Source organism: Brachybacterium sp. p3-SID957 (genome assembly GCF_025144775.1).
In the GTDB taxonomy this organism is placed as follows: domain Bacteria; phylum Actinomycetota; class Actinomycetes; order Actinomycetales; family Dermabacteraceae; genus Brachybacterium; species Brachybacterium epidermidis.
Genome location: NZ_JALXKT010000014.1, coordinates 1 through 57,671 on the forward strand (window position 1 = coordinate 1; position 57,671 = coordinate 57,671).

Sequence of the window (57,671 nt, forward strand, 5' to 3'; positions counted from 1 at the left end):
GGATTCGAACCCGCACGCCCTCGCGGACAGTGCATTTTGAGTGCACCGCGTCTACCGTTCCGCCAACCCGGCTCAGCCGCCCCAACGGGGCTGGACTAGGATAACGCTGATGACCACCGGATCGGACCGGCAGGGGTTCCCTCTGGCCGTGCCGGCCCCTCGACCGAGACACAGGGTGACATGAACGACGAGACCCCCACTTCCCCCGACGACAAGCCGCGTCGCACTGCGATCGTCGCGGAGGACGAGTCCCTGATCCGGATGGACATCGTCGAGACCCTCACCGAGGCCGGGTACGAGGTGATCGCGGCGGTCGGGGACGGCGAGAGCGCCGTCGCCAAGACCCGCGAGCTGCGACCGGACGTCGTGGTCATGGACGTGAAGATGCCGCAGGTCGACGGGGTCACCGCGGCCGAGCGCATCGGCGAGGAGTCCCTCGCCCCCGTGGTGATGCTGACCGCGTTCTCGCAGGCCGAGCTGGTCGAGCGGGCCCGGGACGCCGGAGCCATGGCCTACGTGGTCAAGCCCTTCACCCCGGCGGATCTGCTCCCCGCGGTGGAGATCGCCATCTCCCGCTACGCCCAGATCACGCAGCTCGAGTCCGAGATCCAGGACCTCGGCGAACGGTTCGAGACCCGCAAGCGCGTGGACCGCGCCAAGGGGCTGCTGCAGACCAACATGGGCCTCAGTGAGCCCGAGGCGTTCCGCTGGATCCAGAAGACCTCCATGGATCGCCGCCTGACCATGCGCGAGGTCGCCGACGCCGTCGTCGATCAGCTCGGCGGGGGCCAGGGCAAGGACTGACCTGCCGCCCGGGGGAGCGGAGAAGGAGCTGGGGGATGGCCATCTCGCGACGCGCACTGATGGGCACGCTGGGCGCGAGCGTGCTCGGTGCGGGGGCTCTCAGTGGCTGCGGTGAGGGTGGTGTCCGCAGAGGCGGCAGGGGGCGTCGGCCCACCACCACCGCGCCCACGGCGAAGCCGCTGGAGGAGCCGGAGCAGGCACTCATGCTCGGCTCCATCGGCGCCACCCACGGCCGCACCGCGCCGTTCGAGAAGGCCATCGCCACCGCCATCGCCGAGGCGATGATCGATGTCAACGCACGCTACGACGGGCTGTTCGGTCAGAAGGTCCAGATGGTGCCCCGCCACGTCATGGCCGATCCCGGGGAGGACATCACCGAGGCCGTGAACGCCCTGGCCGACGAGGGTGTCACGGCGGTGATCAGCTCCCTGGACGAGGCGGCGCTGCAGGCAGCCCTACCGGTCTTCGTTGAGCGGGGCATCGCGGTGATCGACGTGATCACCTCGGGCACGAGCGTGCGCGAGGAGGTCGACTCCGCGGGCATGCTGGTGCGGCTGTCACCCAACGATCGGGTCACCGCCGGCAGCCTCGCCGAGCAGGCCCTGTCCGGGGGGACCTCCGATCGCGCCGGCAAGCGCGGCACCGTGGTCTACCTCTCGGAGGACACCGAGCAGGGCAAGAGCCTCGAGGCCGCCCTGACCGAGGTGCTGCAGCCCGCCAACGGCGGCATCGTCCACACCCACTTCTACGCACCGGGCGACATGGGCGACATCGCCCCGATCGTGGAGGCCGTGGTCTCGAACCACCCCGCCCTGCTCGTGATCAACGGAGGCCCGGAGGCGGGGCCCTTCCTCTCGGCCCTGTACACGGCCACCCTCGACGAGGGGAACCGCCCCACCCTGGAGATCCCCGCCTGGCTGAGCCCGGCCGCCACGGTGGACTACTCCAGTGCCGAGCTGGCACCGGAGGCCATGACCCGCGCCACCGGCTGGGAGCCGGGGGGCGCGGTCACGACCGATCACGAGCTCATGATGATCAACGTGGACCCCGGCTTCCTCACCACCGGGTACGCCTACTCACAGCAGGGCTACGACGCTGTCGTGCTGGCCTGTCTGGCCGCCCAGAGTGCGCTGTCCGTCGCCGGCAGCGACATCGCCGCGTCCGTGCCCAAGGTGCTGGTCGGGGACGCCGAGTGCACCGATTTCGGCCTGTGCCGCAACCATCTGCGCAATGCGGTGGCCAACAATCAGCGCGCCACGATCAGCTACCAGGGACGCATGGGCGCCGTGGAGATCGGCAGCAGGGGCGATGCGGGCAAGGGCACCCTGCGCACGTACTCGTGGAACGAGGCGGGTGCGCTGACGGCTCCGGGCACCAGCACCTTCGAGGAGGCCTCCGGCTGAGCAGCCCGCTCAGCGCGCAGGGAGCAGCATGGTGGAGACAGTGACCGTGCTCAGCAGCGTGCCGCCCTCGTCGTGCACATCGACCAGGTAGGTGGCCACCTGGCGCCCCCTGTGCCGGGCCGTGCAGCGGGCTGTCGCGGTGCCCTCCCGTGCGGAACGATGGTGGGTGGCGGCCACATTCGTGCCCACGGCCTGGGCGCCCTCGCCGTGCACCGCCCGCGCCTGCAGGGTCGCAGCCAGTGAGGCGATGGTCTCCGCCAGCGCGATGGTGGCACCGCCGTGCAGCAGGCCGGCCGGCTGGGTGTTGCCCGCCACGGGCATCGTCATGGTGCCGCCCTCGGGGCCCAGGTCGAGCACCTCCATCCCGCAGCGCTCCACCAGGGTGCCGGCCAGCAGCGCCGCGAGCTCCGGGGGCAGGGGGACTCGATCCGATGTCGTGGTCATGCGCTCAGCTTCCCACAGGGCCGGACCCGAAGCGTGGGAGACTGCTCCCCATGAGTGCGAGCGAGCAGCGGATCCTTCTCATCGACGGTCACGCGATGGCCTTCCGGGCGTTCTTCGCGCTGCCGGCGGACAGCTTCACCGACGGCCGCGGGCAGTCCACCAATGCCGTCTACGGCTTCACCCGCATGATCATCAACGTGGTCGCCTCCGAGCAGCCCACCCATGTGGCGGTCGCCTTCGACCTGCCCGGTGGCACGTTCCGCGACCGCATCTACGACCAGTACAAGGCCGGTCGCGAGGTCACCCCGCCGGAGTTCGAGGGGCAGATCGGCCTGATCCAGCAGGTGTTGGACGCCCTCGGTGTGCCGTGGTTCACCGTGGAGGACTACGAGGCCGACGACATCATCGCCACCCTCGCCACCCGTGCGGAGAAGGAGGGCGGCCAGGCGCTGATCGTCTCCTCGGACCGCGATGCGATCCAGCTGGTCGGTGAGCACGTCACGCTGCTGCAGCCCGTCAAGGGCGTCACCGAGCTGCGCCGGATGGACCCGGCGGCGGTGGAGGAGAAGTACGGCATCCCCCCGGAGCGCTACCCGGATCTGGCGGCCCTGGTGGGGGAGAGCGCCGACAACCTCCCCGGCGTTCCCGGAGTGGGCCCGAAGACCGCCGCGAAGTGGATCACCGCCTACGGCGACCTGCAGGGGATCCTTGCCCATGCGGAGGAGATCAAGGGCAAGGCCGGCCAGTCGCTGCGCGACAACGTCGAGGCCGTGGAGCGCAACCGGCGGATGAACGCCGCGGTGACGGACCTCGACCTGCCCCTGGACCCCGACCGCTATCTGCTGGGCCGCGGCGACGCCGTCGCCCTGAACGCCGTGTTCGACGAGCTCGCCTTCGGCCCCACCATCCGCCGCGACGTGCCCGCGTCCCTGCTGGCCGAGGGCGATGCCGCCTCCGCGGTGCCTGAGCGCCCCCTGCCCGCGCTGCAGAAGCCCACGGGGCAGCAGGTCGCCAAGGTGCTGGCGCGCGACTTCGCCGGTGGCGCGGCACTGGCTGTCGACGGCAGCTGGGACCTCGGCGAGGGGGATGCCGCGATGCTGGCCCTGGCCACCCCGGGGGCCCTGGCCGTGATCGACCTGGTGTCCCTGGACGACGAAGCCGAGCGAGCACTTGCCGGATGGCTCGCGGATCCGGCCGTCGCGAAGTGTGCGCACGACACCAAGCTCGCCACCCATCAGCTGCGCGGCCGGGGCCTGGAGGCGGCCGGGTGGAGCACGGACCTGGCGATCGCCGAGTTCCTGTGCCGTCCCGATCAGAGGCCCACCGATCTGGCGGGACTGACCCTGCGCCATCTGCAGGAGGACCTCCAGGTCACCTCGGCCGCCGCACAGCAGGAGCTGGACCTGGACCAGGAGGACTCCGGTGCGGACTCCCTGGCCCGCGCGGCGGACGCCGTGGACAGACTGGGCTCGCACCTGCGCACCGACCTCGAGCAGCACGCGGCCGTCTCGCTGCACGACGACCTCGAGCTTCCGCTGTCCCGCGTGATCGCGGTGATGGAGGCCACCGGCATCGCTGTGGACGACTCCGTGCTGGCCGATCTCGACTCCCAGCACGAGATCGAGCAGGAGCGGGTCGCGGAATCGGCCTACTCACACCTCGGTGGGGACCGCATCAACCTGGGCTCGCCCAAGCAGCTGCAGGAGGTGCTGTTCGAACGGCTGGGGATGCCCAGGACCCGCCGCACCAAGACAGGCTTCTCCACGGATGCGGAGTCCCTTGCCGATCTGCACGAGAAGACCCAGCACCCGTTCCTCACGGACCTGCTGGCGCACCGGGACGTGACCAAGATGCGCCAGATCATCGACACCCTGCGGCGCTTCATCTCCCCGGCCGGACGGATCCACACCACGTTCCACCAGAACATCGCGGCCACCGGGCGGCTGTCCTCGAACAACCCGAACCTGCAGAACATCCCCACCCGCACCGAGGAGGGGCGCCGCATCCGCTCGGCCTTCCGCCCCTCGGAGGGCTTCGAGTCGCTGATGACGGCGGACTACTCGCAGATCGAGATGCGCATCATGGCGCACCTGTCCGAGGACGAGGGACTGATCGAGGCCTTCCGCTCCGGGGAGGACCTGCACCGCTTCGTCGCCTCGCGAGTGTTCGACGTGGCACCGGAGGACGTCGACGCCCCGATGCGGTCCAAGACCAAGGCCGTGAGCTACGGCCTGGCCTACGGGCTGAGCGCCTTCGGCCTGGCCCGCCAGCTGCGGATCTCCCAGGCGGAGGCGACCGCCCTGCGCGACGGTTACTTCGAGCGCTTCGGAGGCGTGCGGGACTACCTGCGCGAGAGCGTCGAGAAGGCCCGGGCGATCGGATACACCGAGACCATCCTGGGCAGGCGTCGACCCCTGCCGGACCTGACCAGCGACAACCGCCAGCGCCGTGAGAACGCGGAGCGGGTGGCGCTGAACTCCCCGATCCAGGGCAGCGCCGCCGACATCATCAAACGGGCGATGCTGCGCGTGGACGAAGGGCTGCGCGAGGCGGGCCTGGACTCACGCGTGCTGCTCCAGGTGCACGACGAGCTGGTGCTCGATGTGGCTCCGGGCGAGGAGGAGCGGCTGCGGGAGATCATCACCGCCGGGATGGGCGGGGCGTACGAGTTGTCCGTCCCCCTCGAGGTGGGCATCGGGGTGGGCCCGAACTGGCTGGCCGCTGCGCACTGAGCGGCCCGCGACGGGGACGAAGCTCACACCTGGCCGCACCGACCGGACCGGTCCCGCCCGTTCCAGCACGCCGCAGGGCTGGTAGGCTTGTCCAGGTCTGTGCTCAGTCGTGCCCGTCTGCCGTCCCGGACTCCACGGGGATCCATGGAGCCCGCACGAAGACCGTGGCTACGACTGAACCACGGATCGGCCCACGGGCCGAGCATGCCCCTGACCCTACTCATTTCCTGTCCCGACGGAGTTCTCGACTACATGACCGACACCACCACCCCCCAGATCGCCATCAACGACATCGGTAGCGCCGACGACCTCATGGCCGCCATCGATTCGACCATCAAGTACTTCAACGATGGCGACATCGTCGAGGGCACCGTGGTGAAGGTGGATCACGACGAGGTCCTGCTGGACATCGGCTACAAGACCGAGGGCGTCATCCCCTCGCGCGAGCTGTCCATCAAGCACGACGTCGATCCCGGCGAGGTCGTCGGCGTCGGCGACGAGATCGAGGCCCTGGTCCTCCAGAAGGAGGACAAGGAAGGCCGTCTGATCCTGTCCAAGAAGCGCGCCCAGTACGAGCGCGCCTGGGGCACGATCGAGCAGATCAAGGAGGACGAGGGCGTCGTCACCGGCCACGTCATCGAGGTGGTCAAGGGCGGCCTCATCGTCGACATCGGCCTGCGCGGCTTCCTCCCGGCCTCCCTCGTGGAGATGCGCCGCGTGCGCGACCTGCAGCCCTACGTCGGCCAGGAGATCGAGGCCAAGATCATCGAGCTGGACAAGAACCGCAACAACGTGGTGCTCTCCCGCCGCGCGTACCTGGAGGAGACCCAGTCCGCGGTCCGCTCCGACTTCCTGCAGACCCTGCAGAAGTCCCAGGTGCGCGAGGGCGTCGTCTCCTCGATCGTCAACTTCGGTGCCTTCGTGGACCTGGGCGGCGTCGACGGCCTGGTGCACGTCTCGGAGCTGTCCTGGAAGCACATCGACCACCCCTCCGAGGTCGTCGAGGTGGGCCAGAAGGTCAAGGTCGAGGTCCTGGACGTCGACATGGACCGCGAGCGTGTCTCCCTGTCGCTGAAGGCGACCCAGGAGGACCCGTGGCAGCTGTTCGCGCGCACCCACGCGATCGGCGAGGTCGTGCCGGGCAAGGTCACCAAGCTAGTGCCCTTCGGTGCGTTCGTTCGCGTGGAGGACGGCATCGAGGGCCTGGTGCACATCTCCGAGCTGGCCCAGCGCCACGTGGACCTGCCCGAGCAGGTCGTCACCGTCGACCAGGACGTCTTCGTCAAGGTCATCGACATCGACCTCGAGCGTCGCCGGATCTCCCTGTCCCTCAAGCAGGCCAACGAGGGTGTGGACCCCGAGGGTGACGACACCACCTTCGACCCGGCCCTGTACGGCATGGCCGCCGAGTACGACGAGAACGGCGAGTACAAGTACCCCGAGGGCTTCGACCCGGAGACCAACGAGTGGCTCGAGGGCTACGACAGCCAGCGCGAGGAGTGGGAGGCCCAGTACGCGGCCGCCTACGAGCGCTGGACCGCTCACAAGACCCAGGTCGCCGAGGCCATCAAGGCCGACGAGGAGTCCGCGAACGCTCCGGCTGCCGCCTCCACCTCGTCCTCCTCGGAGTCCGCTCCGGCGAGCCAGTCCTCCTACCAGTCCTCCTCCTCCGACGAGGGCACCCTGGCCTCCGACGAGGCCCTGGCCGCTCTGCGCGCCAAGCTCACCGGCAACTGATCGCCGGCTGATCACAGCAGTGCGACGGGGCGTCACCTTCGGGTGGCGCCCCGTCGTCGTGCGTGTGGAGGATCCACCCGCGCGGGGCTGGTGCGGTGCTGGTCTGGGGCGGGGCTGGGGCGCGAGCGCGATCGGTGCGAGACTGGATCCATGACCAATGCACTCGAGGAACGTCCCATCCACTCCTGGCTCACCGACATGGACGGCGTGCTGGTGCACGAGGATGAGGCCCTGCCCGGCGCCGCCGAGTTCATCTCCGAGCTGGCGCGCTGCGGGCGCCGCTTCCTGGTGCTCACCAACAACTCGATGTTCACCCCGCGGGACCTGCGGGCGAGGCTGGCCCGCTCGGGGATCGACCTGGAGGAGGACGCGCTGTGGACCAGTGCGCTGGCCACGGCGCGGTTCCTGTCCGAGCAGTCCCCGGGCGGCAGCGCTTACGTGATCGGCGAGGCCGGCCTCACCAGCGCGATGCACGATGAGGGGTTCATCCTCTCGGATGTTGACGTGGAGTTCGTGGTGCTGGGGGAGACCCGCACCTACTCCTTCGAGGCCATCACCCGCGCGATCCGCCTGGTGGGCGAGGGCGCGAAGTTCATCGCCACCAATCCTGACGTGACCGGCCCCAGCCCCGCTGGCCCGCTGCCGGCCACCGGGGCCGTGGCCGCCATGATCACCGCGGCCACCGGCATCGAGCCGTACTACGTCGGCAAGCCGAACCCGCTGATGATGCGCACTGCGCTGAACCGCATCGAGGCGCACTCCGAGACGACGGTGATGATCGGCGACCGCATGGACACCGACGTGAAGTCCGGCCTCGAGGCCGGCTTGCGCTCCATCCTGGTGCTCACCGGTTCCACCCGGGCCGAGGCGATCACCAGCTTCCCGTACCGGCCCACCGCCGTGCTCCCCTCCATCGAGCAGGTGGTGCCGCTGGTGGAGCAGATGTCTCCCAGCAGGGCGCAGGAGCTCGGGGAGGACTGACCCGGCGGTCCACCGGGAACGAGCACGGCGCACCACGGAGCGGACCCCCGGTCCCACCGCCGGTCAGACGTGGAAGAATCGCCTCCATGCTGCGTTGGCTCACCGCCGGGGAATCCCACGGCCCCTCCCTCATTGCCCTGCTCGACGGCGTCCCCGCCGGGATCGAGCTGACCACCCAGGACCTGCGGGACGCCCTGGCCCGGCGCCGCCTCGGCCACGGCCGCGGGTCCCGCCAGAAGTTCGAGCAGGACGCCCTGACCGTGCACGGCGGGATCCGGCACGGGCTCACCCTCGGATCCCCCCTGGCGGTGGAGATCGGCAACTCGGAGTGGCCCAAATGGGAGAAGGTGATGAGCGCCGATCCCGTGGCCCGGGAGGACCTGCTGATCGACGCCGGCACCGGGGACGAGCGAGAGATCGCACGCAACAAGCCGCTGACCCGCCCCCGCCCCGGCCATGCCGACCTCGCCGGGATGCTCAAGTACGGCTTCACCGAGGCCAGGCCCGTGCTGGAGCGCGCCAGCGCCCGGGAGACCGCGGCCCGGGTGGTGGCCGGGCGGGTCGCCGCCGCGCTGCTGGAGCAGGCGGCCGGGATCCGCCTGGTCTCCCACACCCTGTCCGTCGGCCCCGTGCGCGTGCCCGAGGACGCACCACTGCCCACCCCGGACGACGTCGAGGCGCTGGATGCCGATCCGCTGCGCTGCCACCACCCCGCCACCTCGACGGCCATGGTCGCCGAGGTCGATGCGGCCAAGTCGGAGGGGGACACCCTGGGCGGTGTGGTCGAGGTGCTCGCCTACGGGGTGCCCGTGGGGCTGGGCTCGCACACCCAGTGGGACCGGCGGCTCGACGGCCGCCTGGCCCAGGCGATCATGTCCATCCAGGCGATGAAGGGGGTGGAGATCGGTGACGGGTTCGCCACCGCCGCCCGCCGGGGCTCCGCTGCGCACGACGAGATCCTGGCAGGCTCCGGAAAGGACGCCGCCGGGGGCATCCATCGCGGCTCCAACCGCGCCGGCGGCCTCGAGGGCGGCATCAGCAACGGCCAGGTGATCCGAGTGCGGGGGGCGCTCAAGCCCATCTCCACCGTTCCCCGGGCACTGCGCACCTTGGACGTCGCCACCGGCGAACAGGCCACCGCCAACCACCAGCGCTCCGACGTCTGCGCGGTGGCCCCCGCGGCCGTCATCGCCGAGGCCGTGGTGGCCCTCACCCTGGCCGATGCGCTGCTGGAGAAGACCGGTGGGGACAGCATCGCCGAGATCCGCGCCCATCTCGAGGGCACCGACGAGCTGCAGGCGGTGCTCGCTCAGCCGCGCGAAGGGGCGCGGTGAGCCCCACCGCGCTCACCGCCGTGCTGATCGGGCCGATGGCTGCCGGGAAGACGGCCGTGGGCCGCGAACTCGCGCGTCGGCTGGGCGAGCCCTTCGCCGACCTCGACGCCCTGATCGTGCAGGAGGCCGGCAAACCGATCCCGCAGATCTTCGCCGAGGACGGCGAGGATCACTTCCGCGACCTGGAGGCACAGCTGCTGGCGGTGGCCCTCTCCACCCGCACCGGGGTGCTGGCCCTGGGCGGCGGGGCCCCGATACGACCGGAATCGGCGGCACTGCTGCGGGGCTGCCCGGTGGTGCTGCTGCAGGTCGACGAGCAGATCGTGCAGGCGCGGCTCCGTCGCGCACAGGACAGGCCGCTGCTCAGCGGCGAGGACCCGCTGCGCCGCTGGCGCGAGATCAGCGAGCGCCGCATGCCGCACTACCGCGACCTGGCATGCTGGACCGTCGACTCCGACGGCAGCCCGCCGGCGGCCGTCGCCCGCCGCATCCATGACCTGATCCTCGAACGCGAAGCGAAGGTGAGTCCGTGAGCTCCACGACCATTCCCGTCACCACCCCGAGCGGCGGGTATGACGTCACCATCGGGCGCGGCCTGCTGCGGGAGGTCCCGGCCCATGTTCCCGAGCGGGTGCGACGCATCGTGGTGGTGCACCAGCCCAGCCTGCGCACCGTGGCCGAGGAGCTGCGGGAGGCGCTGTCCACGGGCGCCCGGCAGGCGTTCCTGGCCGAGGTGCCCGACGGTGAGGAGGCCAAGACGGCCCAGGTGGCCGGGTTCCTGTGGCAGGTGTGCGGGCAGGCCGAGATCGGCCGCACCGACCTGATCGTCGGTCTCGGCGGCGGCGCCGCCACGGACCTGGCCGGCTTCGTGGCCGCCACCTGGCTGCGCGGCGTGGACGTGCTGCAGATCCCCACCACGGTCGCAGCCATGGTGGATGCCGCCGTGGGCGGCAAGACCGGGATCAACACCGCCGAGGGCAAGAACCTGGTGGGTGCCTTCCACCCGCCGATCGCGGTGGTCGCGGATCTCGACGTGCTGGCGGGACTGGGCGCGAACGACGTCGCCGCAGGCCTGGCCGAGGTGGTCAAGGCCGGCTTCATCGAGGACCAGCGGATCCTGGAGATCGTGGAGAAGGACCCGGCCGCATGCCTGGACATCGCCTCGGATGCGTTCCGGGAGATCGTGGAGCGATCCATCCGGGTCAAGGCACGGGTGGTCTCCGCCGATCTGCGTGAAGCGGGGGAGCGAGAGATCCTCAACTACGGGCACACCCTCGCCCATGCCATCGAGCGCAATGAGCGCTACCAGTGGCGCCACGGTGCAGCCGTGGCCGTGGGCATGATGTTCGCCGCCGAGCTGTCCCACCTGGCCGGCAAGCTCTCCGAGGCCGAGGTGGACCGCCACCGGGACGTCCTCACCTCGCTCGGCCTGCCGATCACCTACCGGGGCCGGCAGTGGCCCAAGCTGGAGGACTCCATCAAGCGCGACAAGAAGACCCGTGCCGGCCTGCTGCGCTTCGTGGTGCTGGATCGGATCGGCCGCCCCTCCCGCCTGGAGGGACCGGACCCTGCCCTGCTGCTGTCCGCCTACGCCGCCATCACCCAGGACTGACCATGGGGGCGACGGTGACCGTGCGGGGGGTGGAGCTCGGGGCAGGCCGCCCCGAGATCATCGTCCCGCTCACGGGGGCGCAGGAGCAGGCGGTCCTCGATCAAGCGGCCGCCGCCGCAGGCACCGTTGCACGGATCCTGGAATGGCGCACCGACCTGTACGCGCCGCGCTCGGGGACCATCGAGCACCGGGACGCGGTACGGGCCCTGCTGCCCCAGCTGCGGGAGAGGATCGGTGAGGAGCGCTGCCTGCTGGTCACCCTGCGCACCGCCGCGGAGGGCGGGGGGCGTGTGCTGACCGATCACGAGCTGGGGGACCTGCTGGAGGCGGTGGTCTCCACCGGGCATGCGGACATGGTGGACGTGGAGACGTCGCGGGATCCCGAGGTGGTGCAGCGGGTGGTGAGGGCAGCGCAGCAGCACGGCGCGGTCGTCGTGGGCTCCTTCCACGACTTCGGGGCCACACCCGGCGAGGACGAGCTGGTGGCGCTGCTGCAGGCTCAGCGACGCATGGGCGTCGACGTGCCCAAGGTGGCCGTCATGCCGCAGCACCCGCAGGACGTGCTGCACCTGCTGGCGGCGAGCACCCGGGTCGCGGCCGCGCAGGAGGGGCCCCACATCGCGATCAGCATGGGGTCGCTGGGCACGGTCAGCCGCGTGGCCGCGGAGGTGTTCGGCTCGGCCGCGACGTTCGCGACGGCCGGGGAGGCCTCGGCCCCCGGCCAGCTCGCGGTCGATGACGTGGAGCGGATGCTGGAGCTGCTGCGTCCCTGAGAGCGGACCCGGGTCTCAGTGCCCGATGGGGTCGGGGATCTCCTCGCCGTCCTGGCCCTTCCGCACCCAGGCGCCCTCCTCGGCCTGCATCTCCTCGTCGACCTTCTCCTCGATCCTCTCGTCCACCTTCTCCTCGACCTGCTCCTTGATCTCCTGGTCGACGGGGGTGTCCTCCACCGCCTCAGGGATCAGATCGGGGCCCTCCTCCCCGAGGATCCGGGTGGCGTACTCCTCGGCGCTCTCCTCGTAGTTGGAATCAGCCGCGAGATCGTCCTCGTTCGCATCCACGATGGAGATCGCCCCGGTCTCCTTGGCCACCTTCGCGCGCTCGGCCCGACGGATCCTGCGCACCATGGACTTCAGCTGGGTGGCGGACATGGTGACCTCCCACTCGCTGTGAGCGGGCAGAGTCCAGCGGCGCCAGGCGGCCAGCATCGCCAGAGCGGAGCCGGCGGCCGCCGCGACCACCACCCAGACGGCGTCGAGGCCGAGAGCCACCACCGCCCAGGTCAGCACCGCCGTCACCACGGCACCGGTGGCGTACAGCGGCCCGCCGCCGAAGACGGCCGGGATGCGGCCCACCAGGACATCGCGCATGATGCCGCCACCGGTGGCACTGGTGAGCCCCAGCAGGATCGCCGGGAGCACGTCCAGCCCGTAGCCCAGGGACTTCGCGGTGCCCGTGGCCGCCCACAGTCCCATGGCGGTGATGTCCATTCCCGTGACGATGCGGCGCCACCAGGCGCGCTCGGAGTTCACCACGAAGGCGAAGGCGGAGCCGGCCAGGGCGCAGGTGAGGTACCAGGGGCCGGAGAACGCGGCGGGCACCCCGTAGTCGAGGATCAGGTCGCGAACGAGGCCACCGCCCAGCCCCGCGATGATCCCGATGATCGCGAAGCCCATGGCGTCGAAGTTGAGCCGGGCCGCCAGACCACCGGCGGCCACGCCCATCACGAACACGCCCAGCAGGTCCAGGGCGCGCAGCACGTCGTTGGTGATCAGCAGTTCGAGCGGGTCCACGTGATGACGGTAATGCTGATCCCGCGGTGATGGCCGTGCTGCGCGCCTGCACGTGGCGAAGGTGACGCCCCATCGGCGCGAGTGCCCGTAGCATCGGGGGATGAGCAGTGTTCAGCGACCGCTCCTGCGCATCGGGCTGACCGGTGGTATCGGCTCCGGGAAGTCCACGGTGGCGCGCATCTGGCGCGAGACCGGGCACACGGTGATCGATCTCGATGCGCACTCACGGGCCGTGCTGGATGTGCCCGGCGCCGGTGTGGAGGAGGCCGTGGCGCGCTTCGGGGAGGAGTACCGGGCGCCCGACGGCACCATCGACCGCTCTGCCCTGGCCACCCTGGTGTTCGCCGATGCCCGGGCGCGAGCGGATCTCGAGGCGATCGTGCTGGGGCGGGTCGACGCGGCGGTGCGTGCCGAGGAGGAGGCCGCTCGCGCGGCGGGCGCGGCGCTGGTGGTGCACGACAACCCCCTGCTGCTGGAGAAGCATCGCGAGGGCGAGTACGACGCGGTGGCCGGGGTGATCGCCCGTCACCGCGACCGCATCGACCGAGTGGTGCGCGACCGCGGCCGTGATCGCGGCTACGTCGAGTCGGTGATGGCCGCCCAGGCGACCGATCTGGAGCGGATCCATCGCTGCCACCTGCTGATCCTCAACAACGCCGGGTTCCAGGAGCTGCGGGAGCGGTCACTGAGGGTGTTCGAACGTGCGCGCATGATCGCGCTGGCGCGGGGGTCGAGCACCGGTGCGCGCAACGGCACAGGGCGGTTCGTCAGCACCGCGACGTAGCATCGACGCATGCGTCCTGTCACCGATCTGGTCCGCGCCGAGCACCCCTTCGAGGTCGTCTCGGACTACACGCCCTCCGGCGATCAGCCGCAGGCCATCAAGGAGCTCACCGAGCGGATCAACCGCGGCGAGCAGGACGTGGTGCTGCTGGGCGCCACCGGCACCGGCAAGAGCGCCACCACCGCCTGGCTGATCGAGCAGCTGCAGCGGCCCACCCTGGTGATGGCCCACAACAAGACCCTCGCCGCCCAGCTGGCCAGCGAGTTCCGCGAGCTGCTGCCCCACAACGCGGTGGAGTACTTCGTCTCGTACTACGACTACTACCAGCCCGAGGCGTACGTCCCGCAGTCGGACACCTACATCGAGAAGGACTCCTCCATCAACGCGGAGGTGGAGCGATTGCGGCACAGCGCCACCAACTCCCTGCTCACCCGGCGCGACGTGGTGGTGGTCTCCTCGGTGTCCTGCATCTACGGCCTGGGCACCCCCCAGGAGTACGTGGACCGCATGGTGCGGCTCTCCCGCGGGGACGCCCTGGACCGTGACGAGCTGCTGCGCCGCTTCGTGGACATGCAGTACGACCGCAACGATGTGGCCTTCGAGCGCGGCACCTTCCGGGTGCGCGGCGACACGGTCGAGATCATCCCCATGTACGAGGAGCTCGCGCTGCGCATCGAGTTCTTCGGCGACGAGATCGACGCCCTGTACACGCTGCACCCCATGACCGGTGAGGTGATCCGCGAGGAGGATCAGATCCACGTGTTCCCGGCCTCCCACTACGTGGCCGGTCCCGAGCGTCTGGCCCGCGCGATCGACTCGATCGAGGTGGAGCTGGGAGAGCGACTGGAGGAGCTCGAGGGCCAGCAGAAGCTGCTGGAGGCGCAGCGCCTGCGGATGCGCACCGGCCACGATCTGGAGATGCTGCGGCAGACGGGCAGCACCAACGGCGTGGAGAACTACTCCCGCCACCTGGACGGCCGCGGCCCGGGCACGCCGCCCAACACGCTGCTGGACTACTTCCCCGAGGACTTCCTGCTGGTGGTCGACGAATCCCACGTGACGATCCCGCAGATCGGCGCCATGTTCGAGGGGGACCGCTCCCGCAAGCGCACCCTGGTGGACTTCGGGTTCCGCCTGCCCAGCGCCCTGGACAACCGGCCCCTCACCTTCGGCGAGTTCACCGAGCGCACCGGGCAGACGGTCTACCTCTCCGCCACTCCCGCGGACTACGAGCTGGAGCGGTCGCACGGCGTGGTCGAGCAGATCATCCGCCCTACCGGCCTGGTCGACCCCGAGGTGATCGTCAAGCCCGTGAAGGGACAGATCGACGATCTGCGCGAGGAGATCGAGAAGCGGGTCGCCGCCGATGAGCGCGTCCTGGTCACCACCCTGACCAAGCGCATGGCCGAGGACCTCACCGACTACCTGCTGGAGAACGGCGTGCGGGTGCAGTACCTGCACTCCGACGTGGAGACCCTGCGTCGCGTGGAGCTGCTGCGGTCCCTGCGCAAGGGCGAGTTCGACGTGCTGGTGGGCATCAACCTGCTGCGCGAGGGCCTGGACCTGCCCGAGGTGTCGCTGGTGTCGATCCTCGACGCCGACAAGGAGGGCTTCCTGCGCTCGCGCACCTCGCTGATCCAGACCATCGGCCGTGCCGCCCGCAACGTCTCCGGGCAGGTGCACATGTACGCGGACACCGTCACCGAGTCGATGCAGTCGGCGATCGACGAGACCAACCGTCGCCGTGAGAAGCAGATCGCGTACAACACCGAGCACGGCATCGACCCCACCCCGCTGCGCAAGCGCATCGCGGACGTCACCGACATGCTGGCCCGGGAGGACATCGACACCGACACCCTGATGTCCACCGACTACCGCTCCGGCAAGGAGCGGGTGGCCCGGGACCGTGCCCGTGCCAATGCGATCGACGCGGTCAGCGGCCGCACCGTGGACCTGGGAGACGACCCGGTGGGTGCGCTCACCGGCATGATCGACGAGATCACCGCCCAGATGCACCAGGCCGCGGAGTCGCTGCAGTTCGAGGTCGCCGCTCGCCTGCGCGACGAGGTGCAGGAGCTGAAGAAGGAGCTGCGGCGCGTGCAGCGCTCCTCCTGACCGCTCACTTCTCCGCGGAGCGCTCGGTGATCGCGAGGTCCAGCGGGAAGTCGATGCCGCTGCCGGGGAACAGCAGGCGCCCGGCGGCGTCGGCCGCGTCCTGGATCGCCCGGGCGGCCTGCTCGGCCTGGTCGGCAGGAGCGTGCACGATCACCTCGTCGTGCAGGAAGAACGCCAGGTGCGCGCGGCGCGCGAACACGGGACCCGATGCGCGCGCCGCCTGCTGCTCGGGCACCTCCTCGAAGCGGGACAGGGCCAGTCGCAGCCCGGCCATCCAGCTCAGTGCCCATTCCGCAGCGGTGCCCTGCACCACGAAGTTGCGGGTGAAGCGTCCCCGATCGCGGGCCGATCTCCGAGCACGCTCCTGTTCGGCAGTCGAGGCGTCGGGCAGGTTCGCGGCCTGCTGTGCCGAGGTCCACGCGGCATCGGCCGGGAGAGAGGAGCGGCCCAGCCAGGTCGATACCGTGCCCCCGGCCTCGCCCAGCCGAGCGGCGTCGTCCACCAGGGCCATCGCCCGCGGGAACGTGCGCCGCAGTCGCGGAACGATCCGGCCGCTGTCCCCGGTGGTGCCGCCGTAGAGCGCACCGAGCACGCCGACCTTGGCCTCCTGGCGGGTGGCCACCACGCCCGCGGCGACGATCCCCGCGTACAGGTCGGTGCCTGCTCCGGCCCGGATCATCGCCTGGTCACCGGCCATCGCGGCGAGCACCCGCGGCTCCAGCTGCGAGACGTCGGCACTGACCAGGCGCCACCCGGGGTCGGCGCGCAGCGCGGGTCGCAGCTGACGGGGGATCTGCAGCGCGCCACCGCCGCTGGAGGCCCACCGGCCCGTGACCACGCCCCCGGGGACGTACACCGGCCGATACCGGCCCTCGTGCACCCACTCCTCCATCCAGGCCCAGCCGTTGGCGGTGAGCAGGCGGTGCATCTTCTTGTACCGCAGCAGCGGTTCGATCGCGGGGTGCTCGTGCTCGGCCAGCTCCCAGCGGGAGGTGGAGCGCACGTCGATCCCGGCGCGGTGCAGGGCACGCAGCAGCCGCGGCGGGGAGTCGATGCTGAGCAGCGGATCGCCGAGGGCCTCGCGCACCTGGGCGGCCGCCTCGGCCATCAGCGCCGGGGTGTGACCGGGGCGGGGGCGGGGTCCGAGGTCGCTGCTGAGGATCCGGTCGTGCTCCTGGACATCCCAGGGGATGCCCGCGGCCTGCAGCTCTGCGGCGATCACGGCGCCGGCGGACTCGGCCGCCACCAGCAGGCGCAGCCGAGCCGGATCGCGGGCCTCGTCGATCGCCCGTTGCTGTCTCGCGAACTCCTCCAGCACCGCGTCGATGTCCTGGGGGACGCCGGCCCGCGGGGAGGCCGAGGCGTCGAGATCGAACAACGCGGGGCCTCCGGCCGGTCGCTCCGAGGGCGGCTCGACCGGTACGTCCCAGTCCTGTGCCGCGCGGATCGGCCCGGGATCCGTGACCTGGCGGGAGTGGCGGAGGATCGTATGCACCAGGCGGAGATCATGGCAGCGCTCCACCCGGATCCCGGCGGCGAGCAGCTGCGGGTACCACGCGGCGGCATCGGCCCACACCCAGCGCGGTGGCGAGGCCCCGTCACGGCGGGCGGCGCCCTCCTGCTGCGCCACCAGCTCCGGGAGCTGTGCGGCATCGAGCTGCGTGGTGCTGATGGGGCTGCCGTCGGCCGTGAGCTCCACCAGGGCGAGGCGGCCGTTCGGCGACCCTCCCAGCACGCACCAGCGCGCGGCAGCGCTGCGCGGGGGTGGAGGAGGTCGGTCCGTTCGCATCCCACCCCCGTCCTCTCGGCTCGGGAACCACAGTACTGACATCCGGGACCTCCGACCTCTGGCGGCCGGCCACGCACCGGGAATACGCTGACATCACCGCCTTGTAAATTGCTTAACAACGGAGGTCCTCCCCATGCCCACCACCATCTTCACCAGCCCCTCGACGTACGTGCAGGGACCCGGCGTGCTCGAGGAGCTCGGCACCCATCTGGCCCCGCTCGGCGCAAACCCCTTGATCGTGGCCGACGACACCGTGTGGGAGCTGGTCGGCGAGTCCGTCAGCGCCGGACTTAAGGCCGCCGACATCGCCTTCGAGCGCGTGGGCTTCGGTCGTTACGCCACCCCCGAGGCCGTGGACTCCCTGGTGGAGAAGATCCGCTCCGGCAGCCACGGAGTGATCGTGGGCCTGGGCGGCGGCTCGGCCATCGACGCCGCCAAGGCCGCCGGTCACCTGGCCGACATCCGCTGGGCGTCCGTCCCCACCGCCGCCTCCTCCGATGCTCCCACCTCGGCCCTCTCGGTGATCTACACCGAGGACGGCGAGTTCCTGGAGTACCGCTTCTTCCCCCGCAACCCCGACCTGGTGCTGATCGACACCGCGGTGGTCGCGAACGCCCCGGTGCGCTTCCTGGTGGGCGGCATCGGTGACGCCCTGGCCACCTGGATCGAGGCTCGCGCCACCGCGCGAGGACGCAGCGACACCATGGCCGGTGCACGCCCCACCCGTTCGGCGACCGCACTGGCGCACCTGGCCTGGGAGCTGCTGCACGAGAACGCACTGGCCGCCATCGATGCCGTCGAGGCGAAGGCCGTCACCCCCGCCCTGGAGGCCACCGTGGAGGCCTGCACCCTGCTGTCCGGGCTGGGCTTCGAGTCCGGGGGCCTCGCCGCGGCCCATGCGATCCACAACGCCCTGACCGCCGCCCCGCAGACCCACGGCCTCACCCACGGGGAGAAGGTCAACCTGGGCACCACGGTGCAGCTCATCCTGGAGGGAGCCGAGCGCGAGGAGATCGAGGACTTCATCGAGTTCAGCACCCTGGTGGGCCTGCCCACCACCCTCACCGAGGTGGGCCTGACGCTGGAGGACGAGAAGGAGCTGCGCGCCGTCTCCGAGGCGGCGGTGGTGGAGGGCGAGACCATCCACGCGATGCCCTTCGAGGTGACCGCGGAGATGGTGTACACGGCACTGCGCGCGGCCGAGCAGCTCTCCCGTCGGGTGCGGGCCCGGCGCGGACTGCCGGAGCCGGAGCTGCACACCGCGCACTGAGCGCGCGAGACCGACCGATCGCCTAGCGGCCCCCGCGCAGACCCGGGGGCCGCTGCGGCGCCCGACGACGCACCGCCACCCCCACCATCATCGCGAGGACGGCCAGCGCGGTCGCCGCCGCGAGCACCGCACCGTAGGGAGCGGGAGAGGTCTCGCCGTGCCGCTGCAGCAGCAGCTGGAAGGCCACACCCGTCAGGGCCAGCATCACCGCCTGCGCGAGCGCCTCCGCCATCTGCAGCGCGGCGGAGTTGCGACCCTGCCGGGAGGCATGGGAGCGGCGCATGGTGAGGATCGAGGTGGAGGTGTAGGAAAGGCCCATGCCCAGCCCGGTCGGGCACCAGGTCAGCCCGGCCAGCCAGGGGGAGTGGTGCGTGAGCAGCACTGCCGCGGTCGCGGCCGTGCCCACCGCCATCGCCGCGGCCCCCGCGGAGATGCGCACCCGTTCGGGCAGCATCTCCCGGCCCGCCATCCACGAACCGGCGAACCAGGTAATGGTGGTGACGGTGAGGATCAGGCCGGCGTGGGCCGCGCTCATCCCGTACCGCGCCACCAGCTGCAGAGGCAGGTACACCTCAGCCAGCACGAACGAGGCCGCCAGCACGCCGCGCGCCAGCACCAGGCGCCCCACCCGGTCCGGGGACAGCAGCACGGTGCGCGGCAGCAGGCGCGGCACGGCGACGACCACGACGGCGACGGCCACCGCCAGCAGTGCCACGGTCACGGGGGAGAGCGAGCCGTCGGCCTGCTCGCCGATCACCGACAGCGCGGCCACCCCCAGGGCTGCAGCGCAGGCCGCCAGCACCGGGGGCCGAGGTGCGCGCGAGGTCGCACCGTCGTCGGCCGAGGCATCACCGGGCACGGAGGCCGCGCCCGTCGGGTCCTGCAGCAGCAGCCTCGCCGGCACCACCAGCAGCGGCACCGCCAGGAACACGATCCTCCAGCCCATGGTCTCGGTGACCCACCCCGCCAGCGCCGGTCCCACCAGCCCCGGCACCACCCACGCTGCCGAGAGCACGGTGAACATCCGCGGCTGCAGGTGCGGCGGGTACAGCCGGGCGATCAGCACGTACAGGGACACTGTCACGAGCCCCATGCCCAGGCCCTGCAGGCCCCGCCCGGCCACCAGCACCGGCATCGACGGGGCCAGCCCCACCATCAACAGAGCGGCGCAGAACACCACCAGCCCCGCCGTCATCACCCGCATCGGGCCCTGACGGTCGTTCCAGGTGCCGGCCACCACGATGCTCACCAGGCTGGTGGCCAGTGGGGCTGCGAACACCAGGGGGTACAGCGAGAGGCCGCCCAGCTCCTCCGCCGCTCGCGGCATCACCGTGGAGACGGCGAGGGCCTCGAAGGCCACCAGGAAGGGCAGGGCGGCCAGCGCCACCGTGGAGCGGCGATGCGCGGGAGCGAACAGTGAGGGCCGATCGGCACCCGGCCGGGGAGGAGGCGGGCTCACCAGCCCCGCTCGCGCCACTCGGGCAGCTGCGGCCGTTCCTCGCCCAGGGTGGTGTCGTCCCCGTGGCCCGGGTACACCCAGGTGTCGTCGCCGAGGCGGTCGAAGATGCGCTCCTCGACGTCGTCCAGGAGCTGCTGGAACCTCTCGCTGTCGCCCTGGGTGGCACCGACGCCGCCGGGGAACAGGGAGTCACCGGTGAACAGATGGTCGCCGTCCTCCTCGCCCCGCCACAGCAGTGCCACCGAGCCCGGGGTGTGGCCGCGCAGGGCGATCACCTCGAGATCGTTGACGCCCACGCGGACCACGTCGCCGTGCCGCAGCAGGGTGGTGGTGGGGATGCGGATGTCGGGGGCGTCCTCGGCGCCTGCGGCGGTGCGGGCACCGGTGGCGCCCACCATCGCGGCCAGGGCACCGACGTGGTCGTGGTGGCTGTGGGTGGTGACGATGGTGTCCAGGCGTGCGGTCGAGGACCCTTCGCGCACCAGCTCCAGCAGGCGCGGCGCATCCGCCGCGGCATCGATCAGCAGCTGGGCGCCGGAGACCCGGCACGTGAGCAGATACGCGTTGTTGTCCATCCCCCCCACCGAGGCCTTGCGGATGGTGAGCGTGGAGCAGAGGCGGGTGGCGGAGGGCCCGCCGGGCTCGACATGACCGTCGTACTCTCTCGTGTCCATGTCAGAAGTATCTCCGGTCGGCACCCCCTCGTGCGTCAGTGCCCGCTCGTAGGATGGGCCGGTGACTGAAACGCTGGTCGTCCGTGGTGCCCGTGAGCACAACCTGAAGAACATCGACATCGAGATCCCCCGCAATCAGCTGGTGGTGTTCTCGGGGCTGTCGGGGTCCGGGAAGAGCTCCCTGGCCTTCGACACCATCTTCGCCGAGGGGCAGCGCCGCTACGTCGAGTCGCTGTCCAGCTACGCCCGCCAGTTCCTGGGCCAGATGGACAAGCCCTCGGTGGACCTCATCGAGGGGCTCTCCCCGGCGGTGTCGATCGACCAGAAGTCCACCAACCGCAACCCCCGCTCCACGGTGGGCACCATCACCGAGGTGTACGACTACCTGCGCCTGCTGTTCTCCCGCACCGGGATCCAGCACTGTCCTGTGTGCGGCGAGGAGGTGCGCTCCAGCTCGGCCGAGCAGATCGTGGACACCCTCCTCGAGCAGGAGCCGGGCACCCGCTTCCAGCTGCTGGCTCCGGTGGTGCGGGGCCGCAAGGGCGAGCACATCGAGCTGCTCAGCGCACTGCGCTCCCAGGGGTACGCGCGCGCCCGCATCGACGGCGCGGTGCGGCGCCTGGACGAGGAGATCACCCTCGACCGCAAGCTCAAGCACACCATCGAGGTGGTGGTCGACCGCCTGGCGGCCAAGCCTGATGCCCGCCGCCGCCTGACCGATTCGGTGGAGACCGCCCTGCGCCTCGCCGAGGGACTGGTGATCGTGGACCTGGTGGACCTGCCGGAGGATGATCCGGGCCGCTCACGGCGGTTCTCCGAGAAGCGCTCCTGCCCCAACGACCACCCGCTGGCCATCGACGACATCGAGCCGCGGGCCTTCTCCTTCAACGCCCCCTACGGCGCCTGCCCCGAGTGCACGGGCCTGGGCTCCCGGCTCGAGGTGGATCCGGAGCTGGTGATCCCGGACGAGGACCTCACCCTCGCCGAGGGCGCCATCGCCCCCTGGACCATGGGCTCGTCCGATCACCATCAGGAGATGATGGCGGGGCTGGCGCAGGAGCTGTCCTTCTCGATGGACACCCCGTGGCGGGCCCTGCCGGAGCGGGCACGGGAGGCACTGCTGCACGGCAAGGACTACAAGGTCCACGTGAAGTACCGCAACCGCTTCGGTCGCGAGCGCACCTACGCCACCGGCTTCGAGGGCGTGATGCACTTCCTGACCCGCCGCCACGAGGACACCGACTCCGACTGGGCCAAGGACCGCTACGAGCAGTTCATGCGCGAGGTGCCCTGCCCGGCCTGCGACGGTGCGCGCCTGCGCCCGGAGATCCTCGCGGTCACCGTGGGCGGCAGGTCCATCGCCGAGGTGTGCGAGCTGTCCATCCGCGACGCCCACGAGTTCGTCTCCTCCCTCCAGCTCAGCGAGCGCGACATGACCGTGGCCGACGAGGTGCTGCGGGAGATCCGCGCGCGCCTGGGCTTCCTGCTGGACGTGGGCCTGGAGTACCTGTCGATGGCGCGGGCCGCCGGCACCCTCTCCGGCGGGGAGGCCCAGCGCATCCGCCTGGCCACCCAGATCGGCTCCGGGCTGGTGGGCGTGCTCTACGTGCTGGACGAGCCGTCGATCGGCCTGCACCAGCGCGACAACGAGCGCCTGATCGCCACCCTCACCCGCCTGCGGGACCTCGGCAACACCCTGATCGTGGTCGAGCACGACGAGGACACCCTCAACGCCGCGGACTGGGTGGTGGACATCGGCCCCCTGGCCGGTGAGCACGGTGGGCGGGTGGTCCACTCGGGCCCCGTCGCGGAGCTCAAGCGCAATCCCGACTCCCTCACCGGTCGCTACCTCTCCGGGCAGTTGGAGATCCCGCTGCCGCTGACCCGCAGACCGGTGGACAAGCAGCGCGCGGTGACCGTGGTGGGCCCCCGCGCCAACAACCTGCGCGGCACCGACGTCACGTTCCCGCTGGGCGTGCTGACAGCCGTCACCGGGGTCTCAGGCTCCGGCAAGTCCACCCTGGTCAACGACATCCTGTACGCGGTGATGGCCAAGGAGCTCAACCGCGCCCGGGTCGTGCCCGGCCGGCACAAGCGCGTCACGGGCCTGGAGCACCTGGACAAGGTGGTGCACGTGGACCAGTCGCCCATCGGCCGCACCCCCCGTTCCAATCCCGCCACCTACACCGGCGTGTGGGACCGGGTGCGCACCCTGTTCGCGCAGACCACCGAGGCGAAGGTGCGCGGCTACACCGCCGGGCGCTTCTCGTTCAACGTCAAGGGGGGACGCTGCGAGGCCTGCTCCGGCGACGGCACCCTGAAGATCGAGATGAACTTCCTGCCGGACGTGTACGTCCAGTGCGAGGTGTGCAAGGGCAAGCGGTACAACCGCGAGACCCTCGAGGTGCACTTCAAGGACAAGAACGTCGCAGAGGTGCTGGAGATGTCGATCGCCGATGCGCTGGAGTTCTTCGACGCCGTGCCCGCGATCCGCCGCCAGCTGCAGACCCTGGTGGACGTGGGGCTGGGGTACGTGCGCCTGGGGCAGTCCGCCACGACGCTCTCCGGCGGTGAGGCGCAGCGCGTCAAGCTCGCCTCCGAACTGCACAAGCGCTCCAACGGTCGCACCGCCTACGTGCTGGACGAGCCCACCACCGGCCTGCACTTCGAGGACGTTCGCAAACTGCTGGAGGTGCTGGGCGGGCTCGTGGACAAGGGCAACACGGTGATCGTGATCGAGCACAACCTCGACGTGATCAAGAGCGCCGACCACATCATCGACCTGGGCCCCGAGGGCGGCGCGGGCGGCGGCAGGATCGTCGCCACCGGCACCCCCGAGCAGGTGGCGAAGGTGAAGGGCTCCCACACCGGGCACTTCCTGGCCCCGATGCTCCAGGCGGGCCGCGCCGGCAGGAGCTGAGCATGGCCGATCCCGCCACCTACCGGCCCGCCACCGGGTCCATCCCCACCTCGCCGGGGGTGTACCGGTTCAGGGACGACGACGGCCGTGTGATCTACGTGGGCAAGGCGAAGAACCTGCGGCAGCGCCTGACCAACTACTTCCAGGACCTCGCGGTGCTGCACGAGCGCACGCGGCGCATGGTCACCACCGCCTCCTCCGTGGAGTGGACGGTGGTGGGCACCGAAGTGGAGGCCCTCACCCTGGAGTACACCTGGATCAAGGAGTTCGACCCGCGGTTCAACGTCAAGTTCCGCGACGACAAGTCCTACCCGTACCTGGTGGTGACCATGGGGGAGGAGGTGCCGCGGGTGCACATCACCCGCCGCACGCCCCGCAAGGGCGATCGCGTCTTCGGCCCGTACACGCAGGTGTGGGCGATCCGCGAGACCCTCGACCTGATGCTGCGGGTGTTCTCCATCCGATCGTGCAGCGCCGGGGTGTACCGGCGCGCCGAGCGCTCAGGGCGGCCCTGCCTGCTGGGCTTCATCGGCAAGTGCGCAGCGCCCTGCGTGGGCGAGATCTCCGTGGCCGAGCACCGGGAGCTGGCCGAGCAGTTCTGCGACTTCATGGCCGGCAACACCTCCACCTACACGCGGCGCATCCAGCGGCAGATGAAGGACGCGGCCGCGGCCATGGACTACGAGGCAGCGGCCGCCCTGCGGGACGACCTGATCGCCCTGGACAAGGTGATGGAGAAGAACTCGGTGGTGCTCTCCGACGCCACCGACGCCGACCTGGTGGGCATGGTGCAGGACGAGCTGGAGGCCTCCGTGCAGGTCTTCCACGTGCGCGGAGGCAGGATCCGGGGCCAGCGGGGCTGGATCGCCGAGATCCTCGACGACTCCAGCCCCGCCGATCTCATGGAGCGCGCCCTCACCACGCTCTACGCAGAGGCCACCGCCCCCCGGGAGGTGCTGGTCACCTCCGTCCCCGCCAACCAGGACCAGGTCCGGGCCCTGCTGGGAGCGCGCACCGAGATCCGAGTGCCCCGCCGCGGGGAGAAGAAGGACCTGCTGGCCACCGTCACCGCCAACGCCGAGGAGGCGCTGCGGCTGCACCGCCTGCGCCGCACCGGCGACCTCACCGCCCGCACCAAGGCCCTGGAGGACCTGGCCGAGGCGCTGGAGCTGGCAGAACCCCCGCTGCGCATCGAGTGCTTCGACATCTCCCACTCCCAGGGAACCAATGTGGTGGGCTCCATGGTGGTGTTCGAGGACGGCCTGCCCCGCAAGAGCGAGTACCGGCGGTTCTCCGTGACCGGCGCCGCCGCCCGGGACGACACCGCCTCCATGCACGATGTGCTCACCCGGCGGCTGAGGCACCACCTGGACCCGCCCGACCCGGAGTCCGAGGACGAGAAGCGCCGCTTCGCCTACCCGCCCTCGCTGATCCTGGTGGACGGCGGCCCCGCCCAGGTCGCCGCGGCCCAGCGCGTGCTCGACGAGCTCGGCATCACCGACATCGCCCTGGCCGGGATCGCCAAGCGTCTCGAGGAGATCTGGCTGCCCGGGGATGAGCACCCCGTGATCCTGCCGCGCACCAGCGAGGCCCTGTTCCTGGTGCAGCGCCTGCGGGACGAGGCGCACCGCTTCGCGATCTCCTACCACCGCTCGAAGCGGGGGCGCGCCATGCAGGCCAGCGCACTCGACGGCATTCCCGGTCTGGGGCCGGCACGTCGCCGCGCTCTGCTGGACCGCTTCGTGACCGTGAGGGCCATCCGCGAGGCCGAGGTCGAGCAGCTGCAGGAGGTCGCGGGGATCGGCCCGTCCCTCGCTGCACAGATCAGCAGCGCGCTACGATCCGATGAGCCCCAGGACGTGGCCGTGGACATGGCCACCGGTGAGATCATCGATGGCTGACCGCCCCGAGAACCCCCTCGAGCAGAAGGAGCAGCACGTGAGCACCGACGACGCGCCCACCGATGCCGCAGCGCCGGAGGCGGACCCGCCCGCCGCTGCGGGGGAGCGCCGCCCGAGCGGGGAGATCATCATCATCACCGGCCTGGCCGGCGCGGGCCGCGAGACCGCGGCGCACGCGCTCGAGGACCTCGGGTGGTACGTGGTCTACAACATCGTCCCGCAGCTGATCCCCACGCTGTACGAGCTGCAGGCCACGGCAGAGGGCCGCGACAACCGCTTCGCCGTCGTGGTGGACCCCCGCTCCGGGCCGTTCTTCGGCGAGCTCGCCGGCGTCGTCGCCCAGCTGCGCCGATCCGATGTGCGGCTGCGCCTGGTGTTCCTGACCGCCGATGAGGCCACCCTGGTGCGTCGGTTCGACTCCGTGCGCCGACCCCACCCGATGCAGGGGGAGGAGGGAGTGCTGGAGGGCATCCGACGCGAGCGCGAGCTGCTGGCCCCCTACCGGCGCACGGCCGACGTGGTCATCGACACCTCCCCGCTGAACGTCCACGAGCTCACCATGAAGATGCGCTCCACCTTCGGCACGCGGGCGGAGCAGCAGCTCACGGTGACGATGCTGTCCTTCGGCTTCAAGTACGGGATCCCCCTGGAGGCCGACCACGTCAGCGATGTCCGCTTCATCCCCAACCCCTACTGGGTGCCCGAGCTGAAGGCGCTGCGCGGCACCGACCGGGAGGTCTCCGAGTTCGTGCTCGGAGACGCCAACGCCGCCGAGTTCGTGGACCGCTACCTGGAGATGATCACCCCCGTGCTGCGCGGCTACACCACGGAGAACAAGCACTCCACCACACTGGCGATCGGCTGCACGGGCGGCAAGCACCGCTCGGTGGCGATCTCCGAGCGGATCGGTGAGGAGCTGCGGCGAGCGGGTCACGCCGTGCGCATCCGTCACCGGGATCTGGGGCGGGAATGAGCATCGCCCACCGCAAGGGCGGGGGCCGCCTGCGCACCGCCGACCGCTCCTCCAGCGCCCGCCGCGGGCGTCGTGACAGCCCCGACGAGCCGATGCGCGTGGTCGCGCTGGGCGGCGGGCACGGCCTGGCCTCCAACCTGCGTGCGCTGCGCCTGCTGGCCGACGAGATCACCGCCGTGGTCACCGTCGCCGACAACGGCGGCTCCTCCGGTCGCATCCGCAACGAGATCCCGGTGCTGCCCCCCGGGGATCTGCGGATGGCACTGGCCGCACTGTGCGAGGACTCCGACTGGGGCTCCATCTGGGGCGATGTCATCCAGCACCGCTTCTCCACCGAGGGTCAGCTCGACGGCCACTCCCTGGGGAACCTGATGATCGTGGCCCTGTGGCAGATCCTCGAGGACCCGATCGAGGGCCTGGACCAGATGGCAGAGCTGCTCGGCGCCCGCGGTCGCGTGCTCCCGATGGCGCTGGACCCCCTGGACATCGAGGCGGACGTGCGCGGCGCCGACGGCACGGTGCGCACCGTGGCCGGCCAATGGCAGGTCGCGACGGCGGAGGGCAAGGTCGAGGCGCTGCGCCTGGACCCGCCCCGTCCGAGGGTCCCCCAGGCCACGCTGGACGCCATCGAGCGCGCCGACTGGATCATCGTCGGCCCCGGCTCCTGGTACACCTCGGTGCTCCCGCACCTGATGATCCCCGAGATCGCCGAGGCCATCCGGGCCAGCGCGGCGCGGCGCTGCATCACGATGAACCTCTCGGTGGGACAGCAGGAGGCCGAGGGGATGACCAGCCAGAACCTGCTGGACGCCGTGCTGGAGCACGCGGCAGGCACCCGCTTCGATGCCCTGGTCGCCGATCCCACGGCACTGGAGGACGCCTCGGAGCTCGCCCAGGCCGCGCAGCGTCGAGGGCTCAGGGTGCTGCTGCGCCAGGTCAGCGTGGGGGACGGCTCCCCGAACCACGACCCGGTGCGGCTGGCCGCCGCGTACCGCGACCTCTTCGACGACGTGGTGGGGGATGTCACCGCCGACCCTGCCCCGATCACTGCCGCTCCGCCCGAGACGACCCCAGCACAGGAGGACACCGATGGCCCTGACCGCTGACGCCAAGGAGGAGCTGAGCCACCTGGAAGTGACCCGCCCCTCCGCACGCAAGGCCGAGGCGTCGGCGATGCTGCGCTTCGCCGGTGGCCTGCACCTGGTGGGCGGGCAGGTCGTGGTCGAGGCCGAGCTGGACTCCGCGGCCGTGGCGCGCAGGCTCCACGGCATCATCGCCGAGATGTACGGGCATCGTGCCGAACTGGCCGTGCTGGCCCCGTCCGGTATCCGCCGCAGCACCCGCTACATCGTGCGGGTCGAACGTGAGGGCGGGATGCTCGCCCGCCAGACCGGCCTGCTCGACGCGCGCGGCCGCCCCGTGCGGGGCATGCCACCGGCTGTCGTCGGGGGAGCCGCAGTCGATGCGGAGGCCGCCTGGCGCGGTGCTTTCCTGGCCCGGGGGTCCCTGACCGAGCCAGGCCGCTCCGCGGCACTGGAACTGTTCTGCCCGGGGCCCGAGGTGGCCCTGGCGATGGTGGGTGCAGCACGCAGGCTGGGGGTGGCAGCCAAGGCCCGCGAGGCCCGAGGCGGCGACCGAGTGGTCCTGCGCGACGGCGATGCGATCTCCGCCCTGCTCACCCGGATGGGAGCCCACCGCACCGTCCTGACCTGGGAGGAGCACCGCACCCGGCGCGAAGTGCGGGCCACCGCGCACCGCCTGGCCAACTTCGACGACGCCAACCTGCGCCGCTCCGCACGGGCAGCCGTTGCCGCAGGTCAGCGGGTGCAGCGGGCCCTGGAGATCCTGGGCGACGAGGTCCCCGAGCACCTGCTCTCCGCGGGGCGGCTGCGGCTGGAGAACCGGCAGGCCAGCCTCGAGGAGCTGGGCCGTCTGGCCGACCCGCCGCTGACCAAGGACGCCGTGGCCGGTCGCATCCGCCGCCTGCTGGCCATGGCGGACAAGCGCGCCGAGGAACTGGGCGTGCCAGGCACCGAGGAAGTCGTGGACGAGGACCAATTGCCGCCGTCGCCCGACGGCAGGCATTGATAGGATCATCTCGGTCGTCGGTTCACGCCGGCACCGTACGAGCGTACGAGGGCGTGCGCGCCACCCGTCCATATTTCACAGAGACACTGTGAACAAGGAGGAACCGTGACCATTAAGGTCGGAATCAACGGATTCGGTCGTATCGGGCGCAATTTCCTGCGCGCCGCCATCCAGCAGAACGCGGACCTTGAGATCGTTGCAGTGAACGATCTCACCGACACCAAGACCCTCGCCCACCTCTTCAAGTACGACTCCACCACCGGTCGCTTCCCCGGTGAGGTCACCCACGACGACAGCTCCATCACCGTCGACGGCGACACCTTCAAGGTGTTCTCCGAGAAGGACCCGGCCAACATCCCGTGGGGCGAGGTCGGCGCGGACATCGTCATCGAGTCCACCGGCTTCTTCACCGACGCCACCAAGGCCAAGGCCCACATCGACGGCGGCGCCAAGAAGGTCATCATCTCGGCCCCGGCGAAGAACGAGGACGCCACGTTCGTGCTCGGCGTGAACCACGAGGACTACGACCCCGCCAACCACCACATCGTCTCCAACGCGTCCTGCACCACCAACTGCCTGGCCCCCATGGCCAAGGTGCTGAACGACGAGATCGGCATCGTCAAGGGCCTGATGACCACCGTGCACGCGTACACCGGTGACCAGCGGCTGCTCGACGCCCCCCACTCGGACCTGCGTCGCGCCCGCGCCGCCGCCCTGAACATCATCCCCACCAAGACCGGTGCCGCCGCTGCCGTGGCCCTGGTCCTGCCGGAGCTGAAGGGCAAGTTCGACGGCTACGCCCTGCGCGTTCCGGTGCCCACCGGCTCGGTCACCGACCTCACCTTCGAGGCCTCCAAGGAGACCTCCGTGGAGGAGGTCAACGCCGCCATCAAGAAGGCCGCCGAGGGCCCCCTCAAGGGCATCCTGGCCTACTCCGAGGATCCGCTGGTCTCCAAGGACATCGAGGGCGACCCGCACTCCTCGATCTTCGACGGTCTCAGCACCAAGGTGATCGGCAACCAGGTCAAGGTCGTCTCCTGGTACGACAACGAGTGGGGCTACTCCTGCCGCACCGTGGACCTCGCCGTCCACATCGGCAAGTCCCTCTGAACCTGACGGTTCTCACGGAGCCCGTCCGGCGCCGCCCTGTGGGTGGAGCACCGGGCGGGCTCCGCTGTCATCACCATTCATCACTCTCCTGAAGGAGACGCAGTGCTCAAGACCATCGACTCCCTCGGAGATCTGCGCGGCAAGCGCGTGATCGTCCGAGCTGATCTGAACGTGCCGCTGGACGGCACCACCATCACCGACGACGGCCGCATCCGCGCCGCCGTCCCCACCCTGAAGCGCCTGCTGGACGCAGGCGCGAAGGTGGTGGTGATCTCCCACCTGGGCCGCCCCAAGGGCGCACCGGAGGAGAAGTACTCCCTCAAGCCCGTGGTCTCCCGCCTGGGTGAGCTGCTGGGCACCGAGGTGGCCTTCGCCACCGACACCGTGGGCGATTCCGCCCGCAGCACCGTGGGTGGCCTCGAGGAGGGTGGCATCGCCCTGCTGGAGAACCTGCGCTTCAACCCCGGGGAGACCGCGAAGGACGAGGCCGAGCGTCGCGTGTTCGCCCAGGCCATCGCAGACATGGGCGATGCCTATGTCTCCGACGGCTTCGGTGTGGTGCACCGCAAGCAGGCCTCCGTCTACGAGCTGGCCTCCCTGCTGCCCTCGGCTGCCGGTGAGCTGGTGCTCAAGGAGGTCGAGTCCCTGCGCAAGGTGACCGACGAACCCGCACGCCCCTTCGTGGTGGTGCTCGGCGGCGCCAAGGTCGCCGACAAGCTCGCCGTGATCGACAACCTGCTCGGCAAGGCCGACCGCATCCTCATCGGCGGCGGCATGGCGTACACCTTCCAGAAGGCCAAGGGGTACGAGATCGGCCAGTCGCTGCTGGACGAGGAGAAGATCGACACCGTGCGCGAGTACATGGAGCGCGCCGAGAAGCAGGGCGTCGAGCTGATCCTGCCGGTGGACAACGTGGTGGCCGCGGAGTTCTCCGCCGACGCCGAGCCCACCGTGGTCGGTGCCGACGGCATCCCCGCGGACCAGGAGGGCATGGACATCGGCCCGAAGACGGCCGAGCTGTTCGCCTCCAAGATCAAGGACGCGGCCACCGTGTTCTGGAACGGCCCCATGGGGGTCTTCGAGTTCGAGAAGTTCGCCGAGGGCACCAAGGCCGTGGCGAGGGCCATGTCCGAGGCCGAGGGCTACACCGTGGTCGGCGGCGGCGACTCCGCCTCAGCCGTCCGCAACCTCGGATTCGACGAATCCCTGTTCTCGCACATCTCCACCGGCGGCGGTGCGAGCCTCGAGCTGATCGAGGGCAAGGAGCTGCCGGGCATCGCGATCCTTGAGGAGGGCACCAAGTGACCACCCGCACCCCGCTGATGGCGGGCAACTGGAAGATGAACCTGGACTGGAAGCAGGGCCTGTCCCTGGTGGAGGAGCTGGGCGAGGCCCTGCGCGAGGTCGACACCGAGGCCGTCGAGGCCGCCGTGCTGCCGCCCTTCGTGAACATCCGCACCGTCCAGACCGCCGTCGAGGCCGGCAAGCTGCCCATCGCCTACGGCGCCCAGGACATCTCCGCGCACGAGTCCGGCGCGTACACCGGGGAGATCTCCGGCAGCATGCTCACGGCGCTGGGCTGCACCTACGTGGCCGTGGGCCACTCGGAGCGCCGCGAGTACCACGGTGAGGACGAGCAGGTCACGGGCGCCAAGGTGGAGGCCGCCCTGGCGGTGGGCCTGTCCCCGATCCTGTGCGTGGGCGAGCCGCTGGAGGAGCGCAAGGCCGGCAAGCAGGTCGAGTACACCCTCGCGCAGCTCGAGGGCGGCATCGAGGGTCTCTCGGCCGATGAGGTCGCCAAGGTCGTCGTGGCCTACGAGCCCGTGTGGGCCATCGGCACCGGTGAGGTCGCCACCCCGGACGACGCCCAGGAGGTGTGCGCCGCCATCCGCGACCTGGTGCGCACCAAGCATGGGGACGCTACCGCCGACGCCCTGCGGGTGCTGTACGGCGGCAGCGTGAAGTCCTCCAACGTGGCTGAGCTGATGACCAAGGAGGACGTCGACGGCGCCCTCGTGGGCGGCGCCTCGCTTAAGGCCGAGGAGTTCGCCAAGATCGTCGGCTACCAGGGCTGACCGCAGCCTGAGCGAGCACTGCTCGCATCACACGGGCCGGGCCTCTTCGGGGCCCGGCCCGTGGCGTATGCTGGATCGGTCCGCCCGCTCCCCGGAGCCACCCGAGAAGAAGGTTCTGTCCTCGTGGATCTGCCCCTGATCAAGCTCATCCTGCAGGTGCTGCTGGCTGTGACCAGCCTCCTGCTGGTCCTGCTGGTGCTGCTGCACAAGGGGCGCGGCGGCGGCCTGTCGGACATGTTCGGCGGCGGCGTGTCCTCCACCGCGAGCGCCTCGGGCGTTGCCGAGCGCAACCTGAACCGCCTCACTGTGGGCATGGCCGTGGCCTGGGGCGCCTGCTGCATCGGCCTGGGGATCATCGAGCGCGTGCTCTGACCCCCAGGCCTTCCTGAGAGGCCCGCTCAGAGGTCCTTCGCCGCGGCCTCATCGAGGTACCACACGGTGCTCTCCAGCCCCCGCACCGCTGAGGCGGGCGTGATCCACGGGTCGATCTGCCCGTGCGCGCGGGCCGCGGCCTCGGCTTTGTCCTTCCCCGCCACCAGGAAGCCCACGTGCCGCGCGGAGTTCAGCACCGGCCAGGTGAGGGAGATGCGCTCGGCGGGAGGCTTGGGGGAGTCGTCCACACCCACCGCGCTGGCACCGGTCTCGCGCTGATCGGGGTGCTCCGGGAACAGGGATGCCACGTGCCCATCGGGGCCCATGCCCAGCCACAGCACGTCGAAGAACGCACGCCCGCGCGTGCGGAAGGGCTGGTCGCCGCCGGCCAGGTCGAGCTGCTGCCCGTACCAGGCGGCTCCCTGCTCGCGGGAGACGCCGTCCGCGGGGGAGGGCATCGGATGCACGTTCTTCTCGGGCATCCCAGCCTCAAGCAGCGGCACCAGCAGGCTTTCGCGCACCTGCCTCTCGTTGCGGTCCTCGGACTCGGGGTCGACGAAGCGCTCATCGCCCCACCACACGTGCAGCCCCTCGATGTCGGCCGCCTTCTTCACCGCGGCCTGCAGGGCCTTCGGCAGGGCCGCGGCGGCCCTGGTGCCCACGCTGCCGCCGGTGACCACCAGGTGGGCGGTGCCCGTCTCGGCGAGGGCCGCGGCGAGATGGCCGGCTGCATCCTCGGCGGCGGCCTCGGCCACGGCATCGGCGTCCGCGAGCACGCGATCGTGCGGATCGGGCTTGCCGCCGGCGTACACGGCGGCGTCCTCGATGCCGCTGAAGGCGTGGGCGAGCACCTCGCCGTACACCTCGTCCGGGTCCAGGCGCCGCAGCTCCTCGGCCAGCAGCTCGTTCAGCGAGCGGCGGGGCAGGGTGACGTGCTGCCCGGACTCATCGCCGGGCAGGCTCATCACGATGGCATCCTCGTCGCCGTTCTTGCCCGGGGTGCGCGCCAGGGAGATGGTGCCGTCGCCGCGGGTGAGATGCACACCCAGCACCCCGGGGCCGTCGGCCTCGCCCGCGCCGGGGGCGGTGATCTCGACGTCGAGGTCCAGGGCCTGCTCGAGCCAGGCGGCCATCAGCACGACGGAGGGATCCTCCTCGTGGCCCACGACACGGATGCTCGAGGGCGTCGTGGCCGGGGGGATCTCGAACACGCTGGCCACCAGACCGCGCCAGTTGGTCAGCCGCGACCAGGCGAGGTCCGAGTCGCCGCTGGCGTACCCGCGGCGCAGCCGCTTGAGGGTGGCCAGCGGATCCTCACAGGAGGCGGCATCGGTGATGCGCCGCTGCGACATCGAGCCCAGCACGTCGTGGACGGGGGAGGAGGGGGCGCCGTCGGGCCACCAGGTGACGATCGGTGCGTCCGGCAGCAGCAGAGGCATGATCAGGGTGTCCAGGGAGTACAGGATCTCTCCGCGGGCACGCAGGATCACGATCTCCCCGGCCCCGGCGTCGCGGCCCACCCGCACCTCGGCGTCCAGGCCGCTGCTGTCGGCATCGGGCTCGGTGTCCACCACGATCACGCGCGCGGGGTGCTCGTGACTGGCGTGCACGGCGGCCTCGACCGGTCCGTCGACGTCCTCGCCGGAGGCGACGATGATGAGGGTGAGGACCCGGCCGATGGTGGTGGCGCCGAAGGTCTCCCGCATCTCCATCATCTTCTTCTCGACGGCCGATGCGGTGGTGTCGGTCAGGGTGGTGATCACGGTCGCCTCCAGGTGCGCCCGTCACGGGCGAGCATCTCGTGTGCGGTGTCGGGGCCCCAGGATCCGGGGCGGTAGGGGGCGGGCTTCATGTTTTCGGCCCAGTACTCGGTGATGGGGTCGAGGATCTTCCAGCTCAGCTCCACCTCCTTCTGACGGGGGAACAGCGGCGGATCGCCCAGGAGCATGTCCAGGATCAGCCGCTCGTACGCCTCCGGGGACTCCTCGGTGAAGTTCATGCCGTAGGCGAAGTCCATGGTCACATCCCTCACCTCCATCTGGGTGCCGGGCACCTTGGAGCCGAAGCGCATGGTCACGCCCTCGTCGGGCTGCACCCGGATCACGATCGCGTTCTGCCCCAGGTCCGCGGTGTCGGTGGAGCGGAACGGCAGGAACGGGGCACGCTTGAGGATCACCGCGATCTCGGTGACCCGGCGACCCAGCCGCTTGCCGGCCCGCAGGTAGAACGGCACCCCGGCCCACCGACGGGTGGCGATGTCCAGGCGGATCGCGGCGAAGGTCTCGGTGGTGGAGTCGGCGGGGATGCCGTCCTCCTCGAGGTAGGAGGCCACCTCCTCCCCGCCCTGCCAGCCGCCCACGTACTGCCCTCGGGCGGTGTGCGCGGCGAGGTCCTCCGGCAGCTCCACCGCGGAGAGCACCTTCTCCTTCTCCGCGCGCAGGTCCGAGGCGCGGAAGGAGACCGGCTCCTCCATGGCCGTCAGCGCCAGCAGTTGCAGCAGGTGGTTCTGGATCACGTCCCGGGCGGTGCCGATGCCGTCGTAGTAGCCGGCGCGGGAGCCGATGCCGATGTCCTCGGCCATGGTGATCTGCACGTGGTCCACGTACGTGGCGTTCCACACGGGCTCGAACATCTGGTTGGCGAACCGCAGCGCCAGGATGTTCTGCACCGTCTCCTTGCCCAGGTAGTGGTCGATGCGGAAGACGTCCTCCGGGCGGAACACCTTCTCCACCACGTCGTTGAGCTCGCGGGCCGATTCGAGGTCATGCCCGAAGGGCTTCTCGATCACCACGCGGCGCCAGGAGCCGTCCCGCGGCGTGTTCAGGCCCGAATCGGCCAGCTGCGAGCACACCTGAGGGAAGGCGCTCGGGGGGATCGACAGGTAGAAGGCGTGGTTGCCGCCGGTGCCACGGGTGGCGTCCAGCTCGGAGACCACCTCGGTGAGCCGGTCGAAGGCGGCCTTGTCGTCGAACTCGCCGGTGACGAAGCGCAGCCCGCCCCGCAGCTGCTCGAACACACTGTCGGTGAACGGGGTGCGGGCGTGTTCGGAGACGCTCTTGCGGACGTACTCCTGGAAGTCCTCGTCCGTCCAGTCGCGGCGGCCGAAGCCCACCAGCCCGAAGCTGGGCGGCAGCAGTCCGCGGTGGGTGAGGTCGTAGATCGCCGGCAGCAGCTTCTTGCGCGCCAGGTCACCGGTGACGCCGAACATCACCATGGAGCTGGGCCCGGCGATCAGCGGGAGCCGCCGGTCGCGCGGATCGCGCAACGGATTGCCCAGCGAGGGATCAGGGGAGTCGGTCACAGAAGGGTCCTTTCAGCATGGGGGCCACGGGCGGGGTGGCCCCCGGGGGACCGCGCGAGAGCGAGCCGACAGGATCGGCGGCCCGCCCCCGCGGCGGGTGGGGTCAGCCGCGCGTGTCGTCGATCGTCGCCGACACGGTGCTGAGCAGCTCCTCCCAGGACTTCTCGAACTTGTCGACGCCCTCGCGCTCCAACAGGGCGAACACGTCGGCCAGATCCACCCCGGCATCCGCGATCCTCTCCAGCACCTGCTCGGCGCTCTCGGCCGACTCGGCCGACAGGGGCGCGCCCGGCTCGGAGTGGTCCGCGACGGCATCCAACGTCGTGCCCGGCATGGTGTTCACGCAGGGATCGGCCACCAGGGAGTCCACGTAGAGGGTGTCGGGGTACTCGGGGTTCTTCACGCCGGTGGAGGCCCACAGGGGCCGCTGCACGTTGGCACCCTTGGCCTTCAGTGCGGTGAACCGCTCGGAGCCGAAGGCCTCGAGGTACTCCCCGAAGGCCGCCTGCGCGTTGGCCACACCGGCGGAACCGCGCATCACCGCGGCCTCGCCGCCCAGGTCCTCCAGGCGCTTGTCGATCTCCGTGTCCACGCGGGAGACGAAGAAGGAGGCCACGGAGTGGATGCGGGAGAGGTCGTGCCCGTTCTCGGCGGCCTGCTCGAGGCCGGTGAGGTACGCCTCGATCACCTCGAGGTAGCGGGCCACCGAGAAGATCAGCGTGACGTTGACGCTGATGCCCTTGGCCAGCGTGGCGGTGATGGCCGGCAGTCCCGCCTCGGTGGCGGGGATCTTGATCATCACGTTCTCGCGACCCACGATCCCGTGCAGGCGCTCGGCCTGCTCGATCGTGGCCTCGGTCTCGTGGGCGAGGCGGGGGTCCACCTCGATGGAGACACGGCCGTCGTAGCCGTCGGTGGACTCGTACAGCTCCTGGAGCAGATCGCAGGCGGAGCGGACGTCGTCGGTGGTGACAGCCTCGACCACGGCCTCCACGTCCTTGCCCTCACCGGCGAGGCGCGCGATGTCCTCGTCGTACACGGACACCCCGGCGATCGCCGACTGGAAGATCGAGGGATTGGTGGTCACACCCACGACGTTCCGGGTGGCGATGAGCTCGGCGAGGTCGCCGGAGGTCATCGCCTGCCGCGAGAGGTCGTCGAGCCAGATGGACACGCCGGCCTCGCTGAGGGACTGCGTGCGCGGGTTCTGCTGCTGATCGTTCATCATGCTCTCCTCAGGGCTCTCGGGGGCCGTCAGGACTGCGCGGCGGCCAGGGACTCGCGGGCGGCCGCGACGACCGCCTGCGTGGTCATGCCGTACTTCTCGAACATCACCGTGTGGGAGGCGGAGGCGCCGTAGGTCTCCACCGAGACGGCGCGGCCGGCGTCACCGAGGTAGCGGAACCAGGGCATCGCGATGCCGGCCTCGACCGATACGCGGGCGCGCACGCCCGTGGGCAGGACGGACTCGCGGTAGGACTCGTCCTGCGCGTCGAACCACTCGAACGACGGAACCGACACCAGACGGGTGGGAACGCCGTCGGCCTCCAGCTGCTTCTGGGCCTCGGCCGCGATCTGCACCTCCGAGCCGGTCGCCAGCAGGATCACCTGGGGCTCGCCGTCCGAGGCGTCCTTCATCACGTAGGCACCGCGCGAGAGGTTCTCCGCACCGGCGTACTCCTCGCGATCGAAGGTGGGCACGGCCTGACGGGTGAGGATCAGGCCCACCGGGCCGTCGCGGTGCTCGAGCGTGGCCTTCCACGCAGCAGCGGTCTCGTTGGCGTCGGCCGGCCGCACGATGCTCAGGCCGGGGATGGCGCGCAGCGCGGCGAGATGCTCGACCGGCTGGTGGGTGGGGCCGTCCTCGCCCAGTCCGATGGAGTCGTGGGTCCACACGTAGATGCTGGGCACCCCCATCAGGGAGGCCAGGCGCACCGATGCCCGCATGTAGTCCGAGAACTGCAGGAAGGTGCCGCCGTAGGCGCGCGTGAGGCCACCGATAGTGATGCCCGAGAGGATCGCGCCCATGGCGTGCTCGCGGATGCCGAAGTGCAGGGTGCGGCCGTAGGGGGTGCCGGTGAACTCCTCGGTGGAGTGCTCCTCGGGGATGAAGGACGGCTCACCGTCCATGGTGGTGTTGTTCGAGCCGGCCAGGTCGGCCGAGCCGCCCCACAGCTCCGGAAGCACGTCGGCCAGGGCCGAGAGGATGGTGCCGGAGGCGGCGCGGGTGGCCACGCCCTTCTCGTCCGCCTGGAAGGCGGGCACGGCCTCGGCCCAGCCCTCGGGCAGCTCCTGCTTGCTCAGGCGGTCGAAGAGCTCGGCGCGCTCGGGGTTGGCCTCGCGCCAGTCCTTCAGGCTCTCCTCCCACCGGCGACGCTGCTCGGCACCCCGCTCGACCAGCTCGCGGGTGCGGGCCAGGACGTCCTCGCCCACCTCGAAGTCCTGCTCGGGGTCGAAGCCCAGCAGCTCCTTCACGGCGGCGACGGCCTCGCCGCCCAGCTTCGCGCCGTGCACCTTGTGGGAGCCCTTCAGGCCGGGGGTGGGCCAGCCGATGATGGTGCGCAGGTCGATGAAGGAGGGCTTGTCGGTGACCTTCTGCGCCTCCTCGATCGCGTGCTTCAGGGCAGCGACATCCTCGACGTACTCGGTGCCGCCGTTCGTCCAGTCGACCGTCTGCACGTGCCAGCCGAGCGCCTCGTAGCGGGCGGCGGTGTCCTCCGTGAAGGCGATGTCGGTGTGGCCCTCGATGGAGATGTCGTTGTCGTCCCACAGCACGATCAGGTTGCCCAGCTGCTGGGTGCCGGCCAGGGAGGAGGCCTCGTTGGAGATGCCCTCCTGCATGTCGCCGTCGGAAGCGATCACGTACACGAAGTGGTCGAAGGGGCTCTGCCCGGGCCCGGCGTCCGGGTCGAACAGGCCGCGCTCGCGGCGCTGCGCCATCGCCATGCCGACGGCGGTGGCGATGCCCTGGCCCAGCGGGCCGGTGGTGGTCTCGATGCCGTCGGTGTGGTGGTACTCCGGGTGGCCCGGGGTCTTGGACTCGTAGGTGCGAAGCGCCTTGATGTCCTCCAGCTCCAGGCCGAAGCCGCCCAGGTACAGCTGGATGTACTGGGTCAGGCTCGAGTGGCCGGCGGAGAGCACGAACTTGTCGCGGCCCAGCCAGCGGGTGTCCGCCGGGTCGTGCCGCATGACGTCCTGGTACAGCAGGTAGGCGGCCGGGGCCAGGCTCATGGCGGTGCCGGGGTGGCCGTTGCCCACCTTCTCGACCGCGTCGGCGGCGAGGATGCGGGCGGTGTCCACCGCGCGTCGGTCGAGCTCGGTCCAGCCCTCGGGTGCCTTGAACGTGTCCGTCACGGGGATTCCTTTCGTCGGGGGAGCGGTGCCCGGTGGGGGGCCGCTCAGGTCGACTGCCGCGAGCGAGGGGCGCGGCACACCCTCCTAGCCTAGTCGCGTGCGACGGCGACGCCACGGGGTGCCCGTAGTTGCCGGACCACCCGGGTGCGCGGTCTCACCCGTCCGCATCCAGGTGCCTGCGCGGCGCACCGCATACACTGGCAAGAACGCACTCCGGCGGGACCATCGAACGGGACCAGCAGCCGGGACCACGAGGAAGGACGGTGGGCGGTGACCGCCACCCAGGGCACGTCTCCGATCCGGGGCGGGAACCAGCACGAGGGCGAGGCCCGCTCGCGCCGCGACGGCCGGGGTGGCCCCACCGGTGGCGACAACGGGACGGTTCGCGCTGATAGGCCTGATCGCTCGGCGGCCTCCGTGGTCCGGGCGTATGTGGCGCTGACCAAGCCGCGGATCATCGAGCTGCTGCTGATCACCACCATCCCCACCATGTTCCTGGCCGCGGGCGGGTTCCCCTCGCCGTGGCTGATCCTGGCCACCGTGGTGGGCGGCTACCTCGCCGCCGGCGGTGCCAACGCGCTGAACATGTACCTGGACCGGGACATCGACGCGCAGATGAAGCGCACCCGCAACCGGCCGCTGGTCACCGGTGAGATCGCACCGCGCCACGGCCTGATCTTCGGGATCGTCCTCTCGATCGTCTCGACCGTGTGGCTGGGCGTGCTGGTGAACTGGATGTCCGCGGCCCTGGCCCTGGCCGCGATCCTGCTGTACGTCGTGTTCTACACGATGATCCTCAAGCGCCGCACCAGCCAGAACATCGTGTGGGGCGGGGTGGCCGGCTGCATGCCGGTGCTGATCGGCTGGTCCGCCGTGACCGGCACCGTCTCCTGGACCGCGGTGCTGCTGTTCGCCGTGATCTTCTTCTGGACCCCTCCGCACTACTGGCCGCTGGCCGAGAAGTTCTCCAAGGACTACGCCGAGGCGGGGGTGCCGATGCTGCCGGTGGTGGCCTCCCGCTCCACGGTGGCCGGCCAGATGGTCATGCACACCGCGCTGATGGTCCTGGCCAGCCTGGCGATCATCCCGCTGGGCCACACCGGCTGGGTGTACGGCGTCAGCGCCGTGCTGCTGGGCGGCTGGTTCGGCTTCCTGGTGCTGCGCTACGCCCACCGCGTCCGCAACGGCGCCAGCGGCAAGAAGCTCGCCCCCATGAAGGTGTTCCACGCCTCCATCACCTACCTCTCGCTGCTGTTCATCGCGCTGGCGATCGACCCGTTCGTCCACCTGTGAGGGACGGCCGGCGGTGAGGGACGGCGATCGCCGGATCCTCGAGCAGTACCTGAGCCACCTGCGCATCGAGCGCGGGCTGGCCGCCAACACGGTGGCCGCCTACCGGCGCGACCTCACCCGGTACCTCGCGCACCTGGAATCGCGGGGGATCGACCCGCTCGCGGTGCAGCCCGGCCAGCTGTCCGAGTGGCTGCAGGCCCTACGATCCGGGGCCGACGGGGGGACGGCGCTGTCGGCGGCCAGCGCAGCCCGCTCCCTGGCCGCTGTTCGCGGACTGCACGGCTTCCTGGACTCCGAACGGGTCTCCACCGCCGGCGATCCCACCCGGCTGATGCCCGCGCCGGCGCGGCCCAGCAGGCTCCCGCACCCTCTGCCCATCGACCAGGTGCTGCGCCTGCTGGAGGCAGCCGGACACCCCGGCACCGGCCGGCTCGCCACCGAGAGGGCCCTGCGCGACCGGGCCCTCCTGGAACTGCTGTACGGCATCGGTGCCCGTATCTCCGAGGCCACCGGACTGGACGTGGACGACGTGGACCGCGAGCAGCGCTCCGTGCTGCTGCGCGGCAAGGGGGACAAGCACCGCACGGTCCCCGTGGGCCGGTACGCGCTGGAGGCGCTGGACGCCTACCTCACCCGCGGCAGGCCCGCCCTCGCCTCCCGGGGCCGCGGCACCCCCGCCGTGTTCCTGGGCTCCCGTGGCACCCGGCTGACCCGTCAGGCCGCTTGGCAGGTGGTGCAGCGCGCTGCACGCGATGCCGAGCTGGACGAGCAGATCAGCCCCCACACGCTGAGGCACTCCTATGCGACCCACCTGTTGCACGGTGGGGCCGACGTGCGCGCCGTGCAGGAGCTGCTGGGCCACGCCTCGGTGACCACCACCCAGCTGTACACCCAGGTGACCGTGGATTCGCTGCGCGAGATCCACGCCACGGCCCACCCCCGCGCCCGCCGTAGCGGCGGCCGCGCTGAGCCCCCCTGGGCGCCGTCCGGTTCAGCGGGTCCGTGAGTAGACTGGCCCGGCATCACCCGGGTTCCGACCCGCAGCAGACGACCGCTCGACGACAGGAACAGCCACAGTGAGCCCGACCGCGAACCAGCAGCTCGACATCGATCTCGGCCCCACCGGCCGGCCGATGCCCGAGCTGCCGCAGCCAGAGCCCCTGGACGGCCACGGACCTGCTCGCATCATCTCGATGGTGAACCAGAAGGGCGGGGTCGGGAAGACCACCAGTGTGATCAACCTGGGCGCCGCGCTCGCGGAGCTGGGCCGCAAGGTGCTGCTGGTGGACCTGGATCCGCAGGGCGCCCTCAGCGCCGGCACCGGGATCAACTCCTTCGACCTCGACGTCACCGTCTACAACCTGCTGATGGACCGCAGCCACGACATCCGCGAGGTCATCCACACCACCGACACCGAGAACCTCGACGTGCTGCCGGCCAACATCGACCTCTCCGCCGCCGAGGTGCAGCTGGTCAACGAGGTGGCCCGCGAGATGGCGCTGGCTCGCGTGCTCCGCCCGGTCGCGGACGAGTACGACGTCATCATCATCGACTGCCAGCCCTCCCTGGGCCTGCTGACCATCAACGCACTGGCCGCCAGCCACGGCGTGATCATCCCGCTGGAGGCGGAGTACTTCGCGCTGCGCGGTGTCGCACTGCTGGTGGAGACCATCGAGAAGGTCCAGGACCGCATCAACCCCCGCCTCGAGGTCGACGGGATCCTCATCACCATGTTCGATCCCCGCACGCTGCACTCCCGGGAGGTGTGCCAGCGGGTGGTCGAGGCCTTCCCCGACAAGGTCTTCCACACCACCATCAACCGCACCGTGAAGTTCCCCGACGCCTCCGTGGCGGCCGAGCCGATCATCTCCTACGCCTCCTCCACCAAGGGGGCCGACGCCTACCGCCAGCTCGCCCGCGAGCTGATCTCCCGCGGCGCCGCGGCCTGAGCGCGCCAGCGATGGCTGATCGCCCCTCGTCGTCCTCCCGTCGCGGTGCGCCCGCCTCGGGCTCGCGCCGCCGCAGCGCCTTCACCCCGCCCCGCGCCGTGCGCCTGCGCGATGACCAGGGGCGCCCGCGCTCCGGGAGCGCTGCGCAGTCGACGCGCAGCGGCGCCGATGACACCCCGGCCGGTGACCCGCCGGCCCAGTACGCCCAGGACGGCGAACGGCTGCAGAAGGTACTGGCCCGCGCCGGATTCGGCTCCCGTCGAGCCTGCGAGGCGCTGATCTCCTCCGGCCGGGTCACGGTGGACGGCAAGACGGTGCACACCCAGGGCCTGCGCATCGATCCCGCCCGGCAGGTCGTCCATGTGGACGGCAGGCGGCTCCAGCTGGACGAGGGCAAGACCACCGTGGTGCTGCACAAGCCCCGCAAGGTGGTCTCGGCGATGAGCGACCCGGAGGGCCGCCGTGACCTCAGCGAGTTCGCCGACCAGTACTCCCAGCGGCTGTACCACGTGGGCCGTCTGGACTACGAGACCGAGGGACTGCTGCTGCTGACCAACGACGGTGAGCTCGCCCACCGCCTCACCCATCCCAGCTTCGAGATCGAGAAGACCTACGTGTGCCGCTTCCACGCCCCCGGAGGGCCGCCGCGGTCCCTGGTGCGCAGCCTGCGCGACGGCGTGGAGCTGGAGGACGGCCCCGCCCGCGCCGACAAGGCGCGCGTGCTCGCCCAGGACGGCCGCGAAGCCGTCGTCGAGGTGACGCTCCACGAGGGCCGCAACCGCATCGTGCGCCGCATGTTCGCCTCCCAGGGCTTCGAGCTCACCCGGTTGGTGCGCACCCGCATCGGACCGGTGCTGCTGGGGGACCTGGCGCCGGGGCAGATGCGTGAGCTCACCGACCGCGAGCTGGGAACCCTGATGGCGGAAGTGGGCCTGTGATGAGCCCGGTGACCACCCTGGTTCCCTCGCCCGTGAGGATCATCGGCACCGGACTGATCGGCGGATCGCTGGGCATGGCCCTCGGCCGCGCCGGTGTGAGCGTGCAGGTGGAGGACGTCTCCCCGGGCACCACCGCACTGGCCGTCGAGCTCGGCGTCGGCACCCGTGCCACCGAGGCGGATCCGGACCCCGCCCTGGTGCTGGTGGCGGCCCCACCGGACGTCACCGCCGAGGTGACGGCCCGGGCGCTGCGGACCTGGCCCGAGGCACTGGTGGCCGATGTGGCCAGTGTCAAGGCGACGGTTCTGGAGGCCCTGCGGGCGCTCGTGGACGCCGAGCAGCTCGCCCGCTACATCGGCACCCACCCGATGGCCGGGCGCGAGGTCTCCGGCGTGATCGCCGCGCGCGGGGACCTGTTCCGCGGCCGCCCTTTCGTGATCGTTCCGCACGAGACCACCCGGCCCGAGGCCACCACGGCCATGAAGGGCCTGGCCACCGAGCTGGGCTCGGTGCCGGTCGTGATGGATGCGGCCGCGCACGATCTGGCCGTCGCCCACGTCTCCCATGTCCCCCAGGTGCTCTCCAGCCTGTTGGCGACCACGCTGCTCTCGCCCACGGAGAACGCCCTGGCACTGGCCGGACAGGGCCTGCGCGACACCACGCGCATCGCGGATTCCGATCCCCGCCTGTGGGTCGAGATCCTCGGCGCCAACGCCCAGGCCGTGGCCCAGGTGCTGGGCAGCGCCAGGGATCGGCTCGACGGGGTGATCGGCGCGCTCGAGTCCCTGGCGGGGGATCCGGATCCCGCCATCGGCTCCCGGCGGGCGCTGGCGGACCTGGTGGCCGACGGCAACCGCGGGGTGCGCCGCATCCCCGGCAAGCACGGCGGGGCCGGGGACGACTTCGGCACGCTCACCGTGCTGGTGCCCGACCGCCCCGGGGAGCTGGCCCGTCTGCTCACCGAGATCGGTGACATCGGCGTGAACCTGGAGGACCTGCGGCTGGAGCACACCCTGGGGCAGCGGGTGGGTCTCGCGCACCTGGCCGTGGCGGCGGCCCGTGAGGACCTGCTCACCCGGGAGCTCGCCGAGCGGGGCTGGACCGTGGCCGAGGGCTGAGCGAGCCGTATCCTGAACGGATGCAGACGAGCACTTCTTCCGGCGTGACCATCGCCATCGACGGCCCGGCCGGTTCCGGCAAGTCCACGGTGTCCCGCCGGGTGGCCGAGGTCCTCGAGGGAGGCATCCTGGACACCGGCGCCATGTATCGCGCCGTGGCCTGGGCCTGCCTGGAGAGCGGCGTGGACCTCGCCGACCGCGAAGCCGTCGCCGCCGTGGCCGAGACGCTCGAGCTGGAGCTGGGCACCGACCCGGCCGGAGCCACCGTGGTGGTGGCCGGCACCGACATCACCGGCGAGATCCGCACCGAGCGCATCTCCACCCAGGTGAGCGCCGTGGCCACCAACACCCTGGTGCGCGCAATCCTGCAGCGCCAGCAGCGGGAGCTGATGCTGGCCACCGCCGCCGAGCGCGGCAGTTGCGTGGCCGAGGGCCGCGACATCACCACCGTGGTCGCCCCCGATGCCGATGTGCGGGTGCTGCTCTCGGCGAGCGAGGACGAGCGCATGCGACGTCGTGCCGCCGAGCTCTCCTTGGACGAGACCGAGGAGACCCGTGCGCGCATGAGCGACCAGGTGCTGCGCCGCGACCGCGACGACGCCACCGTCTCCGAGTTCTTCACCGCCGCCGACGGCGTCACCTCCATCGACACCACCGGCCTCGGCATCGATGACGTGGTGGTGCGGATCCTGGCCCTGGTGGACCGGGTCGAGGAGCAGCAGGCCGCCCGCGCGGAGGCCGCCGCTGTGTCCGGCGCCCGGGGGGAATCAGCCGCCGAGGCCGAGGCGGCTCGCGGAGGCGCCGGGAGCACCGATCCGCACGGTCACCGCTCAAGCCCCTCCGACGAGGACATCGCCACGGCGCTACGCGCGGGCCTGCAGGACTTCGAGCTGGACGAGGAGGACCTCGCCCTGCTGGACGCCGGCGAGGAGGAGCTCCCTGCCGGCACCCACTCCCGCAACCTGCCCGTGGTGGCCGTGGTGGGCCGCCCTAACGTCGGCAAATCCACCCTGGTCAACCGCATCCTGGGGCGCCGGGAGGCCGTGGTCGAGGACGTGCCCGGCGTGACCCGGGACCGGGTGTTCTACGAGGCCGAATGGGCTGGGCGCGACTTCTGGCTGGTGGACACCGGCGGCTGGGAGGAGAAGGTCGAGGGCATCGCCCTGTCCGTGGCCCAGCAGGCCGAGATCGCCGTCGAACTGGCGGACGTGGTCATGTTCGTGGTGGACGCCAACGTGGGAATCACCACCACCGACGAGCAGATGCTGAAGGTGCTGCGGCGCACCGAGCGACCCGTTGTGCTGGTGGCCAACAAGGTCGACGACCAGCGCGGCGAGCTGGAGGCCGCAGCGCTGTGGAACCTGGGGATGGGGGAGCCGTACCCGGTCTCGGCCTTGCACGGGCGGGGCTCCGGGGACCTGCTGGACGCGGTGCTGGCCGTGCTGCCCCTGGAGGGCCGCGGGCAGCCTGTGGACCACGGTCCCCGCCGGGTCGCACTGGTCGGGCGCCCCAACGTGGGCAAGTCCTCCCTGCTGAACCGCCTGGCGGGGGAGACCCGCGTGGTGGTGGACGACGTGGCCGGCACCACCCGCGACCCCGTGGACGAGAAGATCACCCTGGGCGGCCGGGAGTGGACGTTCGTGGACACCGCCGGGATCCGTCGGCGGGTGCTGCAGTCCCAGGGAGCTGACTACTACGCCTCGCTGCGCACCCGCGCCGCTCTGGACCGGGCAGAGGTGGCGGTGGTGCTGCTGGAGGCATCCGAGCCCATCTCCACTCAGGACCTCAAGATCATCGACATGGTGCTGGAGTCCGGCCGGGCGCTGGTGCTGGCCTTCAACAAGTGGGATCTGCTGGACGAGGAGCGCCGCACGCAGCTCGAGCGGGAGATCGAGCGGGACCTCGCGCACGTGGCCTGGGCACCGCGCGTGAACCTCTCGGCCCTCACCGGCCGCCACGCGGATCGCCTGGTCCCCGCGCTGGAGACGGCGCTGGACTCCTGGGACACCCGCATCCCCACGGGCCGGCTCAACGCGTTCCTGGGAACCCTGGTGGCGGCCCACCCGCACCCCCTGCGGGGAGGGAAGCAGCCCAGGATCCTGTTCGCCACGCAGGCCCGCACCCGCCCGCCGCGGTTCGTCATCTTCGCCTCCGGCTTCCTGGAGCACGGGTACCGCAGATTCATCGAACGGCGTCTGCGCGAGGACTTCGAGTTCACCGGTTCGCCCATCGTCATCGGCGTGCGGATCCGAGAGAAGCGCAAGCGCTAAACAGCCAGTAGGGTGGCCCCATGAGCAACCCCGGTGACAACGGCTCCTGGAACCAGAGCAACGACCCCTACGGCCAGTCCTCGGCGTCGGATCCCTACGGCCAGCCGGGTCAGCCCTCGGCGTCGGACCCCTACGGTCAGCCGGGGCAGCCCTCGGCGTCGGACGGTCGACCCCTCGTCGACTGACAGCACCGCTGAACTCCCGGGGAAGAGATGACCTACCAGCCCGCGCAGGCCGCGCCGGATCGCGGTTCCGTCCAGACCAATGCGATCATCCTGATCGTTGTCGGCCTCATGTGCGGAGGGATGATCCCCTCGATCTTCGGGATCATCGCCCTTGCCCAGATGCACACCGACATCGACTCCGCCCGGCGCATGAACCGGTACGGATGGATCTCCGCGGCGATCCTCGCGGGCCTCGCGATCCTGGCGATCGTGCTGTACATCGTGGTGTTCGTCCTGATCATGGGTGCCGCATTCCTGCCGTTCATCTTCGGCGCCTGAGATGCCCACTCCTGAGTTCGTGCTGGAACTGCGCAGGCACATCGGCACCGCACCGCTGTGGATGAGCGGCGTCACCGCGATCGTGACGGATGCAGATCAGGACCGGGTGCTGCTGGTGCGCAGGGCCGACAACGGGGCCTGGACGCCCGTCACCGGCATCATCGATCCGGGGGAGGAGCCCGCCTCCGCTGCCGCCAGGGAAGCGCGCGAGGAGGCCGGGGTCGAGACCCGCATGGTGCGCCTGGTGGACGTGCGAACGCTGCCGGAGATCACGTACGACAACGGCGATCGCGCCATCTACCTGGATCTGTGCTTCCTGGCCGAGCACATCGCCGGTGATCCCCACCCCGCCGATGACGAGAACACCGAGGCGCGCTGGTTCCGGCTCGATGACCTGCCTCCGCTGAACGCCCGTTTCCGCGAGCAGATCGCCACCGCACTCTCCGGTGAGCTCGAAGCGAGGTTCCGTCAGTGACGCCGGCAGCTGCGGCAGGCGCGCCGACTCCCGGGACGACCGTGGCACTGCCCCTGGGGACACCCGGCGGGGACCAGGCCCTGATCCGGCTGCTGGCGGTGCCGCGGCGAGATCTTAAGCGGGCCGGTGGACTGGCGGTCCCACTGCAGCCGTTCGCCGACGCCCTCCTGGTCGAAGTGTCCGTCGGCGGTCGGGTGGTGCTGCCCGGCGCGTGGGTGGAGCCCGCAGTGCTCCAGCACGGGCAGCCCGCCCCGCGCAGCCAGGTGGTCCCGCAGGACCTGCGATTCCCCGCAGTGGTGGCCGGGAACGGCCCCTCGGCCGCACTGCACTGGGGGGAGACCATCTGGCCCCTGCCCTTCGACGACACCGTGGCCATCCCGGCCGCGTGCCGGGCCGGCACCCACTCCGCAGCCCAGCTGCGCCGTCTGGCGCTGGTGGCCGCCGGGCGTCGCCAGGAGGTGGCCCTGACCCTGTGGCGCGATCCCGGTTTCGAGGTGCCCTGGCAGGACGTGCGCCTGGTGCCGCACGCCCGCTGGTGGTTCGAGATGGCGGATGTGCCCCCCACCGCCACCTACGCCGATGCCGCGCGGCTGCAGGGGATCGGCTGAGACCGCACTCCGCCTCACAGCCAGAAGAGGCTCTGATCCGGGGTCAATGGCAGCAGCCGCTCTCCTCGGATCCGGCACCCTCCCCGGTGGGTGTCCCGAACCCCAGCGGCAGTGGCCCCGCCGCTGCCACCGCTGCCTCGCCCATGGCGCTGAGACGGCAGGCGCACGAGGCAGTCACAGGGACGTCCGCCTGGGCCCGCACAATCCCCAGGCGCCGCCCCACCACGGAGGCCAGCTCGTGCTTCCCCAGGCGGGTGAGGCATTCGTGGTAGCCGTGCAGGCTCCACACGTTGTCCGGATGCAGGTTCGCGCGCGGGATGCTCGGCTCGTACCCCAGGTCCTCCCGATAGACCTGCTCGGCCTCCTCGAGGCGGTCCTGCTCCATCAGCAGCGCCGCCAGGGCGTGCCGGGTGGGCTGCATCCATGACCACGGCTCGTCGTAGGGGAGGGCATCGTCGAGCTCGACGCTGCGACGCAGGTGGGCGAAGGCCGACTCGACCTCCCCGGCGCGGTAGTCGATCTCCCCGTCGAGCATCGCGGAGGCGACCTGCAGGATGTCCTGGCAGGTGTTGTTGAAGACCGTGCGCGAGGCGGGCACCCGCTCGACCGCGGCGCGGAAGAGCTCCCGCTGCGCACGGGCCTGGTCGACGTCCCCGAGCGCCGCGTGGGCCACTCCCTTGGCGTAGTGCATCACCGCGGTGGTGGTGCAGAACAGCTGCTGGTCCTCCGGCAACGGCTCGTCGATGATCTCCTGCCAGCGGCCGAAGCGGATCAGCGCGTGCATCGTCATCGGGAAGAACCCCTCGAGCCAATCCGCCATCGGCGGGGACTGGACCCGCAGCAGCTCCGGGGGGAGCGTCGCCTCCAGTCGCCGCCCCGCGTCGACCGCCACCTCGCTCTGCCCCAGGAACATCGCCCCGTACATCACGAAGTGGAGGTTGTGGGCGCGGTACAGGCTGTAGAAGTTGAGCGGGCCGCGCTCGGCGAGGTAGCGCTCGTCAGCCTCGACAGCGAGCTCGTTGGTCTCGATGACGCGTCGGTAGTCCCCGCACAGCACGTCGATGTGCGTGGGCATGTGCACGAGGTGCCCGCCGTCGGGCACCACCTGCCGCGACCAGTCCGCCACCCACAGGGCCGATTCCGGGGTGGGGGACATCTCCATCAGATGCACCGCGAAGTGCAGCAGACCGGGGTGCCTCCGTGCCCCGGGCACGGCGAGCGCCTGCTCGATGTGCTCCTTCGCCTCCAGGGTGGGCACACCCTCCACGGGATCCCCGGTGCGCAGGTCCCACAGCTGCCAGGGCCGCACCCCCAGCAGCGCGTCCACCAGTATCGCCACCACGTCCAGATCCTGCGGATAGGAGGCCTGCAGCTCGCGGCAAGCCTCCGCGTACCCGAGCACCCACTGCTCCTGCCACCCCTCGACAGTGGGCGGGGTGGCCGAGGGGAAGCGGTGGGGGAGCGTGCGGATGATCGCCTGCTCGACCGGCGGGGCGGTCTCGATCAGTTCGAGCGCGCGGCGGCTGTGCTCGGCCGCGTGGTCGAGACAGCGAGCGAGGTCCTCCGGGTCGAAGCCCTCCCAGGGCTTGTTGTAGTTGGGGCCGAGGACGTAGGCGGCGCCCCAGTGCGCCAGAGCGAAGCCGGGGTCCGCCTCGGTCGCTCGCACGAAGCAGCCGTACGCCTCCTCGTGGTTGAAGGAGTACGTCCAGATCAGGCCGCGATCGAACCAGAGGGCGGCTTCGGTATCGGCGGTGGAGGCATCGCGGCGGTACGAGCCGAGGTCGAAGGGATACTCGTGTGTGGGGTCCGTCACTCGCGGGTACATGCTGACGACCGTAGCAAGCGGCGACATGCCGAGGTGAGACCCCCGCCACATTCAGGTGTAGCCTGGGTGGCCCGTCGGCCCGATGCCCCAAGGGCGCGGACCGAGTCGACGACGAGGAGGTCACCGTGGCATCCCCTTCCCCACAACCGCGCGGCACCGACCGGCGCACATTCCTGCGGTACACCGCGGGTGCGGCGACCGTGCTGCCACTGGCGGCACTGGCCGGCTGCAGCGGAGGTGACCGCGACCCCAGCACGATCCGCGTGGCGTACCAGCAGTTCGGGTCAGGCACGCTGATGGAGGACTGGATCAACCGCACCGCCGAGAGCTACACGCAGGAGCACCCGGACCGCACCATCGAGCTGGTGCCCATCGTGGCCTCCGAGAACGACTACTTCACCAAGAACGAGCTGCTGATGAGCTCCCCCCGCACGAGCCCGGACCTGGTGTACGAGGACACCTTCATCCTGCTGTCCGACGTGGGCGCCGGGTACCTGCAGCCGATCGACCAGTTCGCCCCCGAGTGGGAGCACTGGGAGGACACCGCCGAGGCCTCGCGCGAGGCGGTCACCGCCGAGGATGGCAGCATCTACGCGATCCCCACCCATACCGACACCCGCGGCATCTGGTACCACAAGGGAGTCTTCGCCGACGCCGGCCTGCCAGAGGACTGGCAGCCCGCCAGCTGGGAGGAGCTGCTGGAGACGGCGCGCACCATCAAGGAGGCGCTGCCGGAGGTGGCCCCCATGTTCATCTTCTCGGGCAAGTCCCAGGGTGAGAAGGCCGCCATGCAGGGCTTCGAGATGCTGCTGTACGGCACCGAGTCGCGCCTGTACGACGAGGAGGCCCGGAAGTGGGTCACCGGCTCGCAGGGTTTCGTGGACTCTCTGGAGTTCCTGCGCACGGTGTTCGAGGAGGAGCTGACCCTCTCCATCTCCCAGCACCTGGACCCGAACATCGGGGAGACGATCTACACGCGGATCATCCCCGACGGGAAGCTGGGCTTCATCATCGACGGCTCCTGGATCTCCCAGAACTGGACCGAGGGCGCGCCGAACCCGTGGCCGGAGTGGACCGAGACCATGGGCATCACCCGTATGCCCACCCAGGACGGCGGCGGCGACGGCTTCACCACCCTGGCCGGCGGTTGGAGCTGGGCGATCCCGCAGTACGCCAGCGACCCGCAGATCAGCTTCTCCTTCCTCGAAGCGCTGATGACCACGGACAATGCCGTCAAAAGGGCGATCGCGGACAACCACATCACGGTGCGCGAGGACGTCGCCGAGGTGGAGGAGTACCGCTCCTACTCGCCCACCGCGGAGTTCTTCACCGGACTGCTGGACACCGCCTACTACCGCCCCGCGCTGCCGGCCTACCCCGAGGTGTCCTCGGCGATCCAGCAGGCCATGGAGATGGTGATGACCTTCAGCTCCACCCCGGAACAGGCCGCGGCCGAGTACGACGCCGAGCTTACCGACATCGTCGGTGAGGACGAGGTGCAGGAGGAATCGGCATGAGCACTGTCGCGACCGCCCCTGATCGGGGCACCCCCGCCCAGCGGGGCGACGAGCAGCGACCCCACCGCTCCCGCAGCGGCATCGGGGATCGCCTCACCCTGGCACGCTCGGTGCCGATGATCCCGGCGCTGCTGCTGCTGGTGGCGTTCATGCTGGGGCCGATCGTGTACTCGGTGTACCTGGCCTTCACCGACAACGCCATCCGCGGGGACGGCGCCGCACAGACCTCCTTCGTGGGCTTCGACAACTTCATCGATGCCTTCACCGACGGCGCCTTCTGGAACTCGGTGGGCCTGACCCTGGTGTTCACGATCGTCTCCGCCGTGATCGGGCAGAACATCCTGGGCATGGTGCTGGCCCTGCTGATGGAGCGCGCCAACAGGGTCGTCACCTTCATCGTCACCTCGATCGTGATCGCCGCCTGGATCCTGCCCGAGGTGGTCGCCGGCTACCTGCTGTACACGTTCTTCGCCGACGAGGGCAGCCTCAACACGATCATCACGGCCGTCGGCCTGCCCCCGCAGGACCTTCTGTTCAGCCTGCCCATCCTGGCGGTGTCGTTCGCCAACGTGTGGCGCGGTGCCGCGTTCTCGATGCTGGTGTACTCCGCGGCGCTGAGCTCGGTGCCCAGTGACGTGTACGAATCCGCAGCGATCGATGGTGCCGGCCCGATGCGCCGCTTCTGGTCGGTGACCGTCCCGATCTTGCGCCCCGCCATCGCCACCAACCTGATGCTGATCACGCTGCAGACCCTCTCGGTCTTCGGCCTCATCTTCATCATGACCGGCGGTGGCCCCGCCCAGCGCAGCCAGACGCTGCCGCTGTACATGTACGAGCAGGCGTTCTCGTACGGCCAGCTGGGCTACGGCACCGCCGTCGCCCTGCTGCTTCTGCTCATCGGCGCAGCCGCTTCCCTGCTGTACCTGCGCCTGCTGCCGGAGGAGGACAAGAAATGACCGCCACGACCAGCTCCGGGACCGCCGTGGACCGCACCGAGGAGGAGTCCAGCAGCCCCCTGCGCCCCCGCAGCTCCGGCAAGGGGCCGCGGGAGCGGATGGCCTCCACCGCCAGCAGCATCGCGATGATCGTGATCGGCCTGGCCTTCCTGATCCCCCTGCTGTGGGTGGTGCTGGCCTCCTTCGACACCGAGGCCACCCTGTCCGTGCAGTGGCCCTCCCGGTGGAGCCTGGACAACTACAAGGCGATCTGGAACGAGGAGACCACGTTCCGGCCTCTGTGGAACTCCCTGCTGCTGTGCGGGGGCGCCACCCTGGTCACCATGATCGCCGCGGTGCTGTGCGCCTACCCGCTCTCGCGGTACCGGTTCCGGGCCAAGCGGCCCCTGCTGCTGACGATCATCTTCTCCACCGGGCTGCCGATCACCGCGATCATGATCCCGGTGTACGCCCTGTTCGTGCGCGTGAACCTGATCGACTCGATGTTCGGGGCGATCCTGTTCCTGGGTGCCAGCGCACTGCCGTACGCCATCTTCCTCACCAAGGGGTTCATGGACTCCGTGCCCATCGAGATCGAGGAGTCCGGCTGGACGGAGGGTGCCGGCGTGTACCGCACCCTGTGGTCCATCGTGCTGCCGCTGATGAAGTCCGGTCTGGCCGTGGCCACGATCTTCACCTTCGTTGGTATGTGGGGGAACTTCTTCGTCCCGTTCATGCTGCTGCTGAGCCCGGAGAACCTGCCGGCCGCGGTGACCCTGTACACGTTCTCCTCCCAGTACGGGCAGGTGGCCTACGGGCAGCTGGCGGCGTTCTCGATCTTCTACTCGATCCCGGTGGTGGTGCTGTACCTGTTCATGGGGCGCACCCTGGGTCAGGGCTTCGCCGCCGCCGGTGGAGTGAAGGGCTGAATCCCGACCGTTCGTTCGCTGCCATCTGGTGACCAGCAGGCACCTGCTGACTACCGTGGACGCATCCCGTCCTCGATGAAGGAGCCAGCATGAACCAGCAGAAGAACGCCGAGAGCACCCTGAGCCCGCAGGTGGCCGAGCACGCGCACGAGCTCGGCACCAAGGACGGCCAGCCGCACTTCCCCTCCCAGGACCAGCAGCCCCCGGGGCTCACCGCCCCGATGCAGCCGGTGCCCGACCACGGTCAGGAGTCCTACGTGGGGCACGGCCGCCTGGAGGGCCTTGCCGCCCTCATCACCGGTGGTGACTCCGGCATCGGCCGCGCCGTCGCGATCGCGTATGCCCGCGAGGGTGCCGACGTGGCGATCTCCTACCTGCCCGAGGAGCAGGAGGATGCGGAGGAGACCCGTCGCTGGATCGAGAAGGCCGGCCGGCGTGCCCTGCTGCTGCCCGGCGACATCCAGGACGAGCAGCTGGCCCGCTCCCTGGTCACCGACACGGTGGAGAAGTTCGGCCGGCTCGACATCCTCGTCAACAACGCCGGCTTCCAGTGGGGCCGGGCCGAGCCCAAGGGCATCGAGGGCATCGACTCCGCACGCCTGCACCGCACGCTGACCACCAACCTCGAGGCACTGTTCTGGATCACCCAGGAGGCCGCGAAGCACCTGAAGCCCGGCGGCTCGGTCATCAACTGCACCTCGATCCAGTCCTACGACCCCTCGGTGCCGCTGATGGACTATGCCGCCACCAAGGCCGCGATCACCAACGTCACCGTGAACCTCGCTGCCGACCTAGGCAAGAAGGGCGTCCGCGTCAACGCCGTGGCCCCGGGGCCCATCTGGACCCCGCTGAACGTGGCCACCCGCACCCCGGACGACTACACCGAGTTCGGCGGCAACACGCCCCTGGGCCGGGCAGGCCAGCCGTCCGAGGTGGCCGGGGCCTTCGTGTTCCTGGCCAGCCCCGCGGAGGCCAGCTACGTCTCCGGGACCGTGCTGGGCGTGACCGGGGGCCGCCCCGTCTTCTGAGGAACCGCTCGAGCTGTGCGCCCGTCGGCCCGTGAGGGTCGGCGGGCGCTTCGCCTGGGGGAGGGCAGGGCCGTGACGCGCCCGTCACATCCTCAGGGGAAGACGACGGTGCGGGCGCCGTCGAGCAGCACGCGCGACTGCGCGAACCATCCCACGGCCTGGCGCAGGGTGCGGCACTCGGTGTCCTGACCGATCGCCGTGAGCTCTGCCGGTGTGCGGGTGTGGTCCACACGCGTCACGTTCTGCTCGATGATCGGCCCCTCGTCCAGGTCGCTGGTGACGAAGTGGGCTGTGGCACCGATCTGCTTGACGCCGCGGGCGTGCGCCTGCCGGTAGGGGTTGGCGCCCTTGAAACCGGGCAGGAAGGAGTGGTGGATGTTGATGCACCGCCCGGACAGCGCCTCGCACAGCTCGGGGGAGAGGATCTGCATGTACCGAGCGAGCACCACCAGTTCGATGTCGTGCTCCTCCACTGCCTCCAGCACCCGTGCCTCGAACGCGGCCTTCTGCTCCGACCCCTTGATGGGCAGATGCTCGAACGGCACCCCGTAGAAACCGGCCAGGGGGGCCAGGGTGTCGTGGTTGGCGAGGATCAGCGGTACCTCCAGGGCGAGGTTCCCGGCGTCCACCTGGAACAGCAGGTCGCTCACGCAGTGCTTCGCGGTCGAGGCCAGCAGCAGGGTGCGCAGCGGCCGGCCGGCGACGTCGAGCACATGCTCGATGTCGTAACGATCGATAACAGGCTGCAGCTCAAGCTCGAACTGCTCCGGCGCAGCGGGGGTGTCGATCTGCAGGCGCATGTAGAAGCGGCCTGTCGACGCGCTCGCGAACTGCTGGGACTCCGTGATGTTGCCACCGGTGGCCACCACCGCACCGGTGACGGCATGGACGATGCCGGGCCGGTCGTGGCACACCAGGGTCAGGACGAGATGATGGCTGGGGCTGCTCATCCGGGCAGTGTAGGAACTACCGGAGCACCGGCGCGGTGGCGTCCGCAGTCCGGGTGCGCGCAGGGAACGGCCGAGGGCGGGTGCCCCCTGCCGCGACGGGTCCGCCGACTCAGAACAGGATCTCGCGGGTGGCCGGGGTGCCCCGAGCGATCAGGCGCCCCTCACGGTAGGAGGCGATGAGCCCGGCGTTCCAGCTGAGCGCCTCCTGCCAGTCGGCGGCGTCCAGGATCACGAAGCTGGCCGGCCTGCCCACGTCGATGCCGTAGTCCTCGCCCAGGTGGAGGGTGCGGGCGGCGTTGTGGGTGATGAAGCGGTAGGAGCTGCGGATCTGCTCGTGCCCCATCATCTGGGTGACGTACAGGCCGTTCAGCACCACGTCCCGCAGGTTGCCGGTGCCCAGGGGGTTCCACGGGTCCACGATGTCGTCCTGCCCGAAGCTGACGTTGATGCCGGCCTCGGTGAGCTCCTTGACCCTGGTCACTCCACGGCGCTTGGGGTAGGTGTCGGTGCGTCCCTGCAGATGCGTGTTCACCAGCGGGTTGGAGACCATGTTGATGCCGCTCAGGGTGAGCAGCCGCATCAGGCGCACCACGTACGCGTTGTTGTAGGAGTGCATGGCGGTGGTGTGGCTGGCGGTGACGCGGTCCCGCAGGCCCAGCTCGAGGGCGCGGGTGGCCAGGGTCTCCAGGCCCCGGGAGGCCTCGTCGTCGATCTCGTCGCAGTGCACGTCCACCAGCAGGTCGAACTCCGCGGCCAGCTCGCACACCAGGTTCAACGACTCCACGGCGTACTCGCGGGTGAACTCGAAGTGGGGGATGGCGCCCAGGGCGTCCACGCCCATCTCGGCGGCCCTGCGCATCAGCTGGGGACCATCGGGGAAGGAAAGGATGCCCTCCTGTGGGAACGCCACCAGCTGCAGGGTGATGGTGTCCCTCAGCTCCTCGCGCAGCTCCAACAGTGCCCGCAGGGCCGTGAGCTCCGGATCGGTGACGTCGACGTGGCTGCGCACGTACTGGATGCCGAACCCCGCCTGCTGGCGGATGGCGCGACCGGCCCGCTCCTTGACGTCCTCCACGGTGAGGTCGCGCTTGCGCTGGCTCCACACCTCGATCCCCTCGAACAGGGTGCCGGTCTCGTTGTACCGGGGCTGGCCCGCGGTGAGCGCGGAGTCCAGATGCACGTGGGACTCGATCAGCGGCGGCAGCGCGAGTCGCCCGGCGCCGTGGACTATCTCCTCCCCGTCGGTCGGATCCAGACGGGGGGCGATCGCGGCGATGCGGCCGTCACGGATCCGCAGGTCGCTGGTGGACTCGGCGTCCTCGATGCGCAGGTCCTTGATCAGCAGGCTGGGGTTGCTCATGCCGACAGTCTCTCAGGGGCAGCGGCCTCGTCGGGCCGGCCGCTGAACAGGTCCCCCAGCAGGTAGCACGCCACCGCGACGGCCATCGCGTTGATGGAGGCGATGCCCAGGGGCACGAACCAGCCCACCAGGCCCCCGACCACCACGCCCAGCACCGATCCCCAGGCCAGGCCCGCGCGGCGTGCGGGCCGCTTGGCCGCGGTGCCGACGTAGGCACGACGGTGCCGCAGGAAGTCCGCGATCAGGATCGCGCCGATCGGGGGCAGCGTGGCGTTCAGGACGTTCAGCCACACCACGAAGTTGTCGTACAGCCACAGCGCGCTCAGGGTGCCCACCGCACCGGCCACCAGCACCAGGGGGCGCTTGTCGATCTTGGTGACGTTCGCGAAGCCGAGACCGGTGGTGTACAGCGCGTTGTTGTTGGTGGTCCAGATGTTCGCACCCAGCACGATGAGGGCGGGGATGGCCAGCCCCTGCGCGATCATCACGTAGAAGATGTCCTCCTGGCCGGTGAACGCTCCACCCACGGCTCCGAAACCGAACATCAGGGCGTTGCCTAGCAGGAAGGCGACCACCGTCGTGATCACGGCGATGCGGGGGCTGCGGGCGAAGCGCGTGAAGTTGGGCGTGGCGGTGCCACCGGAGACGAAGGATCCCATCACCAGGCCGATCCCCGTCACCAGCGGCATGCCGGAGGAGGCGGCGAACACCTCGGCCAGGCCCCCGCCGTCGGTGGTGGCGGTGATCATCGAATAGGTGCCCAGCACCGCGATCAGCGGCACGGACACGAAGCTGACGATCTCGATGGCCCGGATCCCGTAGTAGGCCGACGCCGTCATCAGCGCACCGGCGATGATCACGATCGGCCACGGGCCGATGCCCAGCAGGTGCCCGGTGGGCAGGGCGAACATGGCCACCCCCACACCGAACCAGCCCATCTGCGTCAGG

Annotated in this window: 48 protein-coding genes (1 of these 48 running past the window's edge); 35 read left to right on the forward strand and 13 right to left on the reverse strand. The window is 70.6% G+C overall.

Annotated elements, in window-relative coordinates; translation table 11 throughout:
• Positions 1–180: 180 nt before the first annotated feature.
• Both M3B01_RS04770 and M3B01_RS04775 read left to right on the forward strand, forming a co-directional pair.
• A complete protein-coding gene (locus tag M3B01_RS04770; RefSeq protein ID WP_259789833.1) occupies positions 181–804 on the forward strand; it encodes an ANTAR domain-containing response regulator in 624 nt (207 codons plus the stop codon).
• Between the two features lie 35 nt (positions 805–839).
• Complete coding sequence (locus M3B01_RS04775; protein ID WP_259789835.1) at positions 840–2,207, forward strand: ABC transporter substrate-binding protein; 1,368 nt, start codon at positions 840–842, stop codon at positions 2,205–2,207.
• A 9-nt stretch (positions 2,208–2,216) separates the two neighbouring features.
• Here M3B01_RS04775 and M3B01_RS04780 read toward each other — a convergent pair whose 3' ends face one another.
• Positions 2,217–2,651 carry a PaaI family thioesterase gene (locus tag M3B01_RS04780; protein WP_259789837.1) on the reverse strand — a complete coding sequence of 145 codons (435 nt, stop codon included), beginning with the start codon at positions 2,649–2,651 and terminating at the stop codon, positions 2,217–2,219.
• A 50-nt stretch (positions 2,652–2,701) separates the two neighbouring features.
• Here M3B01_RS04780 and polA point away from each other — a divergent pair, with 50 nt between their 5' ends.
• The 7 genes from polA (at position 2,702) to aroD (ending at position 11,820) form a co-directional block, all read left to right on the forward strand.
• On the forward strand, positions 2,702–5,383 hold the full coding sequence (gene polA, locus M3B01_RS04785; protein ID WP_259789839.1) for a DNA polymerase I: 2,682 nt from the start codon (positions 2,702–2,704) through the stop codon (positions 5,381–5,383).
• Between the two features lie 252 nt (positions 5,384–5,635).
• The gene (gene rpsA / locus M3B01_RS04790) at positions 5,636–7,120 is read left to right on the forward strand and encodes a 30S ribosomal protein S1 (RefSeq protein ID WP_193866266.1); all 1,485 of its coding nucleotides are present in this window, start codon (positions 5,636–5,638) and stop codon (positions 7,118–7,120) included.
• Between the two features lie 150 nt (positions 7,121–7,270).
• A complete protein-coding gene (locus M3B01_RS04795) occupies positions 7,271–8,101 on the forward strand; it encodes an HAD-IIA family hydrolase (protein ID WP_259789841.1) in 831 nt (276 codons plus the stop codon).
• Positions 8,102–8,187: 86 nt separating this feature from the next.
• Positions 8,188–9,435, forward strand: coding sequence for a chorismate synthase (gene aroC / locus M3B01_RS04800; protein WP_259789843.1), 1,248 nt, complete (start codon positions 8,188–8,190; stop codon positions 9,433–9,435).
• Positions 9,432–9,968, forward strand: coding sequence for a shikimate kinase (locus tag M3B01_RS04805; protein WP_259789845.1), 537 nt, complete (start codon positions 9,432–9,434; stop codon positions 9,966–9,968). Before aroC ends, M3B01_RS04805 begins: the two co-directional genes overlap by 4 nt.
• On the forward strand, positions 9,965–11,047 hold the full coding sequence (gene aroB / locus M3B01_RS04810; protein WP_259789847.1) for a 3-dehydroquinate synthase: 1,083 nt from the start codon (positions 9,965–9,967) through the stop codon (positions 11,045–11,047). Before M3B01_RS04805 ends, aroB begins: the two co-directional genes overlap by 4 nt.
• Before the next feature lie 2 nt (positions 11,048–11,049).
• Positions 11,050–11,820: a type I 3-dehydroquinate dehydratase gene (aroD, locus tag M3B01_RS04815; RefSeq protein ID WP_259789849.1), complete on the forward strand. Its 771-nt coding sequence runs from the start codon at positions 11,050–11,052 to the stop codon at positions 11,818–11,820.
• A gap of 15 nt (positions 11,821–11,835) precedes the next feature.
• Here the strand turns inward: aroD and M3B01_RS04820 are convergent, their stop codons facing one another.
• Complete coding sequence (locus M3B01_RS04820) at positions 11,836–12,840, reverse strand: trimeric intracellular cation channel family protein (protein ID WP_259789850.1); 1,005 nt, start codon at positions 12,838–12,840, stop codon at positions 11,836–11,838.
• Between the two features lie 100 nt (positions 12,841–12,940).
• Between M3B01_RS04820 and coaE the strand changes: the two genes are divergently transcribed.
• Both coaE and uvrB read left to right on the forward strand, forming a co-directional pair.
• Complete coding sequence (gene coaE, locus M3B01_RS04825) at positions 12,941–13,624, forward strand: dephospho-CoA kinase (protein WP_259789853.1); 684 nt, start codon at positions 12,941–12,943, stop codon at positions 13,622–13,624.
• Positions 13,625–13,633: 9 nt separating this feature from the next.
• A complete protein-coding gene (uvrB, locus tag M3B01_RS04830) occupies positions 13,634–15,739 on the forward strand; it encodes an excinuclease ABC subunit UvrB (RefSeq protein ID WP_259789855.1) in 2,106 nt (701 codons plus the stop codon).
• A gap of 4 nt (positions 15,740–15,743) precedes the next feature.
• Here uvrB and M3B01_RS04835 read toward each other — a convergent pair whose 3' ends face one another.
• A complete protein-coding gene (locus M3B01_RS04835) occupies positions 15,744–17,528 on the reverse strand; it encodes a bifunctional 3'-5' exonuclease/DNA polymerase (RefSeq protein WP_259789856.1) in 1,785 nt (594 codons plus the stop codon).
• Between the two features lie 133 nt (positions 17,529–17,661).
• On the opposite strand from M3B01_RS04835, the gene M3B01_RS04840 reads away from it, so the two are divergent.
• Complete coding sequence (locus M3B01_RS04840; RefSeq protein WP_259789857.1) at positions 17,662–18,798, forward strand: glycerol dehydrogenase; 1,137 nt, start codon at positions 17,662–17,664, stop codon at positions 18,796–18,798.
• Positions 18,799–18,820: 22 nt separating this feature from the next.
• Here M3B01_RS04840 and M3B01_RS04845 read toward each other — a convergent pair whose 3' ends face one another.
• Positions 18,821–20,257 (reverse strand): MFS transporter, encoded by a 1,437-nt coding sequence (locus M3B01_RS04845; RefSeq protein ID WP_259789858.1) that lies wholly within the window; start codon positions 20,255–20,257, stop codon positions 18,821–18,823.
• Complete coding sequence (locus tag M3B01_RS04850) at positions 20,254–20,931, reverse strand: MBL fold metallo-hydrolase (RefSeq protein WP_193866674.1); 678 nt, start codon at positions 20,929–20,931, stop codon at positions 20,254–20,256. The genes M3B01_RS04845 and M3B01_RS04850 overlap by 4 nt, the downstream gene beginning before the upstream one ends.
• Before the next feature lie 61 nt (positions 20,932–20,992).
• Here M3B01_RS04850 and uvrA point away from each other — a divergent pair, with 61 nt between their 5' ends.
• The 9 genes from uvrA to secG all read left to right on the forward strand — a co-directional run bounded on the left by uvrA (position 20,993) and on the right by secG (position 32,370).
• Positions 20,993–23,851 (forward strand): excinuclease ABC subunit UvrA, encoded by a 2,859-nt coding sequence (gene uvrA / locus M3B01_RS04855; RefSeq protein WP_259789859.1) that lies wholly within the window; start codon positions 20,993–20,995, stop codon positions 23,849–23,851.
• Between the two features lie 2 nt (positions 23,852–23,853).
• Positions 23,854–25,752, forward strand: coding sequence for an excinuclease ABC subunit UvrC (gene uvrC, locus M3B01_RS04860; protein ID WP_259789860.1), 1,899 nt, complete (start codon positions 23,854–23,856; stop codon positions 25,750–25,752).
• On the forward strand, positions 25,745–26,725 hold the full coding sequence (gene rapZ / locus M3B01_RS04865) for an RNase adapter RapZ (protein ID WP_259789861.1): 981 nt from the start codon (positions 25,745–25,747) through the stop codon (positions 26,723–26,725). Before uvrC ends, rapZ begins: the two co-directional genes overlap by 8 nt.
• A complete protein-coding gene (gene yvcK / locus M3B01_RS04870; protein ID WP_259789863.1) occupies positions 26,722–27,831 on the forward strand; it encodes a uridine diphosphate-N-acetylglucosamine-binding protein YvcK in 1,110 nt (369 codons plus the stop codon). The genes rapZ and yvcK overlap by 4 nt, the downstream gene beginning before the upstream one ends.
• Entirely contained in the window at positions 27,815–28,813 is a 999-nt protein-coding gene (whiA, locus tag M3B01_RS04875) for a DNA-binding protein WhiA (protein ID WP_259789865.1), read from the forward strand. The genes yvcK and whiA overlap by 17 nt, the downstream gene beginning before the upstream one ends.
• Before the next feature lie 105 nt (positions 28,814–28,918).
• Positions 28,919–29,923, forward strand: coding sequence for a type I glyceraldehyde-3-phosphate dehydrogenase (gene gap, locus M3B01_RS04880; RefSeq protein ID WP_259789866.1), 1,005 nt, complete (start codon positions 28,919–28,921; stop codon positions 29,921–29,923).
• Positions 29,924–30,025: 102 nt separating this feature from the next.
• Complete coding sequence (locus tag M3B01_RS04885) at positions 30,026–31,228, forward strand: phosphoglycerate kinase (RefSeq protein ID WP_259789868.1); 1,203 nt, start codon at positions 30,026–30,028, stop codon at positions 31,226–31,228.
• Positions 31,225–31,998 carry a triose-phosphate isomerase gene (gene tpiA / locus M3B01_RS04890; RefSeq protein ID WP_259789869.1) on the forward strand — a complete coding sequence of 258 codons (774 nt, stop codon included), beginning with the start codon at positions 31,225–31,227 and terminating at the stop codon, positions 31,996–31,998. The genes M3B01_RS04885 and tpiA overlap by 4 nt, the downstream gene beginning before the upstream one ends.
• 123 nt (positions 31,999–32,121) lie before the next feature.
• Complete coding sequence (gene secG, locus M3B01_RS04895) at positions 32,122–32,370, forward strand: preprotein translocase subunit SecG (RefSeq protein ID WP_396121470.1); 249 nt, start codon at positions 32,122–32,124, stop codon at positions 32,368–32,370.
• A gap of 26 nt (positions 32,371–32,396) precedes the next feature.
• Here the strand turns inward: secG and pgl are convergent, their stop codons facing one another.
• The 4 genes from pgl to tkt all read right to left on the reverse strand — a co-directional run bounded on the left by pgl (position 32,397) and on the right by tkt (position 39,025).
• A complete protein-coding gene (gene pgl, locus M3B01_RS04900; protein ID WP_259789871.1) occupies positions 32,397–34,133 on the reverse strand; it encodes a 6-phosphogluconolactonase in 1,737 nt (578 codons plus the stop codon).
• On the reverse strand, positions 34,130–35,671 hold the full coding sequence (gene zwf, locus M3B01_RS04905; RefSeq protein WP_259789873.1) for a glucose-6-phosphate dehydrogenase: 1,542 nt from the start codon (positions 35,669–35,671) through the stop codon (positions 34,130–34,132). Before zwf ends, pgl begins: the two co-directional genes overlap by 4 nt.
• A 103-nt stretch (positions 35,672–35,774) precedes the next feature.
• Positions 35,775–36,896, reverse strand: a complete 1,122-nt coding sequence (gene tal, locus M3B01_RS04910; protein ID WP_259789874.1) for a transaldolase — start codon at positions 36,894–36,896, stop codon at positions 35,775–35,777.
• Positions 36,897–36,925: 29 nt separating this feature from the next.
• Positions 36,926–39,025 (reverse strand): transketolase, encoded by a 2,100-nt coding sequence (gene tkt, locus M3B01_RS04915; protein ID WP_259789876.1) that lies wholly within the window; start codon positions 39,023–39,025, stop codon positions 36,926–36,928.
• A gap of 270 nt (positions 39,026–39,295) precedes the next feature.
• Between tkt and M3B01_RS04920 the strand changes: the two genes are divergently transcribed.
• The 10 genes from M3B01_RS04920 to M3B01_RS04965 all read left to right on the forward strand — a co-directional run bounded on the left by M3B01_RS04920 (position 39,296) and on the right by M3B01_RS04965 (position 48,179).
• Positions 39,296–40,318, forward strand: a complete 1,023-nt coding sequence (locus M3B01_RS04920) for a heme o synthase (protein WP_259789878.1) — start codon at positions 39,296–39,298, stop codon at positions 40,316–40,318.
• A 13-nt stretch (positions 40,319–40,331) separates the two neighbouring features.
• Positions 40,332–41,324, forward strand: a complete 993-nt coding sequence (locus M3B01_RS04925; RefSeq protein ID WP_259789879.1) for a site-specific tyrosine recombinase XerD — start codon at positions 40,332–40,334, stop codon at positions 41,322–41,324.
• Positions 41,325–41,394: 70 nt separating this feature from the next.
• Positions 41,395–42,267 (forward strand): ParA family protein, encoded by an 873-nt coding sequence (locus tag M3B01_RS04930; protein WP_396121471.1) that lies wholly within the window; start codon positions 41,395–41,397, stop codon positions 42,265–42,267.
• A gap of 11 nt (positions 42,268–42,278) precedes the next feature.
• Positions 42,279–43,205 carry a pseudouridine synthase gene (locus tag M3B01_RS04935; protein ID WP_259789880.1) on the forward strand — a complete coding sequence of 309 codons (927 nt, stop codon included), beginning with the start codon at positions 42,279–42,281 and terminating at the stop codon, positions 43,203–43,205.
• Positions 43,205–44,323, forward strand: a complete 1,119-nt coding sequence (locus M3B01_RS04940) for a prephenate dehydrogenase (protein ID WP_259789882.1) — start codon at positions 43,205–43,207, stop codon at positions 44,321–44,323. Before M3B01_RS04935 ends, M3B01_RS04940 begins: the two co-directional genes overlap by 1 nt.
• Positions 44,324–44,343: 20 nt before the next feature.
• The gene (gene der, locus M3B01_RS04945) at positions 44,344–46,593 is read left to right on the forward strand and encodes a bifunctional cytidylate kinase/GTPase Der (protein WP_259789883.1); all 2,250 of its coding nucleotides are present in this window, start codon (positions 44,344–44,346) and stop codon (positions 46,591–46,593) included.
• Between the two features lie 20 nt (positions 46,594–46,613).
• Positions 46,614–46,778 (forward strand): hypothetical protein, encoded by a 165-nt coding sequence (locus M3B01_RS04950; protein ID WP_259789884.1) that lies wholly within the window; start codon positions 46,614–46,616, stop codon positions 46,776–46,778.
• Positions 46,779–46,805: 27 nt separating this feature from the next.
• The gene (locus M3B01_RS04955) at positions 46,806–47,096 is read left to right on the forward strand and encodes a hypothetical protein (protein ID WP_259789885.1); all 291 of its coding nucleotides are present in this window, start codon (positions 46,806–46,808) and stop codon (positions 47,094–47,096) included.
• A 1-nt stretch (position 47,097) separates the two neighbouring features.
• A complete protein-coding gene (locus tag M3B01_RS04960; RefSeq protein WP_193866657.1) occupies positions 47,098–47,571 on the forward strand; it encodes an NUDIX domain-containing protein in 474 nt (157 codons plus the stop codon).
• Between the two features lie 41 nt (positions 47,572–47,612).
• Entirely contained in the window at positions 47,613–48,179 is a 567-nt protein-coding gene (locus M3B01_RS04965; protein WP_259789887.1) for a hypothetical protein, read from the forward strand.
• Positions 48,180–48,222: 43 nt separating this feature from the next.
• Here the strand turns inward: M3B01_RS04965 and M3B01_RS04970 are convergent, their stop codons facing one another.
• On the reverse strand, positions 48,223–50,004 hold the full coding sequence (locus M3B01_RS04970) for a M48 family metallopeptidase (protein ID WP_259789889.1): 1,782 nt from the start codon (positions 50,002–50,004) through the stop codon (positions 48,223–48,225).
• A gap of 125 nt (positions 50,005–50,129) precedes the next feature.
• On the opposite strand from M3B01_RS04970, the gene M3B01_RS04975 reads away from it, so the two are divergent.
• The 4 genes from M3B01_RS04975 (at position 50,130) to M3B01_RS04990 (ending at position 54,413) form a co-directional block, all read left to right on the forward strand.
• The gene (locus M3B01_RS04975; RefSeq protein ID WP_259789890.1) at positions 50,130–51,521 is read left to right on the forward strand and encodes an extracellular solute-binding protein; all 1,392 of its coding nucleotides are present in this window, start codon (positions 50,130–50,132) and stop codon (positions 51,519–51,521) included.
• A complete protein-coding gene (locus M3B01_RS04980) occupies positions 51,518–52,477 on the forward strand; it encodes a carbohydrate ABC transporter permease (protein WP_259789892.1) in 960 nt (319 codons plus the stop codon). Before M3B01_RS04975 ends, M3B01_RS04980 begins: the two co-directional genes overlap by 4 nt.
• Positions 52,474–53,385: a carbohydrate ABC transporter permease gene (locus M3B01_RS04985; protein WP_396123336.1), complete on the forward strand. Its 912-nt coding sequence runs from the start codon at positions 52,474–52,476 to the stop codon at positions 53,383–53,385. Before M3B01_RS04980 ends, M3B01_RS04985 begins: the two co-directional genes overlap by 4 nt.
• An 89-nt stretch (positions 53,386–53,474) precedes the next feature.
• A complete protein-coding gene (locus M3B01_RS04990) occupies positions 53,475–54,413 on the forward strand; it encodes an SDR family oxidoreductase (protein WP_259789894.1) in 939 nt (312 codons plus the stop codon).
• Between the two features lie 92 nt (positions 54,414–54,505).
• Here M3B01_RS04990 and purU read toward each other — a convergent pair whose 3' ends face one another.
• From purU to codB, 3 genes are all read right to left on the reverse strand, one after another.
• Positions 54,506–55,363: a formyltetrahydrofolate deformylase gene (gene purU / locus M3B01_RS04995; protein ID WP_259789896.1), complete on the reverse strand. Its 858-nt coding sequence runs from the start codon at positions 55,361–55,363 to the stop codon at positions 54,506–54,508.
• Positions 55,364–55,472: 109 nt separating this feature from the next.
• A complete protein-coding gene (gene codA, locus M3B01_RS05000) occupies positions 55,473–56,723 on the reverse strand; it encodes a cytosine deaminase (protein ID WP_259789898.1) in 1,251 nt (416 codons plus the stop codon).
• Positions 56,720–57,671, reverse strand: the 3' portion of a protein-coding gene (codB, locus tag M3B01_RS05005) for a cytosine permease (RefSeq protein ID WP_259789900.1). 347 nt of this gene lie beyond the right edge of the window; only the last 952 of its 1,299 coding nucleotides appear in the window; the start codon falls outside the window, past its right edge — the gene reads right to left on this strand; the stop codon is at positions 56,720–56,722. Before codB ends, codA begins: the two co-directional genes overlap by 4 nt.

What these genes read in the sequence shown, in the direction of transcription:
- M3B01_RS04770 (WP_259789833.1), top strand. Translation starts at nt 181, where the DNA reads ATGAACGACGAGACCCCCACTTCCCCCGACGACAAGCCGCGTCGCACT.
- M3B01_RS04775 (WP_259789835.1), top strand. Translation starts at nt 840, where the DNA reads ATGGCCATCTCGCGACGCGCACTGATGGGCACGCTGGGCGCGAGCGTG.
- M3B01_RS04780 (WP_259789837.1), bottom strand. Translation starts at nt 2,651, where the DNA reads ATGACCACGACATCGGATCGAGTCCCCCTGCCCCCGGAGCTCGCGGCG.
- polA (WP_259789839.1), top strand. Translation starts at nt 2,702, where the DNA reads ATGAGTGCGAGCGAGCAGCGGATCCTTCTCATCGACGGTCACGCGATG.
- rpsA (WP_193866266.1), top strand. Translation starts at nt 5,636, where the DNA reads ATGACCGACACCACCACCCCCCAGATCGCCATCAACGACATCGGTAGC.
- M3B01_RS04795 (WP_259789841.1), top strand. Translation starts at nt 7,271, where the DNA reads ATGACCAATGCACTCGAGGAACGTCCCATCCACTCCTGGCTCACCGAC.
- aroC (WP_259789843.1), top strand. Translation starts at nt 8,188, where the DNA reads ATGCTGCGTTGGCTCACCGCCGGGGAATCCCACGGCCCCTCCCTCATT.
- aroD (WP_259789849.1), top strand. Translation starts at nt 11,050, where the DNA reads ATGGGGGCGACGGTGACCGTGCGGGGGGTGGAGCTCGGGGCAGGCCGC.
- coaE (WP_259789853.1), top strand. Translation starts at nt 12,941, where the DNA reads ATGAGCAGTGTTCAGCGACCGCTCCTGCGCATCGGGCTGACCGGTGGT.
- uvrB (WP_259789855.1), top strand. Translation starts at nt 13,634, where the DNA reads ATGCGTCCTGTCACCGATCTGGTCCGCGCCGAGCACCCCTTCGAGGTC.
- M3B01_RS04835 (WP_259789856.1), bottom strand. Translation starts at nt 17,528, where the DNA reads ATGCGAACGGACCGACCTCCTCCACCCCCGCGCAGCGCTGCCGCGCGC.
- M3B01_RS04840 (WP_259789857.1), top strand. Translation starts at nt 17,662, where the DNA reads ATGCCCACCACCATCTTCACCAGCCCCTCGACGTACGTGCAGGGACCC.
- M3B01_RS04850 (WP_193866674.1), bottom strand. Translation starts at nt 20,931, where the DNA reads ATGGACACGAGAGAGTACGACGGTCATGTCGAGCCCGGCGGGCCCTCC.
- uvrC (WP_259789860.1), top strand. Translation starts at nt 23,854, where the DNA reads ATGGCCGATCCCGCCACCTACCGGCCCGCCACCGGGTCCATCCCCACC.
- rapZ (WP_259789861.1), top strand. Translation starts at nt 25,745, where the DNA reads ATGGCTGACCGCCCCGAGAACCCCCTCGAGCAGAAGGAGCAGCACGTG.
- yvcK (WP_259789863.1), top strand. Translation starts at nt 26,722, where the DNA reads ATGAGCATCGCCCACCGCAAGGGCGGGGGCCGCCTGCGCACCGCCGAC.
- whiA (WP_259789865.1), top strand. Translation starts at nt 27,815, where the DNA reads ATGGCCCTGACCGCTGACGCCAAGGAGGAGCTGAGCCACCTGGAAGTG.
- tal (WP_259789874.1), bottom strand. Translation starts at nt 36,896, where the DNA reads ATGAACGATCAGCAGCAGAACCCGCGCACGCAGTCCCTCAGCGAGGCC.
- M3B01_RS04935 (WP_259789880.1), top strand. Translation starts at nt 42,279, where the DNA reads ATGGCTGATCGCCCCTCGTCGTCCTCCCGTCGCGGTGCGCCCGCCTCG.
- M3B01_RS04940 (WP_259789882.1), top strand. Translation starts at nt 43,205, where the DNA reads ATGAGCCCGGTGACCACCCTGGTTCCCTCGCCCGTGAGGATCATCGGC.
- der (WP_259789883.1), top strand. Translation starts at nt 44,344, where the DNA reads ATGCAGACGAGCACTTCTTCCGGCGTGACCATCGCCATCGACGGCCCG.
- M3B01_RS04950 (WP_259789884.1), top strand. Translation starts at nt 46,614, where the DNA reads ATGAGCAACCCCGGTGACAACGGCTCCTGGAACCAGAGCAACGACCCC.
- M3B01_RS04955 (WP_259789885.1), top strand. Translation starts at nt 46,806, where the DNA reads ATGACCTACCAGCCCGCGCAGGCCGCGCCGGATCGCGGTTCCGTCCAG.
- M3B01_RS04960 (WP_193866657.1), top strand. Translation starts at nt 47,098, where the DNA reads ATGCCCACTCCTGAGTTCGTGCTGGAACTGCGCAGGCACATCGGCACC.
- M3B01_RS04970 (WP_259789889.1), bottom strand. Translation starts at nt 50,004, where the DNA reads ATGTACCCGCGAGTGACGGACCCCACACACGAGTATCCCTTCGACCTC.
- M3B01_RS04980 (WP_259789892.1), top strand. Translation starts at nt 51,518, where the DNA reads ATGAGCACTGTCGCGACCGCCCCTGATCGGGGCACCCCCGCCCAGCGG.
- M3B01_RS04985 (WP_396123336.1), top strand. Translation starts at nt 52,474, where the DNA reads ATGACCGCCACGACCAGCTCCGGGACCGCCGTGGACCGCACCGAGGAG.
- M3B01_RS04990 (WP_259789894.1), top strand. Translation starts at nt 53,475, where the DNA reads ATGAACCAGCAGAAGAACGCCGAGAGCACCCTGAGCCCGCAGGTGGCC.
- purU (WP_259789896.1), bottom strand. Translation starts at nt 55,363, where the DNA reads ATGAGCAGCCCCAGCCATCATCTCGTCCTGACCCTGGTGTGCCACGAC.
- codA (WP_259789898.1), bottom strand. Translation starts at nt 56,723, where the DNA reads ATGAGCAACCCCAGCCTGCTGATCAAGGACCTGCGCATCGAGGACGCC.